Raw genomic sequence first — 57671 nt, 5'->3', positions numbered from 1 at the left:
AAACAGGCGGTGAATTTTATGAACCAAATGGACTGCATCATTATTGGAGGCGGTATTGCCGGTTTACAGGCAGCGATCCAACTTGGACGATATAATCACGATATTGCCGTTATAGATTCAAGGAAAGGTCGTTCTACAATAGCAAAGGACTATCAGAATATACTTGGCTGGCCTGACGGTGTGAGTGGAAACGAGTTAAGAAATCTGGGGAAGGATCATGCGAAAAAGTTAGGAGTCAAATTCATTGATGATACCGTAACTTCTCTTGAGAAAAAACAAGACAAGTTTCTGATTCACACTGAAAAGGGTTCCCATTATGAATCTAGAACGATTTTTCTTGGTACAGGCATTACAGATAACCTCCCAGCAATAAAAAATCTTTATCCTACACTAGGATCCTCCACTTATATTTGTCCAGACTGTGATGGTTATGAAATCAAAAATAAAAAGACGATAGTCATTGGCGGTGGCAATACAGGGGCAAACATGGCTCTCACGCTATTGTATTGGTCAAAAGACATCATGTATGTAAACCATTCTAAAACCGAGATAGATGGCAACTTACGAATAAAATTGAACGATAATCAAATCCAACTATTTGAAGAAGAGGTACAAGAACTCCATATTGATGAAAGTCAACGGCTTAAAAGCATCCAATTAGTAAATGGTATATCGATAAAGGCTGAAAAAGCTTTCACGGCCTTTAAAGGTAACAATTTGAATAATGCACTTGCCAAGCAAATTGGCGTTGATGTAAACGAAACAGAGCATATACACGTAAACCCGCGTACGAAAGAAACAAATATCATGGGAGTGTGGGCTGGTGGGGACCTAGTCGCCCATTCTGAGCAAGTCACCATTTCAATGGGTGATGGAACACAAGCTGCCATTTGGATACACAAGCGCCTATTGGGAGAGCAACCTCCTGACATGAAGTAGGCCGACTATCCATACAAAAATGGACATCCTTATTTTAAGGACGTCCATTTTTCGAATTTAAAGTTCAATTATTCCCATTTTCCCTTTAAGGGCCCTTACGATCGACGCAAGCCTTGAAAGATTTTTACAAGGATTAGAATCACTGCAATGATAAGCAAGATATGAATGAAACCCGCCGCAATTTTAAAAACCAAACCGAGGATCCATAATAAAATGATGGCACCAATTATTGTCCAAAACATAACTCTCTTCCTTCCTTTACTTCCATACAAACACCTAACATATGTCTTTTTCTAAGCAGACAAATATTGTGAAAGTAGGCAAACTTATTCTTACTTTTAAAGTACCCCAATCTCTTCCTAACAAACCTACTCCTCCTACAACAAAAATATACATAAAACTGTAAATACTGTAAAAGATAATAAGGAAAACATCCGGGCTTCATATGCATGGTTTAACACAAGTAAGGCCCCAAATCATTTAAAGGAGATGGACTCATGAAAAAAGCATTTGCAATATGTTTGGCAACCCTTTCCCTATTCTTCTCCATTCTGAACGTCCCTGTTTCAGCAGAGGAAAATCAAGAGGTTGTTAAACCCGATAGCGTACAATTTACCGACACCCAAAAAGCAGAGCTAGCCTCCATCCAAAAAAGGATATTAGCGGACAAAAAGAAATTAATTGAAAAATATGTGGAATTCGGTGCACTTTCTAAAGAAGAAGCAGACAAAATGTACTCGCACTTTGAAAAGCATTACAAGATGATGGAAGATCATAATTTCCAAATCCCTCCCCACCCTTCCCATACAAGACATATGCCAAAATGATGTAAATAACTTTCAAAACCGCCCTTTTTCCAAGGACGGTTTTTTTATCGGGTACTGGTTTTCTATGTGTAAAATATTTACTAAAGGATTTAGAATTCCCTTTAGCGAATATATAAGGACGAGTACTGAAAGGATGAAAAATATGAATAAAACAGGAATATCTGCTGAAGACCTATTTCACATGAAATCTGTAACAGACCCTAAGCTGTCCCCCGATGGTAGCATGGTCATATATGTACAAACCAGTATCAATCAAACGGAGAAATACATATCCAACTTATATATGTACAGTCTCATTACTTCTGAAACAAAACAGTGGACATTCGGTGAAAATCGCAATACAGCACCCAGCTGGTCTCCTGATGGTAAGTACATAAGCTTCTTATCAGACCGATCTGGAAAAAAACAAGTTCATATCATCCATTCCAGCGGTGGTGAGTGTCGGCAGTTGACACATTTTATCAACGGAGCTTCTGAACCTATATGGTCACCATGCTCCGGAAACCTGCTCCTTTCTACCATGGTAGCTGAAAATGAAACCCTTTTATCCGTAAAGGCAGATAAGCACCCATCCAAGGAAGCTAGACGGTATGACCGAATTAAATATAAATGGGATGACAAAGGATATTTCAGTAGTCAATATAACCAACTTGCCATAGTTGACATAGAGAATGGTGAGTCATCATTGCTTACGGGAGGCCAGACGGATAGTCACCCAAGTGCTTGGTCTCCTGATGGTTCCCAGATTGCTTACATTAGCAATGATCCTTTAAAAAGCGATGACGATCTTTTCACTGATATATACATTATGGATGTCGATACGAAGTTATCTCGGAAGGTGACCGGGAGCTCTGGTTATTTTCGTGATCCAAAATGGTCTCCAAATGGTGAGTATCTATCCTATATAGGTCATAACAAAGAGTTCGCTGGCGCAACTTTTTCAAAAATATGGCTCTACTCAGCATTGGATGGAACGACCCGATGCTTGACTGAAGGTTGGGACGTGGAAATAGGAGATTCTGCCATAGGCGATTTCCAAATGGGGGCAGTCGATCCAGGCATTTTATGGACGAATGACAGTCAGGGTTTTTACTTTTTAATAAGTGATTATGGAAATATTGGTGTTTATTATGGTTCTATTGAAGGTGCCATGTATCCTTCCATCCTAGATTCTCAACATGTTTACGGACTTACGATAGATCCTGAAAGCCACAGGGCCATAGTAGCCATAAGTACACCTATTCATCCTGGGGACTTATTTGTTTATAACCTCATGACAGGCGATAAAGAACAAATCAGCTTTGTGAATGATGAATTTTTACAGGGTAAACCTTTATCACTTCCTGAGCCTATTACCTTTCAATCCATGGATGACCTTCCCATCCACGGTTGGATCATGAATCCGAGAAATTTTGAGAAAAACAAAAAATACCCCCTCATATTGGAGATTCATGGGGGCCCACATATGATGTATGCCAATAGTTATGTACATGAATTTCAGACTTTGGTGAATGAAGGATATGCGATATTGTTCATCAACCCACGCGGAAGTGTTGGATATGGACAGTCATTTGCCAATGCCAACCGATGTGATTACGGAGGGATGGATTATCAGGACTTAATGTCTGCTGTAGATTATGTTCTTGAGACATACGACTTTATCGACCCAAAAAAGCTGGGTGTGACCGGGGGAAGCTATGGAGGGTTCATGACCAATTGGATTATCAGCCACACGAACCGCTTCAAAGCGGCTGTGACCCAGCGTTGCATCAGCAATTGGGTAAGTTTCTATGGAGTCAGCGACATCGGTTATTACTTCACTGAATGGGAAGTTGGAGGAAATGCCATTGACTCTGCTGAAAAACTATGGCACCACTCTCCATTAAAGTATGTTGCCAATGTACAAACTCCTTTGCTGTTACTGCATGGGGAAAAAGATTATCGTTGTCCTATTGAACAGAGTGAACAATTTTTTGTCGCTTTGAAACGGCAAAAGAAAGAAGCGGTACTCGTTTCCTTTCCGGATGAAAACCATGAAGTCTCCAGGAGTGGCTCACCCAAAATGCGTCTCAGTCATGTGATGGAAATCAAGGAATGGTTTAATACACACTTATAAAATATAAAAACTCTGCTAGCTTTTTGGCTAACAGAGTTTTTATACTTAATGCTGTATTTGATTTCGGTTCTCAGATATGGATTGTAACGCGATTCCCGCTTCTGAACGTGTCTGACGATGAACGGCAAAATCTCCTAGCGCCACTATGCCAACAAGTTTGTCTTGTTCAACAATAGGCAGCCTTCTCACTTGCTCACTCGCCATCAGTTCCTCGGCCTCTTCCACAGACATATCAGGGGTTCCTGTAACAAGGTCCGTAGAGATAACATCGATGATTTTTGTTGAATTAGGTTTTTTCTCCGCAACAGAGCGCGTAACAATGTCCCTATCCGTAATGACACCAATTAAACGACCATCTTCCAAAACGGGGATAACACCGACATTGCCATCTCTCATTTTTAAAGCCGCTTCATATATATTATCTTCTACCGTACAAAAATCCACATCTGAAGTCATGATATCTCTTAAAGTAGTCATGCGATCCCTCCAATTAGTAAGTTCATACTAAATTCTTATCAAATCACTGGATCATTCTACATATTTCCCATAATCGGGTTTTGCTAAAGAGTCAAAGTCCTTTGCTAGTTTTGCTAAACCTTCGGTAAGTTGTTCTCCTTGAATTGGGTATCCGTGTCCAGTTATCGCTAGATTCGGCTTCAAATCCGCTAGGTCTAAGACAGATTGTTTGGCTGCCTCCCAATTAGTTGTCAAATAACGTGGTGGACCTGTCAATTCTTGTCCCTGTGTCATGACTTTGTAAAGTGAATCTTGTCTCACATTGACAAAAGCATCGCCGGCTATTAAACTTCGATCACTTTCCCTGAAAAGCGAAATATGACCTTCCGAGTGCCCGGGAGTGTGCATCCATTTCCATCCATGAAGTCCTGGTACGCTATGGTCATCAGGCAGGGGTTGAACTTGTTCTGCCAGATCGATCCCCTCATTTGGAAACATCCAAGATATCTTTGCTACCAATCCACCTTCAACAGTGGGATCTGGTTCTGGATAATTATTTTTCCCGGTCAAATAGGGTAATTCGTTTAAATGCGCGTAAACCGGAACCTTCCATACTTTTAATAAATCAATAAGTGCCCCGACATGATCAAAATGTCCATGAGTCAGGATGATGGCCTCAGGAGGATGATTTTTTCCGTATATATTTTCAGCCTCCTGTTTGATTTTATCTGCTGAACCTGGCATACCAGCATCGATTAGGACCCATTTCCCATCATCTTTTGCTCCCACAAAAACGACATTAACAATTTGGATAGGCAAGCAAAATAAATCCCTATTCACGAACTGACCTTTTCCGCTCGAGACAGATGTCATTGGAATAACCTTTTTATTCAAATTATTATTTTCCATATGCCCCTCCACTTTCGTTTACAATATTTCTCTTCCGTTTTAAGGATACCCACGTTTCAATAATAAAATCCCGTCTTGATGTACAAGGGTCTTAAAAAACATCCTTCCGTGTAAACACGGAAAATGAGATAAACAGGGCTATTGCCCACCAAACTAGAAGCGTAATGAAAGATGAGGATAAGGTCATGCCCTCAATTGGTGGGGCCGTCCCGCTAACATACGTCGTTAACTTTAAATTCACCATAAAGAAATATTTAGCCGATTCCCAAGAAGAAACCATGTTGCTTAAAATGGCTCCGGATATTAGGGCAGCGAGCATGATTCCCATTCCTGCAGGTGTGCTTCTCACTAGGACTGACAACATGAAAGAAAGGGTCCCCACCACCACAGCCACCAGCCAGACAAGTCCCATATCCATTAAAAGAAACTTCCATTGTTCAACAAGCCTAACCTGGCTAATATCAACATCTCCACCATTGACGCCAAAACCGGTAATAGTCGGTGCGCTCCATCCATGATACCCAAAAACGACCCCGGATAGAAAATAAGCCAGTATCGCAGTCATGGCCACAATGAGGGAAACCGCTAATAACAATGTCACGTATTTGCTCATTAATATTCTCCACCGTTTCACCGGTCTTGTAAGCAAGAGCTTAATCGTCCCCTGACTGTTTTCAGAGGATACGAGGTCACTTGCTACAATCATGATCAAAAGGGGAATGAACAAATCTATTGAGTTTTCCAAAAACATACGCGTGAAAGTCGTAGCACCAGGTTCAGAAGGGTTGATGTCATGGTCCAGATAATACTGCTGCTGTTTCAAGCTGACCTGAAGCTGCTCTCGCCATTCATCAAGCATCCTGCTAGAGCTTAAACGATTCTGAGTATCGATGATTTGCTGTTGAACAGCGGTACGCCAATCATCTGTCCCTAACTTTTCCCTTTGCTTCTCGACTTGTTTATACTGGGCATATGTAAACATCAACACTAGAATTGCTACGATGATACCAATGATAAGCAACCGTTTCTTTGCCAATAACTTCATCATTTCATTTTGAATCAGGTTATTCAATACCAGCACCCCCATTGCCAGTTATTTGTAAAAATAATTCTTCCAATGCCGGGAGTCTTCGATTCATTTCAAGCACTTTCACACCGGCGTCAATGAGCGCCGCATTCCAGTCAGGGGTTCTCTGTTCATCAAATTTTGTAAGAATATATTCCTGTTCAATCGTTATATCTGTAAATTCCCTTAGAATTTCAATTCCCTTTTGAACTGGCTCTACCCGCCAAATCATCCTCTCTTGGGCAACCAATAGATTTTCTACCGTATCAGTCTGAATAATTTGACCTTTCGTAATAATTGCCACCCGATCACAAAGAAGTTGGATTTCACCTAGTAAATGGGAAGAAACCAAGACACTCATGCCTTCTTCTCTAGCAAGCCTTCTTATAAATTGGCGCATTTCACGGATACCAGCTGGATCAAGCCCATTGGTCGGTTCATCCAAGACCAATACTTTAGGCCGGTTCAGCATTGCCTGGGCAATGCCAAGGCGTTGCCTCATCCCTAACGAGTAAGTTTTCACTTTCTCATGGATACGCGCCTGAAGTCCAACAAGCTCAATGACTTCGTTCATCCTAGCTTCATCAACGTCCGGTAGCATTCTTGCAAAATGAAGCAGATTGTCCCAGCCGCTTAAAAAAGGATATAGCTCTGGGTTTTCAACAATACAACCAAGATGTTGCATAGCTTTCGTAAAGTTCTTACGTACATCTAACCCACATATTTCAATGGCCCCTGATGTTGGCCTGATCAAGCCGACCAACATTCTGATCGTCGTCGTTTTCCCAGCACCATTTGGCCCCAAGAATCCGAATACTTCTCCTTCTTTCAGTTCAAAGTCTATTCCCTTTATGATTTCCCTTTTGCCAATCGTTTTTTTCAGACCTTTCACGGACAATGTCACATTACTCATTTTGCATCCCCTTCCCATTGAATTAATGGAGAGACCCTCTCCGCAATCAAACGGTATCCTTCTTTATTTGGGTGAAATTTGTCCGAATACAAATATTCATTGACTGATAACTGGAATAAATCAAAAGTTGGTACAAATACCGCATTTTCATATGTGGCTATCACATCCGCTGTTACGGCATTCCAATCCCGAACTATTTTGTTAGTATCATAATCTTCATCCAACTCGATGAAAGGATTATACAGACCAATCATGAAAATGGTTGCCGAATTATTGGATGTAGTGATTTCCTTTAAAATCAAGTTCAAGTTTTTCAAGTATTCTTCTTGTAATTCAGAGGTAACTGCAAAATCATAATCGTACAAGGTCTGACCTTGCTGAAATAAGTCATTCCCACCAATTGTAATCAATATGACATCCGCTGACTGTATTTGACGCTTGATTTCGACCTGTTTCACCTGTTTGGCCAATTCCTTAGAAACCTGCCCCTTTACTCCAAGGTTGTGAACAAGGGGTTTGCTCTTAAAGCGTTCTTCCAATTCCTCAACAACCAGGCCGACGTAGCCTTTTCCCGTTTCATCTCCAGTTCCACGAGTCAGAGAATCTCCCAATGCAACTAAAGTGAATTCTTTTGGAGCGTTCCTTTCAGACGGTTTTGCTTCTTCTAATTCTATATCAGAAGACTTTTCTCCATAATAATCATAAAGCGCCCACCCTACACAAAAAAGAAAAAAAAGTCCGATAAGTGCCGCTATAAATGTAGTTCCCATCACTCTGACTTTATTCAAACACATTCATCCTCCCGACAATATACTTATATCCATTTAAACACATTATTTCCAATAATAAAAAGAAGTGTACTCTATAATCATGCCTTCCAGCCAACCAGTCTCTTCGAATCTACATGGAAATAGTTAATCCTAGTGACACACATGCTAGAATGCGAAATGACTATTTCATAAAAAGAGCTACCAAGCAAAAAAAACCTGATCACGAATGTGAGCAGGTAAAGAACTGGAGGATTATAAGGTATTCTATTTATCAACATCATTATCTATTGTATATGGCTTTCTTTAATTTTTGATTTTCAATCACCATAAGCCATACTGTAAGGATTAATCCAATTACCGAAAGAATGCCAAAGAATAGGTAAACCATGTAAATTCCCGCTCGGTCCATTATAATACCGCCGAAAAATGTGCAAAACCAGTTTCCGAGCCCATTCCCGATTGCAGAATAGATAGTAACCGCCGTGACCGTTATATGGACGGGTACCACTTCTCTAATATATTGCAACCCTGCCGGAATGAATAATCCAAGTGAAAACCCTTGAATGATCGAAGATACATAGACAATTTCTAAACTGGGTTCTATAAAATATATCAACCATCTGATCAGTGAGGCAGCTCCTGCCAATATTGTAATGGGCAATAACCCCAATTTAAGTATCCAACTGCCAGCCATCCGCAAGAAGGGTATTTCAGACATTACTGCTAACAGGAAAGCAACGCCTATCCCTGTATACGTTCCTCCCCTTGCCTCAACGAAAAGACCATAATACACATTATTCGCAAGATTAGGACCGAAAATCAAGAAGGTCACCGCAAGAAAAAGAACGAAACGTTTCATAATCAAAAGCTCTTTTAGTCCATTTAGAAGCTTTGGTTTTCTTTGGGATGGCTCTTCAGGTAAATATAGAGCTAGAAACGCAGCTAGAAGAAGACTTATAAAAAACACGTAAAATATAACGGAAGGGCCCATGAAGGATTCCGATAATTTCCCCATCATAAAAACTGCCAATCCAAAACCAAGAGAACCATACAATCTGATTTTCCCGTAATTCGCCTGTATCCTTGTGGTATATTGGAGTGTAATGCTATCGGATACAGGAATGATGGCACTTTGAAAAATTGCCAATATCACCGCTACAGAGACTAAATACAAATAAGGTTCATATAAAATATATCCCATCCCAATCATTCCTGTAAGTAGTGAAGCCAGTGCCAGAATTTTAGCGGGCTTTCCACTCCAGTCACAGATCATTCCCCAAATAGGCTGAAAAAAAATCATCACCATCGGTCCAACTGACATAATGAATCCTATTTCGATTCCATTTAACCCGATCTCATTAGCTAAGTAGACGCTTAAAAGTGGCGTCAAGCTACCCACAGCAAAGAATGAGAAAAGATAAAAGCTTTTTAATCGGGTAATATTACCCTTTTCTAATTTATCCAATTGAAGAATCCCCCATGAAGTCATCTAGTTCCTAGCATAAATATTAGACTTTTAGGCCATACTCTCTTCCTTGCCTTTTATTTTCATTAAGCTTGTTAAGAGGAAGAACGATGTTGAATACAGTACCTTTACTAACTTCACTTTCAACAAAAACACGCCCTTGATGACTTTCGATGATTTTAAAACTAACCATTAAACCTAATCCATTCCCCGACTTTTTTGTCGTAAAAAATGGCTCACCCAACTTTCTCAATTGATCAGGCGGTATTCCAACCCCTGTGTCTATTATTGCAATATGGACTTTTTCATCTTTTAATTCGATAATGATTCTGATTTCTCCTCCCTTAGGCATTGCTTCCATTCCATTTTTAATGAAATTCAGCAAAACTTGCTTTAAACGATTTTCATCACAATGAACATGAATTTCATCGTGAAAACAAGTAAATAAGAGAAGGATATTTTTCTTCTTGGCATCAAATTCATTTAACGAGATAACATTTTGAATAATCGGGACAATATCTTTCGTTTCCAAATTCAGGGTCTGCGGTTTTGCCAAATCCAAAAATTCTTCAATTATCTCATTTACCCGGTTGATTTCATCCATAATAATCTCTAAGTACTCTTGCCGTTCAGTATCGGTTTCATCTAATTGTAAAAATTCGGTATACCCTTTCATCGAGGTAAGGGGATTCCTGATTTCATGTGCCACCCCAGCTGCCAACTGCCCGACAGCAGCCAGTTTGTCCTGTCGATAAAGAATTTCTTCTGTTTGTTTACGCTCCGTTATATCATAGCGAATGGCCAGAAATTGAAAGGGTCTGTCTTCTGCCGTATAAAAAGGAACGATTGTGGTATCTACCCAGTAATAACTACCATCCTTCGCTTTGTTTCTAATTTCTCCTTTCCATACTTTCTTACTTTGAATGGTCTTCCACATGTCCTTAAAAAAATCAGGTGAGTGATAACCTGAATTCACAATTTTATGTGTTTGACCAATTAACTCATCTTTACTGTACCCAGAAATTTCGGAGAATTTTTCATTAACTTCTAAAATAATTCCTTTATCATCTGTTACGGCCACAATTGATGATTGATTTATTGCATAATTCATATTACCCAGTTCCTTGATTGAAGCCCTTAAATCCTCCTCCGCCTTCTTACGATTTGAAATATCCGAACGTATGGATATATATTGATATGGCTTTCCTTTCTTCATGAAAGGCACAATCGTTGTATCCACCCAATAGAGATTTCCATTTTTCGCTCGGTTACAGATTTCACCATGCCAAGTCTGACCTTTACTGATCGTTTGCCAGAGTTCAGTAAAAAATTCTTTGGAATGATAACCAGAATTAATGATAGAATGATTTCTTCCAATCAATTCATGCTCTTCATATTGGGAAATCTCCAGAAATTTTTCATTAACATATGTTATCGTCCCTTTTACATCCGTAATGGCCACAATCGATGATTGATCCAAGGCATAGCGAATATCACTCACTTGATTATCACTCCTTGCCAAACGTCTTCCGACAATCGTGCTGGAACCAATCAAGTTCGCAAGGATAAATAAGGACACAAAACAAACAAGATAAACCATGAAAGGCGTCAATTCGGCGACTTGTTGCATGTTTACCATCCCCGGTGCAATTGAGAGGCCACGAGAAAAAAGAAAATACCCTACGATGATCGCACCACTCATAATAATCGTACTAAATGGCTTTACAGAAGATTGACTTATATTTTCATTATAAAATAAAAGTGAAAAGCCAATTATAAACGAACATAAACTGATCATTAATGTAATGCCCAACATCCATGGAGAGAGATTCAAGGAACTATTCAAAGGATACAAACCAATTAAATAATTCGACAGCAAAGCCATCGTAAACATTAAACTACAAAAAAAGATTTGCTGGATCGAAGGATGATCGGAAATGGCCAACAATCCAACACCCACGAATATAACGCCCAATAGTAAAGAAATGATGATTAAGAAAAAGCTGTTTGTAGTCGTTCTACCACTCTCATAGGTAAATACATATACAAAATTCATCGTCCACATAGTCACACCCATGGAGCATGTACTTCCTAAATATAAAAGACGTTTATATTTTTCTGCCGCAATATATGTTGTCAGCAAGTCCAGGGCCGTATAGCAAGCCATAAATGTTAAAAGTGCAGCAATTATAAAAAGGATTGGATTGGATGATACAATTGAATGTTCCATTGACATAGTCACCTCTATCGTTCTATTATCCTATATTGTAATGTAATTTCAGGATGGCTAAAAGACTTTTATTTCTTTTTACCTGTCTTTCCTAAGATATTTATTAACCTTTCAAAATTTGCTGAATATAAACTTTGTCTATTATTTATAAAAAACACTATATTGACAAATAATTTCCCTATGTAACGAGTAAAATAAAAAGTGTCCATCGATCGGTAAACCATAAAAATTCAGGGGAAATGTTCAAAAACTGTGCAAGTGCAGAGAGTTTTTTCCTTTTTTAATACCTTGTAAAAGCTTATAATTAAATTGAACATATATAGAAGAAGGAGTGGGGGCATGATAATGTCAGATCTAGCAAGCGCAAATACAGCGGAAATTATGCAAAAAAAGACACAGCATAAAAAAATGACACACAGGCAGATTTTACAAAGAGGCCTTTTAATTACGATTGGTGCCGTCTTAATGGCTGTGGGCCTTGAGATTTTCTTAGTACCCAATAATGTAATCGATGGGGGAATTACTGGCATTTCCATTATGTTATCTTATATCACTAACTTCAAACTTGGTATCTTTCTTTTTGTTTTAAATCTTCCTTTCTTTTTTATCGGCTATAAACAAATCGGGAAAACCTTCGCTTTATCCACTCTTTATGGAATATTAATCCTTTCCCTAACTACTACATTGCTTCACCATGTACCAGCTTTCACTCAAGACATTCTCCTAGCTTCCGCTTTTGGCGGCATGATACTAGGAATCGGTGTTGGGATGGTAATTCGTTATGGTGGTTCATTAGATGGAACAGAGATCCTTGCGATTCTAGCGAGCAAGAAACTTCCTTTCTCCGTTGGGGAAATTGTCATGTTTTTTAATTTATTCATTCTTGGAAGTGCCGGATTTGTTTTTTCTTGGGATCGTGCCATGTATTCCATTTTAGCCTATTTTGTGGCTTACAAGACGATGGATATCGTCATTGCCGGTTTGGACGAATCTAAATTTGTTTGGATTATTAGTGATGAGTTTGAAGACATTGGGGATGCAATCATGCACCGCTTAGGACGAGGGGTGACCTTTTTAGCCGGGGAAGGTGCCTACTCAGGGGATAATAAAAAGGTTATATTCTGTGTAATAAACCGTCTTGAGGAAGCTAAACTGAAAGATATCGTAAAAAGCTTTGATGCTTCTGCTTTCCTCGCTGTCGGTGATATTGCCGAGGTCCGAGGGGGACGTTTCAAGAAGAAAGATATTCATTAATTATAGACGGTCATGAAACGTTCCTTTCCTTCGTCAATTCCCATCTATTCAGTCAAGCTTTGTGTATAGACAAAAAAAAGGCTGAAGGGATTATCCCCTTCAGCCTTTTTGATGGTCTTAATAATTTCTTGGATTGTTGATTGCTTGTAGCATTCTTGTACCTTGTTTCATTTCGCTACCACACAAAGGACATAGATGCTCATCGTTACTTGTAAAGTTATCCCGAATCCACCCTTTACAATCTTCTGATGTGCATTCCCACACCTTAGTTTCTTCAGGAATGATTTCTTCCGTATTATTTCTTCTATACATATATCTCACTCCTTAGATTTAAATTGACTTCGCACATTCTAAACGTGCAGCTGCCATAAAGATAAAGAAGAATAGCTAGCGATTAATCTAAATAATTGTGAGCGTACACCCATTTACTTATCTAAGATTATTTACTGTACACTCAAATTGAATGAGTGGAAATAACAGGAGATCACAACCAATTTTAAATATCTCATTATACATTATATCATATTTCTTCATAAAGTTTTTAAGAAAAGCTTAAGATATCCAACAATTGAAAATCCAAGTATTTTCGTTAATGGTTTGCATTCAAGAATCATATTGCTGATTCTTCTAGCTCGTTGCTTAGTTTTAAGCAAATCAAGCATGAGAGTAATTTTAGTGCCAAAACCTAAAACAATGAAAGCCCTGCCTCTCTCTCATCCATACGGCTCCTAGACCGTGCCTGTGAGAATCAGGTGAAAGCTAATAAGTACACGTTTATTAATTAAACCGTCCGTAATTCCAATTGGGAAAATTAAATCCAAAAGATAAATGGCTACATAGAAGTAAGTTAATGAAGATCAAAATGAATCGAGGAAAATACCTGGTGATTAAGACGTATTTCTTTCTAGTTGTGCTTAACTTGTTTCTACTTCATCATAAAAATGATGAAAATTATTTTATTAATAAAAATGTATCTTTCAAATTACCCTCTTAGTGTTTTCTTGTAACAACACTGAAATTTCATTATAGCACATACTTTTAAAATTGTAAACAGTAATTATACAATCCAAATGGAGTTCCAGTGAATCTTGCCCAAAATAAAAAGAGGTAAGAAATTACCCCTTTTATTTAAAAGCATTATATTCATTTTCTATTTTCGGAAGTTCTCTAACTTCTTCGATCAACTGACTTCCACACATTGGACAATCATAGTTTGCTGAGGCAAAGTCTTTCCTCATCCAACCATTACAATCCGCTGACCCGCATGCATATACTATAGTATCTTCCATTATGATTTCTGGTTCCTCTGAATTCTTTTTACCAAAGTACATGAGCAACCTCCTTCTTTTAAGTAAAAGCCACGATTCAAGCCAAGGAGTCCTCCGGCTATTTATCTTTTTTAGTATACGTAACAAATCAACTTCTTATTTATCCAATGAAAAAAATAACCAACTTTTCATTGATTAGTTTTCCAAAGTGGCTTTTACCATGATTGCTTTTATCTTAAAGTATGAAAAATGATCAGGAAGCGCCTCTTTCAACGGTTTCAGTTTTTCGGATTCTAGTTGTTTAGCAGTATCCAATACAAGTTCATACTCTTCTTGAACGAAAAAATCTTCCCATTTTATATCCATTTGTTCTTCTGCACACTTCATTAAATGATTTTCAATGGAAATGGTGGACAGGCCTCTTAATGTTGCAATTTCATTGATTGATTTTCCTTCCATATACAAATGATAACTTTCTATATGTGAAGGGGCTGCATTTCTTTTCGCCGTTTCTTTTTTATATATTATATTCGATTCAATATCCGGGTGTGCTTGCAAATAAATTTTAACAGCTTCTAAAAATGCATGTCCGAAACGATCGAATTTTTGTTTACCCACACCTTTGACTTCAAGGAACTCTTGCTCTGTCTTTGGTAATTTAGCTGCCATATCCTTTAAAGTTGCATCCGAGAAAATAATGAATGGAGGTACATTTTCAGCACTTGCGATATCTTTTCTTACTCGCCGTAACTCTTCAAACAAACCATGATCCATATTAATGCTGGTGACTTGTTTGACTTCTTTTCGTAACACTTGTTTCTGGTTAATCAGTACTTCCCTACCTGCATTGGTTACTTTAAGAACCGGATATTGCCCACCTGTCATTTCGATAAATTGCTTCGCAGTCAAAAAATCTATGAAATCTGCAACATCCTTAGCCGATTGATTATTGATAATGCCATAGGTCGTAAGTTTTTGAAAGCCAAACTCTTCTATTTTTTTGTTACGGGAACCTGTAAGCACCTGACTGATCATCGTTTTTCCGAACCGTTCCCCCATGCGTAACATGCATGAAAGGACCATTTGGGCTTGTGTCGTCACGTTTACAGAATCGCGTTTATCCGTGCAATTTTCACAGTGACCACAATCTTCGGGATTCTCATCACCAAAATACCGAAGTATAAATGCCTGTAAACAACCTTCAGTAAAACAATAATCCTTCATTTTATTAAGTTTCTTTATTTCCTGCGCTTGCCGTTCGGGGGATGGAGTGGATTGATCGATTAGGAATCGCTGTATCTGCATATCCTGGGGAGAATACAGGAGAATGCATTCGCTATCCAGCCCGTCACGTCCTGCACGCCCTGCTTCTTGATAATAACTTTCCATATTCTTTGGCGTTTGATAATGAATGACATATCGAACATTTGATTTGTCAATGCCCATACCAAAAGCTGAGGTTGCGATCATTAAAGGAAGGTCATCTCGAATGAATAGCTCCTGCTGCTCAGAACGCTCTTGTTCGTTCATTCCAGCATGGTACCGTCCTGTTTTGATACCCGCTTTAATCAGCTTAGTGTATAACGAATCCACCTCTTTCCTTGTCGCAGCATAAATGATTCCGGACTCATTTTTATTTTTCTCAATATATCGCATTAAATATCGTCCACGGTTCTCTTCCTTGACGACGGAAAAAAATAAATTTTCCCTGGCAAACCCTGTTGATATCGTATGTTGGGGTGAAATCCCCAATGACTGACAGATATCATCCGTTACATGCGGGGTGGCAGTTGCCGTTAAGGCCAGAATTGTAGGAGATGTAGGCATTTCTTTCAAAAAAGTTTTGATTTTCAAATAGCTCGGTCTAAAATCATGACCCCACTGGGAGATACAATGAGCTTCATCTATTGCAACCATGGATATATCCAAATTAGCCAATTCTTGCTGAAAAATATGGTTCTCTAGTCGTTCTGGTGCAAGATATACTAGCTTGTATCTTCCCTGCTTTATATCTCGCATCCTCTCTGAAGCTTCTGTACCAGATATGGAGCTGTTTAGAAAAGTGGCATCGATTCCGTTTTGTTCGAGGGCATCCACCTGATCTTTCATCAAGGAGATTAATGGAGATATAACGAGTGTAAGCCCAGGTAAAAGTAGTGCAGGAATCTGGTAGCATATTGATTTTCCTCCACCAGTCGGCATAATACCTGCCGTGTTTATTCCATCAAGGACTTGTTCGATAATCTTTTCCTGACCTGTCCTGAATGATTCATATCCAAAATACTGCTGCAAATATTCACGTGCTTTTTCTATCAACGTATTACTCCTCCAATTGCCTAACGATTTTATTACCTTTATTGTACTCGTTTTTGTCATCAACAAAAAGAATAAAAAAATAGACACAGAATTTCTCTGTGTCTACCCCTTATATATCTCATATTTTAATTTAAGATTTTCAAATTAACGTTTTTAACGCCCCAGTTAAGAGCATCTTCTTTATTAGGAACGAAGAGATCAACCTTATTACCTTTTATCGCACTGCCTGTATCAGCTGCCGTAGCATAGCCATATCCTTCTACATACACTTTTGTTCCTAGTGGAATGACAGACGGGTCAACAGAAATGACTTTTTCATTTGGATTTGCTTTCAAATCTACACCTGTCGCTGTGACACCGCTACAACCTTGACAATCGGCTGTATAAGCTGTTGCTCTTACGGTCATTTCCTTTGCTACATTTTCTTGATTAGTTGATTCATTTTGTGAAACATTAGTTTCTTCTTCTGTTTTTTCAGGTTGTGCCGGTGCAGCTTTTTGCACTGGTGCAGCTTGCTCTGGCTTACTATCTGGACCTGTAGCTGCGGCCTCTACCTTATTAGCTGCCGGTTTTATGACAAGAGCCTGTTTCGGATGAATCGTATCTGTATTTAAATTATTCCATGACTTAAGGTCATTAATAGAAACATCATATTTATCTGCTATTTTTGATAAGGTATCCCCAGATTTAACGGTATATTGCTCTTCTTGAGAAATATGTATAGTGTCTCCCGCATAGATATAATCTGACGTTAATTTATTCCAAGACTTAATATCTTCTACTGAAACTTTATGTGATTGAGATATCCCCCATAGTGTGTCTCCGTTTTTAACTGTAACTTCCTCTGCTTGTACCGGTATTGTAAATGCTCCTGATATGGCCACCACGGCCGTTAACGATAAAATTGATTTTTTCATATATCGTACCTCCTTGTGAACTCTTTCAAAAGCTATGTTCTAAATACTAACACAGTTTTTTTCTATACAAAGAACAAACAGATAAAGAATAGATGTCAAACATCACAAACAGATAACAGCAGGATAACAAGCCTAATCACACTAAAATTATAATAGCCTTATCTTAATGAGCTTTTGACTGATTTTCTTTAAGCATATTCTTTTCACCACAGCATACATATTAATGGCTGACCTCAACTAGAGAGGAGGAAAATCTTTGGCAAAAGAAAAGACGTTTACCCTAATCAAGTCCTATAAGCCTTTCCATAGCAAATTTGATCCATGTCCACCACTCGGAAGGAAGTATTACCGAACACCTCCGAATTTGTATATTAATTTTCAGCCGCCGAACTTAGAACAATTCACTCCAGAAGAAGCACTAAAGTATGGAACACTCTGGAAATTCTTTTACGATTACTATGATAATCCATATCGAGAAAGGGAGAAGTAGTTAATGAATAGGAAACTGGATGAAGAATATTACCAGTTACTCGGACAAATACAAGCTGCTGATTTCGTATTAGTTGAGCTGACTCTGTATTTGGATACACACCCTCATGATCATCAAGCTCTACAACAATTCAACCAATTTCAACAATACTCTACCCAGCTGAAGGCCGCATTTGAACCTAAATACGGTCCATTGTTTCAATATGGGAACAGTCCAGATGGGGAAAATAAATGGGAATGGGGTCAAGGGCCCTGGCCATGGCAGGTTTAAGGAGAGATATTTATGTGGATTTATGAAAAAAAGCTGCAATACCCTGTAAAGGTTGGTACGTGCAACCCTACACTCGCTAAATATCTGAGGGAACAATATGGGGGCGCTGATGGTGAATTGGCTGCCGCCCTTCGATACTTAAATCAACGATATACCATTCCGGATAAAGTGATCGGGTTACTAACTGATATTGGAACAGAGGAATTCGCTCACTTGGAAATGATCGCCACTATGATTTATAAGCTCACAAAAGATGCCACTCCTGAACAGATGTTAGAAGCTGGTCTTGGCGAACACTATGTAAATCACGACAGTGCCCTTTTCTATGAAAATGCTGCCGGGAACCCATGGACGGCTACGTATATTCAGGCGAAAGGCGATCCCATTGCGGATTTATATGAAGATATCGCAGCTGAAGAAAAGGCTAGGGCAACCTATCAATGGCTAATCGACATCTCAGATGACCCGGACATCAATGATTCATTAAGGTTCTTAAGGGAGCGAGAAATTGTGCATTCCATGAGGTTTCGGGAAGCAGTAGAGATCTTAAAAGAAGAAAAGGGTAAAAAGAAAATCTTTTAATTAAATGCCATAATAAAAAGCAGCGGATAAAATTCCGCTGCTTTTCATCATTTACGATCAGAAGAGTAAGTCCATCCTTCTTCTTGATAAATCTTACCTTCTTTCATCAATTTACCAAGGGCGCGCTTGAATGCTCCCTTACTTAAACCAAAATGGAACTGGATATCATTAGGTGGGGTCTTATCACCATAAGGCATCGCACCTCCGCGATTCATTAAATAAGTGTAGATGATATCGGCATCTTCTTCCATTAAATCTTGCTTGAAAGGGAATAATGAAACGTTAAGTGTACCATCTTCCTTACTATCGATAACACGGCCTTCAACAAATTCACCGAGACGTGGCTCTTCTTTTCGTTCACTTTCGTGAATGAAGCAGCGGTATCCTTCCTCCGAGACAAAGAAAGAACCGACCATCAGCAATCGGTATACATTCCCTTTGACCGTCGTGTTGCGAATCCCCTTTAAAGGAGCCGGAACAGTGATTTCTTGAATGATATCTTCTGTTGTCAGTCTGCCGAACAAACGATCATTCCGATCCGTTTTCAAGCAGATATATAGGCGATCTCCCACTTCCGGCCACAAGCGGTCAATATTCGGAAGGTCATCCAGAGATACAAGAATATCTTTGGAAAGTCCAATATTAACAAAAACGCCTAGTTTCTTTTGGACATTGACGACTTCAGCCCAGCCGTATTTATCAATTTGTATTTCCGGAATATTCATTGTTGAAGTCAATCTTGCTTGTTTATCGTGATAAATAAATACTGTAACTTCATCGCCAATTTCAAGTTCAGTACCTTCTATTGCCTCATTATGGTGTAGCAAGACATCTTCCGAACCATCAGTCAGGAACCAACCGAAATCAGCCTTACGCTCTACTTGTAACTCTACAGCCATACCGGCCTGAATTTTTTGCATGTATAAAAATCCTCCTGTAACTTACCTTTACCTACAATTGTACCCAAATAATTATTTTTCCAACATATTTGAATCTATCATTTTTTTATCTTTCTGTACACCTATTCCAACATTTTTATTTTTCAAAGTGTGCTTTCCTCCAAGGATGGAAGAGGAACCATAATCTGCCCTTGTTTTCCATTGCTTAGCAAAGTGTGCATAATCACTTTTGATAATTGACTCGGTTTGTAAGGCTTGACCAGGTATTCTTTTGCGCCAAGCGAAAATCCTTTTTCTTTTTCATCAAGAGCAGTCGATACAAAAACGGGGATATCTTTGAGCTCTGGTCTTTCTTTTAACTCTTTCATGATCGTCCACCCGTCCATTTCACCTTCTTCAAGGAGAATGTCCAGGACGATGGCATCCGGAGGTGACAGCTTCAGCATTTGAAGCGCTTTTCTTCCACTTTTGAAATAGCTGACTTGAAAGCCACTATCCACCAGTTCGTATTTTAATAGTTCGGCCAAATTAAAATCATCTTCAATGACCATAATATCATAACTTAGTTTTTTTGATTGACCTTCATTATTTGTACGTTCTTCTTTAAGGGTTACCTTCGGGAAGGAAACGCTGAATTTACTTCCTCTGCCATACTCCGATTTCACCGTAATGTGGCCTCCATGCGATTTGATGATTTCTTCCACGATGGATAATCCTAAACCAGTGCCGCCAATCCGCCTGCGATCTGAATTATCGACCCTATAAAATTTCTGAAACAAATGCGATAGAGATTCTTTAGGTATCCCTAGCCCTTCGTCCTCGATATCAATGGATAATACTTCGTTCTGACTATACAAACGAATGAGGATCTTTCCGCCATCAGGAGAGTACTTAATTGCATTACTCAACAAATTCATGAAGGCTTGTTCAATCTTTTCTCGATCTCCTAATATCATGAGATCATCCGTTTCTACGAGTAGTCGAATATCGTGAAGGGATGTGCTAATTTCGAGATTCTCAATGATTTTTTGTAACAGCGGCAAGATCTCTAGGTATTTTTTTTCGTAGGTTTGTTTACCTGATTCCATCCTTTGTACATCTAAAAAGTCATTGATTAAAGCGGTGAGTCGCTTCGCCTCATTATATATGGTCTGTAAGTACTTCGTCTGCCTTTCAGGTTTTAATGGCTTGTTTAACATTAATTCTGTAAAACCAAGGACACTTGCGAGCGGAGTTCGTAATTCATGGCTTACAGTACTGACAAACTCAGACTTCATCTGATCCACTTCATATTCTTTCGTAATATCACGGTAAACTACAATCGTCCCATAGGCTTCTTCACCATATCTTATGGTCTCAAAATATACCTTAAAGACTTGTTTCGTCTCTTTCTTTTGAAAAGTGAACGTGCGATCTTCATAGTCTCCTTTTTTATCCGCCATTTTTATTGCTTCTTCCAGGGAGTCCATGAAATCTTCACGGCCAATTTGCCTTACCAGTTCCCCACTCCATTTTTCCCATGGAGAGCCTATGATTTGCCCAGGAACGGAACCAGGTTCATACATGTCACAAAATTGTTGATTTACTTGGACGATATTCCTATCTTGATCTATTAATTGGATGCCTTCCTGTATCGTGCTCAATATGTCTTGATTTAACCGGCGATCATCTTCCGTTTGTTCATACAACTTGATTTTAACAAGTGAAGTCGAGATTTGCTTGGCTAATATTTCACATTCAGCTATTTCTTCTTGATTGAAAGATGAGCCATAACGGCTGAAAACCATAATGGCATCGACCTCTTGTAAAGCTGATAAAACCGGAAGGTATAAATCATAACTATAGTTGGTATTTTCATGATAGCCTTTTTCACTAATGCTCTGTTCCCTTTTAACCGTAAATGGCTTCTTCTCCTCTATGAGGCGTTCATTTAAGCCGTTATGAATGTTCTTCCGATATTGATTTACACCATATTCCGAAATGCCGAAAGAGGCGTAGGAATCTTCGTGTATTAACGTAATCATGCCACGATCTGCACCAATCAAGCTGCTCATATTATAGACAATGCTATTAAGAACATCCTTTTTTTCCAATGAAGTAGAAATACCATTTATTAATTTATTTCTTCTAGTGAGCTGTTGCTCATTTTCCGTTATGAGGCCAAGCGTTTCTTGAAGTTCATTCTGCTGTGCCTGAAGTTCATCTTGTTGAGCAAGCAATTCTTCATTATGAGCCATCAATTCCTGCTCTTTTTCCTGAATGCTTGCAATCATTTTCTTAAAGGCTATGGCCAATACTCCTAATTCATCTTCACGACCTTCATCCACTGTAATGATTGCGTCCCTACCAGCCGCAATCTCGTTAGCCGCAGAGGAAAAATCAGCCAAAGGCTTTCCGATATTCCTAATAATGCTTCTGACGGTTTGCTGGAAGATCAGTAAGAAAATGATCACGAATCCGATATAGGCCCCTTGTAAAATGGATTGTTCCTTTGCTAAGGATTCTACATTTTCATCAAGCTTTTCTGAAAGTGCAGAGGAATACGCTCTTACATTGTTGCGAAATTCCACAACCCGCTCAGTAATCTCGCTGTTATCCGTTTGCTTAGCCTTCATTCGAGCCCCATTCATTTCCACTTTCAAAAAAGAAGGTTTAATGGCACTAAAATAATAATCCGTAAATTTCTTCAGCTCTTTGTATATTATTTGATCCTCATTTGAAGTGGATAATTCCTTGAAATCGGAAATGCTTCTTCGAATCTGATCTTCCCTACTCCATACTTTTTCTTTATATGAATCGTTTCCAAATGCTATATACCCTCTAGCATCCAAAAAAACATTATTGTATTGCTCATAAATTCCATCCAACAACAATTCTTTTTCCACAATACTATGTCTTTTTTGGAAATACTCAGCATTTAGTGACTGCAATACAAAAAATAAAATGCCCGTACCAACTATAAAAAAGATGATACAAGCAGACATTAGAGTCAATACTTGACGAGAAAGGTTCTTATTTATATATTGTTTCAGTTTCATCTAGAATGGCCCCTATTTTCTCTAAAAGCTTGATTGGGCTGAATGGCTTAGCCATGAAATAATCCGCTCCCGCTTCTAAAATTCTGTCTTGTTCATATTGCTGGCTTTTTGCAGAAAGCATCATGATTTTCCCTTTATTTTCAATTTCCGTTGACTTGATTTTTTCAATGATTTCCAAACCAGTGAATCCTGGCATCATATAATCCAAGATGATAAGATCATAGGTATTCTTCTTGAGCAATTGAATCGCCTCGTTACCGTCAGAGGCTTCATCAACCTCGTAATCTTCATCCTCTAGTGTATCCACAACCAACATTCGCAAAATTTCTTCATCTTCTGCCAATAGAATCCGTTTCACGCTTCATCCTCCTTAAGGTTATATCGAAATAGAAGGATATTAATGACTCCTCATAAACAAACTGCACTATATAAAAAGCTTTAATCCCTATTTTTCATTAACGATTCCGTTTCAGTCTTATATCGGCAAAAATATAAAAAACATTAATTAGCCACTGCATAGACAGTTTTCTCGCCCTGTTAGGGAACAATTTGCATAGAACCGCTCTTCACATCATTTTTTTTAGGAGACGTTCCATCCGTGCTTGAAGATCAATAATATTAAATGGTTTCGTTACATAATCATCAGCACCCATTTTCAATGCAATGGCGATATCCTCCGAACTTTTTCTGCCGGTTAACATCAAAACGGTGAAACAATCGGCATTTTTACCGTGTTTCACTTCCTTCAGTACTTCAATTCCATCCATGGTCGGCATAACACCATCCAGTATCAGAAAATGAGCGCTATTTTCTTTTGCTCGATCTGAATTCAAAAAAGAACACCCATCTTCATATACGGCTATATTTAAGTCATAATGAGGAAACTCCATCGATTGCAATGTTTTGGTTAAGATGGTCCTAATAATGATGTCGTCATCTATCACTGATACATTAAGGCATTTCTTTTTAAAGCTTGTTTTTTGAATGCTCTCCACTCGACCCCGGCCTGATCTCTTTGCTTCATATAAAGAAGAATCCGCTCCTTCAAACGCCTCTTCCGGCGTAACACTCCCATCATTAACGGTATATACACCTGCTGAAAACGATACAGAAAAATGTTGATTTTCATAAGCGAACCTCTTCGCAGAGAAGACTTTTATCAACTCCGCTAACTTGTTCTTGGCTTCCGCATTGGTCGTACGTGGAAAAATTATAACGAATTCTTCGCCACCGTAACGACAAATCAAATCGGAACTGCGGATGTTATTTTTAATGAATTGTGCAAATTCCATCAAAACGACATCACCCATCGCATGTCCATATGAATCATTTACTTTCTTGAAATGATCCAGATCTATGATACTAATCGAAAAAGGATGTCCGGACCGCTTGAAATCCTGAAAATAACGAGGGATTGCGTCATCTAGGAACCTGCGATTATACACTTGAGTCAGCTCATCAATCAGGACGGATTGGTCAAAGATTTTCTTACGCTGAATGTGCCTTTCTATTTTCACAATAAACTCTTCAATATCTATGGGCTTACTAATAAAATCATCGGCACCCATTTTATAAGCTTTAATTCGTGATTGCTTGTCGTTCTGTATGCTAATCATAATTTTGGGGATGAAGTATTTTTCATTATGCAAGTGTATGTCCTGTAGAACTTGATAACCGTCCTTCGTAGGTAATTGAATATCTAGGATAAGGCAATCAGGTTGCATCTCAAAATACTGCTTTGTAGCTTTTACCGGATCGGCATTCGTTATGACCATCCATCCTTTTTCCTCAAGAATGTCCTTTAATAGGATCAGCATGGATATGTCGTCATCAATGATTTGGATGAGTGGGGCCTGTGGATCACCAGCCGGCTTCTCTTTCATCTCCATTTCAGCAAAATGCTCGTATTCATAGGTATGTTCAATCAAATCAAAAAGTAGATTTTTAAGTTCTTCTTGCTGCCATACTTCTTCACTATCTTCATCGAGCTTGTCTAAGAGATTCTCCGTAATTAACATAAGGCCACATAGCTGTAAAGTTCCCCCGGTTCCTTTAATGGAATGGAGAAAACGATACACCTCTTTCGTAGTGACCGTCTTCGTTTCATCTAATTCCAACCAACCAGAAAGCTGCTTTTTAATATTTCCATAGAGGGTATTTTTATATTTTTCCATATTGACTAATTGCAATTCTAATCACTTGACCCTTTCTTTAACCTACTTAAATGGTTGTCCTATTTATATGTACACCCACCAATAGTCGACCCCTAATTCCAGTATTTTTATTTTATTTAGGTCTAAAGTATATTCTTTCAGGAATATTTTACATCAAAAGGTTTTTTCTATAAACAGCGAATGTATCCTCTAATGAATATTTTTGAAAGTTTGTCATAAAGACTACATATTTGAATTTGCCAGCCGATACAGCACTTGTTCAAATCATATGGTTTAAGATGTTATAATTTTACTGACTGCTGAAAGGAATTGGATAATTTGATGACTAAAAAATTATATTATGTTTCATCCAAGCTAACTGAATGGGACGCGAAGATTCTGGAAATTTTTGAAGAGAAGGGATTTTACTATATCCTGCTTGATGAGACAGCTTTTTACCCTGAGGGGGGAGGACAACCCAGGGATACAGGTAGCATAGATGGCATACCGATTCTTGATATTTCAATAAATGAAAATGAGGATATCCTTCACAAACTCGAAAGCAAGCCGAGTTCGCATTTCGTACATTGCGTACTGGATTGGGAACGCCGTTTTGATCACATGCAGCAGCATAGTGGGCAGCACTTACTGTCCGCGGCCTGCCGGGAATTATTTCATGCACGTACTGTCAGCTTCCACCTAGGCCAAGACCTTGTCTCTATAGATATCAGTACAACTTCCTGGACTGATGAACAAACGTTGGAAACGGAACGGCTTGTCAATCAGTATATCTACGAAAACCGAAAGCTACATACATACTTTGTGACAAGAGATCGATTGCAGTCAATTCCTGTAGTGAAAATGCCAACCGTGACAGAAGATATCCGAATTGTTGAAATTGAGGGGATTGAATATAATCCCTGTGGTGGAACACATGTGGAACAAACCGGGGAAATTGGGATCATTAAAATCATCAAAACGGAAAAACAGAAAGAGTCCACACGGCTTTATTTTAAATGTGGATTTAGGGCGTTGCACGACTTTACTGACAGTCTGAACCTACTATCTAAGTTATCATTAAAATTTAACACGGGTCGTGTTGATATTCTCAACAGGGTAGAAAAATTGGAAACCGATCATGACAAACTAAAACTAGCTTACGAAAAACTCAAGCTTAAGCAAGTAGAATTCCTTGCTGAATCTTTGCTTACAGAGAAAGAGGATGGTTTTATCCATCATGTTTTCGAAGATCAGACATTGAAGGAAATGCAATTGCTTTCTTCCACCATCCATCAAAAAGAGAGATCTCCCATCCTTTTCATGAGTGTAAAGGAACAAAAGGTTCTCCTGGCACACGATGGCAGCCATTCGATCCATTGCGGGGAATTCTTTAAGAAATGGCTCCCTACATACAATGGAAAGGGCGGAGGCAATGCGAAATCTGCACAAGCTGGGTTCACTTCACAGGATGATTTGATGGAATTCTATTCGTTTGCAGTCAATAAACTGGATAACGTTCAGGAGTGAAATAACTAGAATCCGAATGTGCTAGTGTCTCTGAATATAAAGGAAAGGGAGAGGATAAACGCATATCCCCTCCCTTTCCTTTTACTTATTTCTCTATTTTCAGATGGTCCAGCCCATTCTCTTCAATATACAGATGGTATTTCTCTTCCAGTTCGAGTACACGTAGGAAAGCTTCCTCTTGATTAAACTCTTTGAGCTTCGATTCCTTCGCAAACTCTTTCCTTGCCATATGGTAGGCAAGCTTATCCAGGAAAACGCCTTCTTCATACTTATCAATTACTTTATGGATTTCTTCTTCAAGTTCACGACTCAGATCATACATTCCATATTCCTCTATATACTCTATTCCCTTAACGTCAAAATCCTTCGCATAGGAATTCAAATATTGCTCTAACTCGCTGAATTTTTCATTGTTTTCCGAATCCGAAGTAATCCAGTATCCATATTGAACCAATTTAATCAATGTATCATATTGGCTTTTCGTAAAATTAATTTTCATCATTGACTCCTTTTAAAAATCATTATCTTTAAAAAAAGAATAAACCGTATTAGACAAAATGTCCAATACGGTTATATGATCAATCTGCTATTTCAGTTACGCAAAAATAGGCTGCCTTTTCTGTATCTACCACATAATGTGAATCGCCTTTAACTAAATTATAATAGCGGTGCTTCTGAATATTAGAAATCATTTGTGTCGTGTCTTCCCCATCCACCTCATGTTCAATTTCTTTACCACCTGGAAAATAAAAACCAACTTTCAATTTCATCTTTCTCAACCTTCCCTTCATCTCGTTGAATGTCTCTTATATTTCTTTTCCTTTAAAGAATACTTTTAAACCTATATTTACTGTTTAATCAAATCAGACATGATATTCTAGGGAAAATGACTAATTGGAAGGTGAAATATATGCATATCAGGAAGGCTTCAGAAAATGACATAACTGGGATTGCACATGTACATATAAAAAGTTGGCAATCAACTTACAAAGGAATTCTTCCAGATACCTATTTGGACTCGCTGAATCTGGAAACCAGAAAAAAAAATTGGGCAAGAAACTTAAAGATGCTTCATGGTGCCACATATATAGCTGAAAATGATGAAGGGCATATAGTCGGTTTTGCCGCAGGTGGACCAGAACAAACAAATGCTCACCAGTATTTTCAAGGGGAAGTGTATGCCATTTACCTGTTAGAAGAGTACCAACGACAAGGTATCGGTAAGAAGCTGATTAAAGTTGTCGTAGAAGAACTTATCGGAAAACAACATAGTAATTTGATCATATGGGCGCTCAAGGATAATCCTTCAAGGGGATTTTACGAAGCCCTTGGCGGCCGTTTAATCACAGAAAAAACAATTAAAATGGCTGGTATCGAGATAGCGGAAGTAGGATATGGATGGGAGGATATACATGATATCCTTTTGAAATTATAAAGAACCTACATAAATAGGAGGCGCATATCCCCATCATATATGCGCCTCCCTATCAGGATTCATTCTAAAAGAAAGTCTTCTTTTTCACTTCCAAAAAAATAAAGCCTATGCAAAGGTCTTGTCATTGTGACATATAACAATTTAATATCCAACTCATTCTCACGAAGATACTTTTCCTCCAGAGATAATGCGATGACCACATCAAATTCAAGTCCTTTGGATTGATAGGAAGGGACTAACATCGTTTTATGTTTCGGAATCATCCCTTCTTCATTGATTAAATGAAAATCGTTAGAGAACTGCTTCAATTTATCATTAGCGAGTTCACAATCCTTCATCGTTTTAGTAATGATTGCAAACGTTTTATACCCTTCTCTTTTTAACGTAGCGATATGATCCATCAATTTCTTCTCCCAGCCATATCTTTTAATGGATATGAATTCAGGTTCTTTGCCGTGGCGGACCACAGGCTCAACCTCAGGAAAATCATAGGGTAATAATTGAAGGATCCGATTGGCTTGCCCCATAATTTCATTGGTCGTCCTATAGCTTTTTTGCAGTTCTGTATATGTCGCTCTTGGAAAAATGCTACGATGGACTTCATCCCATGTTTGAAGTCCTCTGTATGAATGGATGCCTTGAGCAAGATCACCCACAAGCGTGAACATATCAGTGTCAAAGGTCGTTTTCAGCGCTTGCAGTTGCAAGAAACTATAATCCTGTGCCTCATCTATGACCACATTTTTGGCTTTTTTGTCTTTATCAACTCCAAAAAGTAATTCCTGTAAATATAACAACGCACCCAAATCCTCAATTTCATAGCATTTTTCATCAAATATCTTTTGACTATACTCACATAATGCATGTGCATCTTCAATGCCAAGTTTACCCTTACTATATAAAACCATTCGATCAGGATTCTGATACAGCTCTTGATAATACTGAAGCAAGCTTTTATTTTTGAACGGTTTAAAGTAAGCTTTAACGGATGTGCGTATTGCTTTTTTCATCCGTTCAGTCCGTTCGATCTTTTTGTCGTGGCACTTTGTAACAAACTCCTTGCGTTTCACCGGATCAATATTCTTGGCAAAGGCTTTATCAATTTTTGTTTGATAAAAGTCCTCCACTTGATCCAACATTTTTTTCTTTTTTGATTTCACCTCATTGTGCAAAATGCCCTTTAACTTATCCAGTCGGCCATAAAGCGGCAAATACCAATAATCTTCCTCTAACAATCTAATAAACTTCTTGGCAGAGTATAAACGATAATTATCACAATAAAAATCATCAACTGGGTGAAAACTACTGAAAATATCCTTTATATAACCATCCAAGATTAGCTTAAATAAGGGAGAACCCTTTAAGCCGGATATCCAGATAGCCACTTCTGTTTCTTCATTGCTCTCTTCCAATATACGCATCAATTTATTATCCTGTTTAAGAGTCAAAGGCCGACCAATCGCTACCTGAACATATTCTGTAAATGTAAACTGTTTTACTTTATCAACTCCCAGTTCTGGTAAAGCTTCAGATATGTAATCAATGAATACACGGCTCGGGGCTAGAATCATTAACTGGCGTGGATCAAACAAGTCTTTATAATGGTATATAAAATAAGAGATCCGGTGTAAAGCAATAGTCGTTTTCCCACTACCTGCCGCCCCTTGAACGATGATGGGCTTATTTAAATCGGCACGAATGATCTTATTTTGTTCTTCCTGTATCGTCGTGATGATATCGGTCAAACGATTGCTTGAGCTTTTTGAAAGGGATTCCTGCAGTAGTTCATCCGTCGTCGTTAAGTCAATATCCCTAACCTCTTCTAACTCGCCAGCCTCGATCATCAGTTGCCGCTTTAACGTGATATTCCCGCTAAAGATTTCCCCTTCCGCATGATATTCGACTTCACCAATACGCCCTTCATAATAAAGGTTGGCGATGGGCGACCTCCAATCGACAATGATTTGTTCCTGGCTTTCACGTTGATAGAGCGATGTTTTCCCAAAATAAAGAATTTCCCCTACTTCATCATCCTTCCGGATAAAGTCCACCCTTGCAAAGTAAGGCTTGTTACTTGCTATCTTCAAGCTTTCCAATTCAGACTGGGACATTTCAAAAAAGTTAGCAGTCGTGAGTAATTGCGAATATAAACCTGACTCTGACCAATCCGCATCCCCGAAAGCCTCCTGCATATTCTTCTGGAATTGATCCTTACTACTTTCCGCAGTTTTGATGACTACATCTATGTACCTTTTTGTAAAATCCAGCCGTTCTTGTTCTTTTTCAAAATCGGGATGTGCCATAATTTCTTCATTCCTCCTTCCTACACATTAGAGATGTAAAAATCACCGATGTCCTTGAAATGGACATCCATATTATCAAAATACTAATGAATTAACAAGACAATAACCCCATACGCATTTCATTTTACCTATCTAAACATGAACCCATTACTTAATTTAGGATAAAAAACTATATATTCCAGATTAAAGGTTTGCTATACTATGTTGGCTTAGAAAGAAACATTGAACCAGTTCAGGAGGAAATTGTATTGAAGCTCTTCCAGGCATTCCAGAAAAGAATATTAATTAATTATATATTAGGAAATATCATTGTCATATTTAGTGTTGGAAGTTTATTGGTGTTTGACTCTATAAAAATTTCATTAAGCGATGGGATCCTTACTATATGTACTGGAGCACTTTCCATTATCATTATGGTATGTAGTGAGTATTTTGTTTACCGAAAAGACATTAGGCCGATTAGGGCTGCATTTGAACAAGATGACCCCAGCTTACTATCCCTTCAGGCAGCATACACGGCAGCTCAAAAATACCCATTACTAGCAAGTAGGCGGACATTATTCGTCCATTACTTTGGAGCAATCATACCAGCTTTATCAATATCCATTTTTTTCATTCTATCAGATATACTTAGTTCCGAGTTTTGGATCATACTAGGGCTAGTGGCCGGTATCCTTATGTCTGCCATGCACGCTTTATTCGACTTTTTCTTATCCATTAAAGCTATTCATCCTTTAAAGAAATCTTTACTGAACCAGGCATTCGCCCTTTATGGAGAAAGTGGGGTGCTTCAAAACCACGTATTTATAGGAATTAAAGCTAAACTATTAGTCTGTTCTTTATTTTTAACTTTATTTCCCTTCCTGTTATTCAGCATACTCATAACAGTGAATTTAGGAGAAAAGGCATTCACTTTTTGGAGTGAATTTTCCGTGACATCAGGATTGTTTTTCCTATTTATCATTCTTATAGCTTTTAGCGGAGTCTATCTTTTGACGAAAGATATCCAAGCACCGATCCAGACTCTTAATACCGGTATTACATCTTTTACAAATGGAGAACACAAATCTCTCGATAATACTTACACCGATGAATTTCATGACTTGATTAATGGTTTCAATCACTTGATGACTTCTGTCAAAAACCGAGACGAACAAAAACAGAATTTACTCAATAATACGTATTCCATAATAGCTGCCATGATGGATGTACGTGATTCCTATACAGCAGGCCACTCGATAAGAGTTGCCGAATATGCCATACGCATTGGTGAAGAATGTGGGATGGATTCCATTCAGGTAGACCTGTTAAAAAAGTCCGCACTTCTTCATGATATCGGAAAAGTTGGGATTCCTGACATGGTTCTATTAAAGGAGGGACGGCTTACCGAAGAAGAATTTGTGGAAATCCAGAAACATCCTGTAGTAGGTGCTAAAATAATCGAACAATCCAATATGGATGAAGAATTATTGAAGCTAGTACCCGGTATTAAATACCATCATGAAAGATATGATGGCTTCGGTTATCCAGAGGGTTTAGCAGGAGAAGAAATCCCATTATTCGGTCGAATCATTGCCGTTGCGGATGCCTTTGATGCCATGACCTCTAACCGAACCTATCGAGCTGGCATGACAGCAGAAAAAGCTTTAGACATTCTTCAGGATGGTAGCGGAAGTCAGTGGGATCCAAATATCGTGCAATGTTTTATTCGACTTCAAAGAAAAGAACTCGTACACAATGCCCCACATAAATCAGCGGAATGAGTTGCCGTTTTGAAAGACATTTCATAGAACTATTGGCCCAATTGCCTAGCTGAAGTCACTTTTCCCTTCTGTTAACCTAAAAAATTTTTATTGTACCGCTCTTTCATGTTATAATTTTAAGGATATTGTCATTGGAGGAATGTAAATAAATGATTACAGTAAATAACGTTGGTTTGCGCTACGGCGATCGTAAACTGTTTGAAGATGTTAATATAAAATTCACGCCTGGTAACTGCTATGGATTGATTGGGGCAAATGGTGCCGGTAAATCCACATTCTTAAAAATCCTTTCCGGAGAAATTGAAGCACAATCCGGTGATGTTCATATGGGCCCTGGCGAACGCCTTGCCGTTTTGAAACAAGATCATTTTGCTTTTGAAGAAGAAGAGGTCCTTAAAGTCGTCATCATGGGCCATGAAAGATTATATGAAGTCATGCAAGAAAAAGACGCCATTTATATGAAAGAAAACTTTACCGACGAAGACGGTATGAAAGCTGCCGAACTTGAAGGCGAATTCGCAGAACTTAACGGGTGGGAAGCAGAACCAGAAGCTTCCATCCTTTTAAAAGGTCTTGGCATTTCCGAAGACCTTCATACAAAAAAAATGGCTGAACTAACTGGTGGCGACAAAGTGAAAGTATTGCTTGCACAAGCTTTGTTTGGCAAGCCTGACGTTCTATTACTTGATGAGCCTACCAACCACTTGGACTTAAAAGCGATTAAATGGTTGGAAGAATTCTTGATTGGCTTCGAAAATACCGTAATCGTCGTTTCCCATGACCGTTACTTCCTTAACAAGGTATGTACACATATTGCGGATCTGGATTTCGGGAAAATCAAAATTTATATCGGTAACTATGACTTCTGGTATGAATCAAGCCAACTCGCTCTTAAATTAACACAAGATGCCAACAAGAAGAAAGAAGAAAAAATCAAAGAACTTCAAAGTTTCATTGCGCGATTTAGTGCGAATGCTTCTAAATCGAGTCAAGCCACTTCCCGTAAGAAATTATTAGATAAAATCAACCTAGATGACATCCAACCATCTTCTCGTCGCTATCCTTATGTTGGTTTTTCACCAGAACGCGAAATAGGGAATGACCTGTTACGTGTAGATGGAATCACGAAAACAATTGATGGCGTAAAGGTATTGAATAATGTAAGTTTCATCATGAATAAAGAAGACAAGATCGCTTTTGTCGGTAAAGATGAAATTGCCAAGACTACCATGTTCAAAATTCTTGCTGGTGAAATGGAACCGGATAGCGGCACTTACAAATGGGGTGTCACCACATCACAAGCTTATTTCCCGAAAGACAACTCTGAATTCTTCGAGGGTGTCGATTTAACGCTTGTTGATTGGTTGCGTCAATACTCCCCTAATGATCAGAGTGAAAGCTTCCTGCGTGGTTTCCTAGGGAGAATGTTATTCTCTGGTGATGAAGTAACGAAAAAAGCCAGTGTTCTTTCCGGTGGAGAAAAAGTCCGCTGCATGCTTTCTAAGATGATGCTAAGTGGTTCAAACGTATTAATGCTTGATGAACCGACTAACCATCTTGATTTAGAGTCCATTACGGCACTTAATAACGGATTGATCAACTTCAAAGGGGCCATGATTTTCTCTTCTCATGACCACCAGTTCATTGAAACAGTTGCGAACCGGATTATCGAACTTACACCTAATGGGACGATCGACAAGCAAATGAGCTATGATGAGTACCTTGCAGACAGCCAATTGCAAAAGCAAATAGCTGAAATGTACAAATAAAAGAATAAACGTGAAAGAGCACATCCTTCCCAGGATGTGCTCTTTCACGTTTATAAAATGCAGACTTCAGATAATACCTTTTTACTAAAGCATGAAGGATGAAGTCCCGATTATGGAGCTGGTAATGACCATCAAAACGTTTAACATACATTATTCATGGGCTATCATGCTTTACTCGTAACCGTTCGCGAATAATTTCGATTGCTTCCTCAAGATTTTTAGCCTGGATTATAATTTTTCGGTCTTCCGTATAATGTTCCGCCGTATGTTTATACAAAGGATCATAGTAATATTCAAGTAAAAGTCCGACTGCCGAAGAATAATTACCCGATTTTAAATCATTTTCTATTTGAGTGGCAATGGGAGTATGAATTCGTCTTTTGATCCTCATGAATGCTTCTAGACATTCTTGCTCATGTTCCCAAGGCTGATAGTCCTCTAATATATGAAGAACTCTCTCCTCAAGAGGCAACTCGATGAATACTTGTATCCCTTGCTCTTTTTTTTCTAAAACAGAATCAGGTATTATAACTTTACCGATTCTTTTGCTTTCCCCTTCAAGCAGCACATAGGGTGATTGCTGCACATTCCGGATGCCTTCAAAAAGCAATGAATCAAACTTTTTTTGATTGTTCGGTTCCAAACCAATTTGCCCAAAAACGGACCCTCTATGGTTTGCCATCCCTTCGAAATCTAAAATTGGGTGTCCCTCTTCACTAAGACGGTGGAGTATGGTCGTTTTCCCTGTCCCGGTAAATCCATTTAAGACATAGGCTTCTGGTTTCCATTCTACTGTTTCTAATTTATCTACCACCCAATTACGGTAATTGCGATACCCCCCATCTAATCGAAGAGCCTTGATCCCCATTAATGATAGAACGGTTGCAGAGGTTCTACTGCGCATACCACCACGCCAACAAAAAACGGCTTTTTTGCCTTCTATTTCGGCAAACTCCTTTATGAAGCTTGGTAATTTCACTGAAATGATTTCAAGGCCTCGTTCTTTAGCAGCCTGAGCACTAACTTGTTTATATAGCGTTCCAACTTCTGCTCTCTCCTCATCATTAAAAAACGGGATATTAAGACTACCGGGAATGGTGGCGTCTTTATATTCAGATGGAGAACGTACATCAATCACCGTGAGTTCATTCTTATCTTTTAAATCAATCAATTCATCAACTGAAATATCTTGGAACACAATGTTTCCACCTTTCTGAATCTGTAAGAAAATACTTGGCGTTGAGGATTGAGAATAGAAGAAATCGGCTACCACCAATTTCTTCTAGCATGTTTTTTATACATTATACGACAAAGATATGCCCTGGATTCTCTTCCGTTACTTCCCCAATTATGGCCGCTTCCACCCCTGACTCTTGTAAATCCGATAATAATGATTCTGCTTCTACTTCTGCTACAGAAATCAAAAGGCCTCCAGATGTAACAGCATCACATAAAATCCACTGATCTACTTGATCCATCGTTTCTGGAAAAGTGACATCCCCTTGGAGATGTTCGAAGTTATTTTTTGTTCCTCCAGGCACAGCACCTGTTTCAGCCAACTCTTTTACCCTTGGTAATATTGGTACCTGAGCATGATGGATTCGCAGACCGGTATTGCTCCCTTTTGACATTTCTGAAGCATGTCCTAAAAGACCAAAGCCAGTAACATCCGTACAAGCATGAACATCGTAGGATTCCATCTTTTCTGAAGCTATTTTATTTAACGTAGCCATCACCTTTGTAACTCTGGCTATCTCTTCCTCTGTTAATAGATCCCTCTTAATCGAAGTAGTTAAAATCCCCACTCCAATTGGTTTTGTCAAAATGAGTTTATCCCCCGGTTTTGCCCCTGCATTCGTACGAACTCTGTCAGGATGCACAAGTCCCGTCACTGCAAGGCCGAATTTCGGCTCATTATCATCTATTGAGTGACCACCAACGAGAGTTGCACCTGCTTCTTTTAATTTATCTCCTGCTCCTCGTAAAATATCCGTCAACACTTGTTTATCCAATTTTGAGATGGGGAAGGCAACGATATTTAGTGCTGTTAATGGTTTTCCTCCCATTGCGTAAATATCACTGATGGCATTGGCAGCCGCAACCTGTCCGAATGAATAGGGATCATCCACGATTGGTGTAAAGAAATCCACGGTTTGAACGATCGCCAAGTCTTCATTTAAACGATATACACCAGCATCATCACTTGTATCCAATCCCACTAATAAATATGGATTGGGAATAGTCGGTGGTAAATTCCGTAAAACCTGAGCCAAGTCCGCTGGACCGATTTTACAGCCACAACCACCTTTTGAAGATAATGAAGTAAGTTTTACAGTATTTGAGTTTGTCATAATTATAAACAACCTTTCTTTTCGTCTTAATTATTATAAAACACTAAGTCAATAAAAGCATAATCGAGGCTTTAATTTGTGGAAATAACCTTTTTACATAAAAAAAACAAAAAATAGTGATATAATATACTGTCTTTTAAAATTCATTTATCATATTGGGAGGTAACCATGTCACAGCTAAAATCAACTCTTCATGATGAACAAACAACTAATAGAAAAGCTATATGGTTTATCGTTTCATTTTTAGTAATTGCCGTTGTCGGATTACTTTATATAAAATGGTGGCCCTATTACCAAAAAGGGATGTTAGCTGCCGATACGCACTCCATTGGTTCTTCTATTTTAGGAGACCCGTCTAGCACAACGCTATCTTGGAAATCTGCCTGGGACTATGCACAGGTTTATTTCTCATCCGTTTGGAAAGCAGCCTTGCTCGGAATCTTGCTCGGTTCTTTAATACAAGTATTATTGCCTACACAATGGCTTCTTAAGGTGCTTGGAAAAACATCGTTCGGCAGTACTTTAATAGCGGGCCTTGCTTCTGTACCAGGGATGATGTGTACGTGTTGTGCAGCGCCAATGGCTGTTGGGCTCCGCAAAAAAAATGTCTCAGTTGGAGCCGCATTGGCATTTTGGATTGGAAATCCAACCATCAATCCTGCGACACTCGTCTTTATGACTTTTGTATTGTCGTGGAAATTCACATTAATCCGCTTGATTTTCGGCATTATTTTAACTTTCGGGATCAGTTATTTAGCTAATCGCTTTGTCAAAGACCAACAACCCATTGAAATGGACCAGATCATAGCGGATGCAGAACCTACTGGCAGCTTTTTAACTAGATGGATGAAAAGCATTGGAAGTATGCTACTTTATATTGTTCCTGCATACGTTTTATCTGTATTGCTTTTAGGAGCAGCCCGTGTTTGGCTATTTCCTCAAATCAATTCGTCCGCAAACAGTCTAATCGCCATTGTTATATTTGCGATAGCAGGTATGCTTTTCGTAATACCTACAGCGGCTGAAATTCCAATTATACAGACATTTATGTCTCTAGGACTTGGCGGGGGACCAGCAGCTGCCCTGTTATTAACATTACCTGCAATCAGTCTTCCATCTTTAATAATAGTCGCAAAATCTTTCCCGAAAAAAGTCCTATTTTTTGTTGTCGCTTCCGTAGTTCTCCTTGGAATAATGAGTGGATTAGTAGGAATGATTTTCTTATAAAAGATTAAAAAGTATTTTTGCCGCTCCAAGCGATACAAACACCTCTTGGTACGTCAGAGAATCAAGAAAACCCACAGAGACAATTGACTCTCTGTGGGTTTCTTCTTCTTGAAATAAGAGAGGATGATAATTATCCTCTTTACTTTTCTTCCTTAATCTCAAGCATTTCATACCTTATTGTCTTTTTATTGGATGAATCAACAGATTCCTTCAAAACTTGCCCTACACCTTTTGCATAATAAGTTAAACTATATTCTTCCGAATCTTTTTCAGTCGTTTTAACTTTCACAGCATTTTCAAAGGTACCTGCTGAGGTCTTAACCGTTTCATTAACAGATTCGATAGTAAAATCAAACGGCTCTATACTCCACTTTTTTCCTTCTTCAACGGGATAGGCTAATATCTTATCCTGACCATAAAATAAACCATACTGGTTTTCTTTTTCTAAATAAGTATCCGCTCCATACCAAGTATCATACCCTTTTGATGTTCCAATAAAGCTTAGATCAAATATAAGGTCTTGCTTTTTCTTTGCATTGTACTCTTTAACCCTATATATTTTTTCCGTATCCTTTAGATAACTTGATTCTTTAGAAACCCCTGTCGTATCAGTTGCTTCTTCGGAGTTACTCTTCGGATCAAATACTACCTTAGATACAAAAAACATCAATATAACAATAATAATGAACGAAAATGCAATCAAGATTTTTACTGGTTTTTTCAATGATATCTTCCTTTTCTCATACTTTGTATTTTAAATCCTCTCAATCTTACCATAATAATATGATAGTGAGAAAATAAATAACCTTTACTTAGTTTACCCTTGATTTATAGTAATCTTACATTGCCACTGAATTTCCCTGAATACAGATTTACAATGCAATCCATGTCAAATCCCCCCTCACATGCATAGCCTGACGAAAATAAAGGTATATTGTTTAGTAAGGGGTGACCATAGTTGGAATCCAATATTGTAAAACAAACTTTTGAGGAAGCAGGATATCTTGCTTTATATGATAAGTTCAATTATCAATTTTATGTAACAGGATTATTCGAACCAGTAGGTCAACAAATCATTATTGAACGGTTTTTGGATTTATACAATATCGATGAACATCAACCACTCTTTTTTGATGACTTTTCTTTTTTCTTTAAATGTTTTCATTATTCCTATCAAAAGAATGAGTCCCTTTGTTTTCTACAACCTGAATGGGATGAAAATATACGTTAGGCTAAGATTGTCTTCCTATTCGCGTTTACAAATCATTATGTATTAGGGACACTACAATTAAATCAAAGAGCCCGCATAATCACTATACGGGCTTTTTCATCCTGCCTATTATGTTCCCCATCCATTTAGGGTCTGCTAGGTTTTTAAATAGTCTTTTCTAATTCTTCTTTTCCTGCAGCTATCGTCCTATTCGTTTCGGTATTATCATGATTGACTGTTGATGGATAGATACTACGTTTACCTGAAAAGTTATCAAGCAAGTCTTTTACATCAATGCCTGAAGATTCCTTTAAAGACTCTTGTAACGTGGCCATTAAATTTGTTGCATATGAGGTGACTTTGTTAGCACCTCCATTTACACCGTTTCCACCAGTATCCACTACCGTTATTTTATCAATGTTACCCAGTGGAGAAGCTATTTCTTTTGCATATTCCGGGAGCATTTTCAAAATCATATCCATCACGGCGGCTTGACCAAACTGTTCAAATGCCTCTGCAATCTTCTGTTTTGCTTCAGCCTCTGCTACCCCTTTTAATCGGATGATATCGGCATCTGTCGTTCCCTGGGCCCTTTGTGCATCCGCTTTGGCAAGTCCATCCAAACGGATACGTTCCGCTTCGGCTTTTGCCATCGCCTCTATTTTATACTTATTTGCATCTGCTTCAGTAATTTGTTTCATCTTATTTGCAGAAGCCGCTTGCTCCACCGAATAACGGTCTGCATCCGCTTTTTTCTTCACTTCAGAATCATATTGCTTTTCTCTTCGGAGAATTTCTTTTTCTTCTATTTCAATCTGCTTTTGCCTTTCGATTATCCTTATCTGCATCTCCTGTTCCATTACATCCTGCTTAGATCGGGCTGTCTCAAGGTCATAAGCTTGGTCTGCACGTGCTTTAGCAATATCTTGCTCACGACGAAATTCAGCGACCTTCAACTTATTGATTTTTTCGGCTTCTGCAATCTCTGTTGCCCTTTCGAGTTCAGCACGCTGGGCCTCTTTTGAAGCTTCAGCCCGTTTAATCCTGGTTTCTTTTTCAGCATCAGCTGTTGCAATATCCGCATCCCTTTTCACTTGTGCAATTCTTGGTTTACCAAGTGAATCAAGGTAGCCGTTTTTGTCCCGTACATCTTTTATTGTGAAAGAAACAATGATTAGCCCCATTTTCGCTAAATCTTGGGAAGCAACTCGCTGTACTTCCTGTGAAAATTTTTCACGATTCTTATATATTTCTTCAACTGTCATTGAGCCAAGGATAGACCGTAAATGTCCTTCTAGCACTTCACGAGCTTCCTGTTCACGATCATCCTTGGACTTACCAAGAAATTGCTCAGCTGCCGTAGCAATATCCGTTATGGAACTTCCAATTTTAATAATCGAAACACCGTCTGCCATAACTGGTACACCTTGTTCCGTATATACTTCTGGCGTTGATACCTCTAGCTTACTCGACAACAGGCTCAAAGGTTCTGCTTGCTGAAAGACTGGCAGAACAAATGCTCCTCCACCCCGGACAATTTTTATTTTATTTCCCGATTCATCAGAATGTACGTTTTTATTCCCTAAATAACTACCAGTGATAATTAATGCTTCATCAGGACCAGCCGTACGGTATTTCGTAACAAAGACAGCAATAAGTGCAATAAGTAAAAAAGCAACAATAGCAATAACGATCCATATTAAACTTGTCATAAACATTCCCTCCTCAACCCTCTTTAATTATAATGGGGCAGGACATAGACAACCCCATTTTTCACCTCAATGATCAAGACTTTAGTTTCTGAAGCGATTTGTTCATTTTTGAAACTCGCTGCAGTCTTAGAAATACTGCCACTATTACTCTGTATTAACACTTCGCCAAACCCGTCTACCGGGACTGTCGTTAAGACCATTCCCACCCTTCCCCTCAAATCATGATCATGAAAGGTTAAGCTTGACTCCGCCCTTGAAACGGGAATCAAAACAAACACATTCAGTAATGTGACGGTTGTTAATGCCAGTAACAAAGAAAGGCTTACAATCACACCGCCATGGAGATCTGTAGCTGATTCAAATAGAAAACCACTTGCAAAAAAGATCGTCAAAAAACTAAGAATCAAAGTAGGATTAAAAATATCCGGAAGTTCTAATCCAGAAAATACATCATTAAACAAAATGATTAAAAATGTCAGTCCTCCAGATATAATTAATCCATATAGATAGACGGTTTCTAGTGGTACTCCATACAAATCCATAATTTCATCCCTTACATAAGGTTTTCTTCTCCAAAAAAATCGAACATCATTTAATTTAGCCGCTACCTCCTCTTTCTTTTTATTTGATACTCTTTAGATACCAGGGTATAAAAACCATATTATACTTCAATTACCATTTATACGAATGAAAGCATGAAAGGTTTCACAATTATAATAAATACGGCTTAATTCAGACCTACTACAATTGCCCTACTTGGATAGGAATAAAAATGGGTCGTCATTTTTTTCATTATTCATTTAGAGGATAACCTATAGAAATAATGTACGGGGAAATTGTTATATTTAATCGTGGCATAGATAAAGCACCTCCTATGATTAATCGTCCTCAGGAGGTGCTACGTGTTTAATATTCTCTTGTATTTTTTTATTTTTACCTCTATATGGTCAATTGCCCTAAGTCCCGACTGCTGCATCGAATCCTCACGTATGGTAAAAACTTCAACTTAACGGGGGCTAACCTCGATTTTGAACTTTGTTTGGGACGTATAACTTTCGCCTGCCAAAAGCAGAATATCTCCAAAACCTTCAAATTCCTCCGCTCCTGGAGCAGCTTGGGTTTCAAACGTTATTCCCCCATGTTGACTTAATTTTTCTCCATGCATCAGTGGAACACCTTTCACAAAGTTTGCCGTGTAAATGACAACTGCTGGTTCATCTGTGTAAACCTCGACTGTTATTTTCCCGTCAGGACTAATTAATTTGGCTGCAATTTGATGAATTCCTGACGATGTAAGGAAAAATGGATGATCGATTCCTTGAACCTTTTCAACCTCTGCGTCAATTGCTTCAAAGGTTGAACGTAATTCCTTTGGCGTACGAAAGTCATAAGGCGTGCCAATCGTGCTTCGCTTTTCCCCAGTTACCGTGGTATCTTCATTTACTGGTGCAAATTCTTCAGAAAAGATTTGTAAGAAATGATTATCGATTGGATTGCTAGGGTGCCCTGTTAAGTTAAAATAGACGTGATTGGTCGGATTAAAAATTGTGTCTTTATCACTTTTTGCTTGATAATTCACTGACCAAGTATTTAAGTTATCCAATGTATACGTCACACTTACTTTCAAATTTCCCGGAAAACCATTCTCTCCATCAGGTGAATGAGTTGAAAAAATGATTGACGCACTTTCATCATTTTCCTTCACTTCATAACCCCAAACTTTTTCATCGAACCCGGGATTGCCACCGTGTAATGTATTACCCAATTGATTTACAGATGTTTTGTACCGGAATTCGCCAATTGAAAACTCACCATTTCTTATTCTTCCAGCCACTCTACCTATTGTAGCTCCATAATGTGTATCTTTTTGGTAATCCTCAATCGTGTCAAATCCCAATACGATATTATTGGGACCTGATTCCGTTTGAACAACAAGATTGACGATTCTTGCTCCAAAGTTTGTAACATCCATTCTTACTCCATGATCATTTTCCATAGTAAATAGCAAAGTATTATTTCCAAATGAGCTATGTGTCACTTTCATTATTTCCGCTCCTACTCTATTAAATTCTTTTTTTATAGTAAAAAGACAAAAGCCCGAAGTATTCACTTCGGCCTTAAGTTAGGAATCATAAGTTTATGATGTGCCTATAGAATATAATAACCAGATTACCCTACCTGATTTAACTGCTCCAAACCTCATAGGTGTAATTCAGGCACTTTCTCCCTTGGATTGTCTTATTGATTCGTTTTTTTCAATTTCCTCTAAAGAATGACCTCGCGTTTCAGGGACACATGTCCGGATAAATAAAACACCAAGCAAACATATAACACCGAATATTGCAAAAACTGCTTCTTGAGAAATTGAAGCAATCATGATTGGAAATAGCAATCCAACCAAGAAAGAGCCAATCCAATTAAATGATGAAGCTAATCCTGACGCACGTCCACGAATCACCAGCGGGAAAATTTCTCCAACTATAACCCAAGTTAAAGGTGCCCACGTGAATGAATAAAGCGCTACATAGATACTTAAAAAAACAACCATCATCATCGGATTTGCATTAGGAATTAATAAATTCAATATTGCCGGTAAAATAAAGGATAGCCCCATAATGGTTCCACCTATTGTCAATAAAGTACGGCGGTTAAATTTATCAGCAATCAATAGGAATATCAATGAACCTAGTACGAGAATAACCCCTTGTATAATTGGCCACAACAATACCGAGCTGGCTTCATTCCCTGTTGCTTTTTCGACAATCATAGGAATATAATAAAAAATTGCGTTTGCACCCTGGAATTGTTGAAACGCAGCGACACCCACACCTGCAAATACTAAATAACGGTATTTATTACTTAAAAGTGTACCCCAAGATGCCTTTTGATTTAACTCTGATTCCTTTTTGGCAGTTTCTTGAATTTGTGTTATTTCAGCATCAATTTGTTCTTTGTTAGAGCGAATATAGCCCAATACCTTACGAGCTTCACCAATTTTGTTTTTATTAATCAGGAAACGTGGTGATTCAGGTAACCTTAACACACCAATAAATAAGATCAAAGCAGGTACGGCAGCCAAACTAAGCATCAAACGCCATGCCATTGTTTCTGGTAAGTCTTTTAATAAATAAGCGATTATGTATGACAGTAACATTCCTGAGACAATCATTGTTTGATTAATTCCGGACAACCGTCCACGTAAACGGGCAGGTGCCATTTCCGACATATAGGCTGGGACCAACGCAGAAGCAGCACCAACAGCTATCCCTAATAAAATACGAGCAACAATCATAAAAAGAATTCCTTTATGAGGGGATACACCTGCTAAAATAGACCCAAAAGCAAAAATGATAGAAGATATTAAAATCATTTTGCGCCGTCCTAAACGATCAGAAAGTTGTCCAGCCAGGGCACCACCAAAAATAGCTCCAAACATCAAGGAAGAGGTGATCCAACCTATAGCACTAGGGTTGTTTTGAAGGTTCCAATCATTTTGTAGAAAAGGCAAAGCACCCGTCATAACGCCAATATCATAACCAAAGAGAATGCCTCCAAATGCCCCAAAAAAATAAATGAATCCACTTGAGATTTTCTTTTCATTAACCATTAATGTTTCCTCCCAAAGGTTATAAAATTACATTCAAAAAATCCCTATACTATAAAAGTATTAATTTCTTTTTAAGGACCCCTAATAGTTTACATTTATTGCTTATAAAGGATGAGTTCTGTGTCATTATTCAGTCAATAAAACGCTTTCATCCCATCCTAAAAAAAAGCACGCCTACAAATAATTTAAGGATTTACTAATCTAATTTCCCCCTCCAAGGAAGCCAATCTCCCGTGGAGGGGAAAGCATTACTTAATAACTACGTAATCCAAACCTACTAATTTTGCATAGGTTACGATTTGGTCTGTTGTTAAATTCAATGACACAACTGTATGGTGACCCCCACCATTCTCCAGCCAAGCTTTCACTCCATCTTGGAAGTTTGGCTTCACTTCCCAAAGTACACGGGCCACTGGAAGGTTTGGTGCTGGAACAGACGGTTCGAAAGCAGAAACTTCATTAATTAAAAGTTTATAGTTTGTACCAAAGTCAGCCATGGAAACAACGACACCATCTCCCGCTTTACCATCGAATACTAAACGTGCTGGATCTTCACGATCGCCTATACCTAATGGAGATACGATCATTTTCGGTTTATTGCTTGCTAAAGTTGGATCGACTTCCAGCATATGTGATTGTAGGATTGATTCTTGTCCGACAGCTAATTCATATGTGTAATCCTCCATAAAGCCAGTTGATTGATTATGGCTCATCACTTTCAGTAAGCGATCGAGTGCTGCCGTCTTCCAATCTCCTTCACCCGCAAAGCCATATCCCTGCGCCATCAAACGTTGGACTGCAAGACCAGGAAGCTGTTTCATCCCATATAAATCTTCGAAATTTGTTGTGAATGCCGTGTAACCACCGTCATCAAGGAAACGTTTGATTGCAATTTCATAGCTTGCCTGTACCTTTACGCTATTTTCCCAATCTTCCCTACTGTATGTACCATATTCAAATTCATAAAGTCCTTCATATTCTGCAAATAACGCATCAATTTCTTCGTCCGTAACTGCGTTTACATATTGAACAAGGTCCCCTATTCCAAAATAGTCAACTGTCCAGCCAAATTGGATTTGCGCTTCAATTTTATCCCCTTCAGTTACGCCAACGTTTCGCATGTTGTCTCCAAAGCGAGCGACCTTAATGTTGAAGCTTTCGTTATAAGCAACCGCTACGTCCATCCATTGAGCAATTTGTTGTCGCACTTCAGGACGCTCCCAATAACCTACAACCACTTTGTTTTGTTTATTCAAACGGGCATTGATAAAACCATATTCACGGTCACCATGAGCAGATTGGTTTAAGTTCATAAAGTCCATATCTATCGTAGCCCAAGGGATGCTTTCATTGAATTGAGTGGCTAAATGAAGCAATGGTTTTTGTAATAATTTTGTTCCACGTATCCACATTTTCGCAGGTGAGAATGTATGCATCCAAGTAATGACACCGGCAACTTCATCACGATAGTTGGCTTCTTTCATGATGTTTGTTATTCTATCCGCACTAACGGCTAAATCTTGCAAAACGATAGGGTATGGCAACATACCGCATTCATTTAATGCATCGGTTATCGTTTGTGCATGCGCCTTGACTTGTGCTAACGCATCTTCTCCATATAGATGTTGTGATCCTACGACAAACCAAAATTCTTTTGTTTCTGTTGTTAACATAATAACCCTCTTTTCTTAATCTACTGGTTTGATAATTTAATAGAGTTACTCTTATTTTTGACCATAATAAGCATTTTTTCCATGTTTTCGTAAATAGTGTTTATCCAAAATATTTTGTGGTAATTCTTTTGCAAAATGATTTAGTTCCCTTGTGAATAAATTCATTTTCGAAACTTCATCTAACACCACACTGTTCATGACAGCGGATTTTGCATCTTTACCCCATGTAAACGGACCATGACCATGAAGTAATACGCCAGGAACGGCTAAAATGTCCAATCCACGCTCTTCAAACGTTTCGATGATTACCTTCCCAGTCTCCACTTCGTACCCACGATCAATTTCCTCTTGTGTTAGATAGCGCGCACAAGGGACCGATCCGTAAAATGTATCTGCATGAGTGGTTCCCATCGCTGGAACATCAAGGCCTGCTTGAGCCCATATTGTCGCCCAAGTTGAATGAGTATGAACAATGCCGCCGATTTCTTTGTAATGCTTATAAAGTACTGCGTGAGTCGCTGTATCTGATGAAGGCCTCAGCTCTCCCTCAACAACATTGCCATCTAAATCGACAACTACCATATCACTGGGTTTCATTGTTTCGTAATCAACACCACTAGGTTTGATAACGAATAAACCACTTTCACGGTCAATGGCACTTGCATTTCCCCATGTATACTTCACGAGACCATATTTAGGCAAGTCTAAATTTGCTTGATATACCTCTTCTTTCAGTTGTTCTAACACGTTATCTCCTCCAAATTTCCAACTCATAACATCAAATGGTCAACAGCTGCCTGCTCAATTACTAAACCCTTCCTGTATCTTTCAATAAATGTTTCATATCCTTCAATATCTACTTGGTCAGGGTAAATTTCTTGCCCATCTATATCTTTGAATACTTTTTGGTCGAGGAAGTCTTCTAAACTTTCTTTTTGATCTTTATTCAGCATGTAAGAGGCAAGAATCGCCATTCCCCACGCTCCACCCTCTCCTGCTGTTGACATTACCGATACTGGCGTATTCATTGCAGCGGCAACGATTTTCTGTACAACAAGGGGGGTTTTAAATAAACCACCGTGAGCCAAAATACGATCAATCGCAACATTCTCTTCCTTTGTCAAAATACCCATACCGATATTTAAAGCACCGAAAGCAGTAAAAAGGTGAGTCCGCATGAAGTTCGCTAAATTGAAACGACTCTCAGGCGAGCGTACAAATAGTGGTCGCCCTTTTTCAAATCCTGTAATATTTTCACCTGAGAAATAACCATAGCTAAGCAAACCACCACCATCTGGATCCGCTTCCAAAGCCTTGTTCAACATTACTTCAAATAATTTATTTGTCTCAACCTTTTGTCCCATTGCCTCGGAAAATTCACGGAACAATCCAAGCCATGCATTGAGGTCACTTGAACAGTTATTCGCGTGAACCATCCCTACTGGACTTCCATTTGGTGTGGTAACCATATCAATTTCTGGATACACTTTTGAAAGCTCTTTCTCGAGTACAATCATGGCAAAAACGGAAGTTCCTACTGAGACGTTGCCGGTACGTTTTCGCACACTATTCGTAGCAACCATTCCCGTTCCAGCATCGCCTTCTGGTGGGCAAATCGGAATGCCTGGTTGTAAATTCCCGGACCTATCCAGGATTTTCGCCCCCACTTCGGTTAATTCACCCGCTCGCTCTCCTGACAAGTAAATTTTAGGAAGGATCTCTTTTAGCATCCAAGGATACCCTTTTGAAGCAATCAAATCATCAAACCGCTTGATCATTGATTCATTGTAATCATGCGTTGATTCATCAACTGGGAACATCCCTGAAGCATCTCCAATGCCAATTGCTTTATTACCAGTCAATAACCAGTGAATGTATCCAGCCAAAGTCGTAATACAATCAATACGAGGCAAATGCTTCTCTTCATTTAATATTGCCTGATAAAGGTGGGCAATACTCCATCGTTCAGGGATATTGAATTGTAATTGATCAGTTAATTCCTTTGCTGCAACACCAGTTGTTGAGTTACGCCAAGTTCGAAACGGAACAAGTAGCTCCCCTGTATGGTCAAAAGCCATATAACCATGCATCATTGCAGAGAATCCAATAGATCCAATTTTCCGAATTGTTATGCCGTAATTTCGTTCAACTTCTTGCTTCATTTCACTATAAGCTGTTTGCAGACCGGTGATTATATCCACTAAATTGTACGTCCAAAATCCATCTTCCAGAAGATTTTCCCACTCATAACTTCCAGATGCGATTGTTTCATAACGTTTATCTATCAACACCGCTTTTATACGTGTTGAGCCAAATTCGATTCCAAGTGAAGTATCACCCTCATTAATCGCTTGTATAATTTCTAATCGATTCGATTGCACGTTAATCCCCCTTTCGATAGCGCTTTCAATATACAGGAGGCGCTCGAATTCATTTATGAATACATTATATTTTTTGTACGTACATTTGTCAATAATCAATATTATTTATACTTATATCTTTTAAGCAACATCTTTCTCACTCTCCTAAAAAGGTAGTTAATTAGGAATAAGAAAATCGAATAACGTGAAATGATAGGGTAAAAAGCGGGTATTCATATCTATGCCTAAAACATAAACAAAACTGAGGTGATTTATTTTAATTCACTCAGTATTATGTTAAAATATGTACGTATAACTTTTAAGAGATAAACAAATAAGAATGCTGACAAATTCGAAAGAAGTGAGATTTAATGAAACCAAAGTATCAAATAATCGTCGATGATTTAAAAAATAAAATCCTTACAGGTGATTATAGTATAGGGGAACAAATTCCTACTGAGTCTGTTATGCAAGATATGTACAACGTCAGCCGACACACTGTAAGAAAGTCCATTTTAGAATTAGCAAACGAGGGATTCTTAAGAAGTGAAAAAGGTTCTGGGACATATGTAAGTAATCAATATCAATTAAAATCTGGTGGGAATTTCAAATATAAAACGATCGGTGTCATCACGACCTACATTTCAGATTACATTTTCCCTTCCATAATCCGCGGAATCGAAAAAAGATTAAATGAAAATAACTATTCCTTACTATTGGCCAGTACAAATAATGACGTCGAACAAGAAAAAAAAGCCTTGGAAATGATGTTATCCTTTGGCGTAGATGGTTTGATTGTTGAACCTACAAAAAGCAATCTATACAATCCCAACATTGCTTACTACCTAACATTCAAGGAACAAGAGGTACCATTCATCATGATTAACGCTTATTATGAAGAATTAGAAGTTCCTTTCTTTTGCCTAGATGATGTGCAATCAAGCTATCTCGCTACGAAAGAACTAATTTCCAATGGCCACACCCAAATTGGGTTCATTTCGAAAATGGATGATTTACAAGGAAAGTACCGAATGAAGGGATATATAAAAGCACTTGGAGAAGCAAAATTACGCTTTCAACCAGAACAATTGCTTTCATACACTACAGAAACGAAACTAGACTTACACAAGAACTTGAAAGGGTTCTTAAACGAAAATAGAGACGTGTTGACTGCCATTGTTTGCTATAACGACGAGGTAGGGTTAGAAGTAGTAAATGTATGCAGACAACTTAATATTTCCATTCCGGAACAATTATCAATTATTGGCCAAGACAATTCTTATATTGCGAAAAATGCTAATATCAAACTAACAACATTAACACATCCTCAAGAACAAATGGGTCATGATGCAGCTGATTGGTTAATCAAGAAATTACAAGGAAAGAAGGACTTACCAAACGAAAACTATTACCAACCAGTCTTAATTGAAGGGGAAACTGTAAAAAAGTTAGATATATAATAACACTAATTTGATGTAAATGATTGACTGCCTTCACACAGGCATCGATTATACCTATGTGAAGGCAGTCCATTTTGTTCCATTCTTCCTCATTCCATTCTCATATACAAAGTATTGATCATACACCAACGCCTATTTACATGATTATTGTTTATGATATTACTTTTCCTTTGAGAAATATCTAAGTTAAGCTGAATATTAGGTTTGTATAACCCTATATTATTTACAATCCCCCTAATTCGGAACTATTTTTGCAATCCGATTTCATTATACCCTTCAAATGTCAGAATAAATAAAGGATATTGACAGTACGTACTTTCTATAATAAAATTTTATTTGTTAACCAATTATATAAAATAGTTTACATTAAGGGGGAAACGCTTTGAATACCAATCATGAAAAATTAAGAATGATGATAATCACCGCTTTATTTGCAGCTATAATCGGCATCCTAGCTCAAATTACCATTCCACTTCCGCTTGTCCCGATTACGGGACAAACATTAGCAATCGGACTTGCCGCTACCATTCTTGGTTCTCGTTATGGCACTTACTCTGTAATTTTGTACTTGTTCATTGGAGCTTCCGGCATCCCTGTATTTGCAGAAATGTCTGGGGGGCTTGCAAAGATTTTCGGTCCCACAGGTGGTTATTTATTATCTTATATTCCTACAGTCTTCATTACTGGCTTGATATTAGAAAAAACTCGTTTCACCCTACCATTTGCTATCATAGCAAATCTAATTGGTATGATGATTACTTTGATCATCGGAACTATATGGTTGAAATATATGGCTTCGTTAACTTGGACAGCTGCCCTTGCTAGCGGGTTCGCACCATTTGTAATCGTAGGGATTCTTAAGGCCCTACTTGCCTCCTGGTTGGGTGTTTCCATTCGAGCAAGGCTTACTTCGGCGAAAATGCTTCCAAAGAAAAACATTTCCATATCTTAATATTTAAAAAAGACAGGGAGGATACCGTTTGGTTGGTATTCTCCCTATCTTTTTTGTTAATTAAGGGTAGTGATATTTTGTATATATAATACAATTAGAAATAAAAAAAGACTCTTTTCTGAAAAAAGAATCTTTTTTTATATGTATTTATTACGGTCCTATCCCCATAAGTCCGAATTTAAATAACATAGTAATAGTATGATAAACCCCTTTGTTTACCCCCATTATTTTACTACAACTTTCTAGGTTTGGCAACTCGAGAAGCAAAATATCAGGGAGGGATTACCAACCAAAATTATTTATTAACTACTTTATATACCTTCGTTTTTCCATCACTATAGGTTACTTCCAATTCGAACTCCTGATAACCGTCTTTTAAGTCAAATGCCTTGGTCACCTCTTTTATGACCTCGTCATCCTTCGAATCTTGTGTGAACTCAAGCTTTTCTAAGATTGGTGTCAATTCTTCCATGGCTTCATCACCTTGAACTTCATGTTTATTAAGTTCATCTTCAATAGAAGCCTCGGTTTTCGCTCCCATGGTATCATATTCCGCTTCATAATCATTATTATTTCCTTTGTAGTCTACCTCTAGTTTAAACGCTTTGAAAGTAAATGGTAGTTTTTCATTAACGTCTGTCCCTTTTTCAGGATTAGTCTCCGTTTGATTTTCATTTTCTTCAACCGGCGGATTCTTTACTTCGTCATCATCTCCACAGCCAGTCAATACAATCATGGCAGCAAATGGAATGGATAGTACTTTTAATGATCTTTTCATGGAAATTCCTCCTTTGGTTCTTACCTTATCTATTACCTAAAAGACAACTTTTAAAACACGGATATTTCCACAAAAAAAATCCCTCCATTTAAAGAGGGATGATATAGAGTAACACTACGAAAAAATGTGCCACAGAACCTGCAAGCACGAAAAGGTGCCATACGGCATGATGAAACGGAAATCCACGCCAGACATAAAAGATGGCTCCGAAAGTATAAAGTAACCCCCCGGCTATAAGTAACTGAATCCCCGGTTCTGGCATGGAGGCAGTTAACGGCCCCCATACAAGGACAATCATCCATCCCATAGCGATATATAGGATTGTGGATAGATAAAGAAACTTCTTAACGTAGAATGCCTTGAAAATGACCCCTATAACTGCTACTCCCCATACAACCGCTAATAGTGTCCATCCTAATGTCCCTTGTATGACGAGAACCATGATTGGTGTGTATGTTCCGGCAATGAAAATATAGATGGCTGAATGGTCAAAAATCTCAAACAGGTCCTTCGCTTTTCCTTCAGGAAAGCTATGTACTAATGTAGAAGCTAGGTATAAAAGGAGCATGGAAATTCCATATATTATCGAAATTAGCATCAACGAAGCAGATCCTTGCTTAGCAGAGAAGACGATTAACAATACAAGAGCAGCAATACTCATTAAAACACCAATTCCATGTGTGATTGCATTGAATACTTCTTCTTTTTTTGTATAAATATGTGTATTAGCCATATTACAACTCCTTAAGAAATGAACCATTTTTAAATTTCTTATCAATTATAACTTAGTCTTGCACAGCATTAAAGAAGGTTTTTCTCACTTGCCCCTTTACATTTAGAAATCTCAAAAAGCCTGACCGTCTTTTTGACGGCCAGGCCTAAACAATCAAATGGCAAAGTGGTGGCCACCGATAATTTTAATTACTTCTAATTTTTTCATCCATACACTGTCGGATATACTTGGATTCCAAAAGTACAGAGCATCATTCGTATAGCCATGTATCGCTATCGCTTCGTTTACAGCTCGGACTGCATCTTTTCCTGCTGCTTTGTTAATGCTACCATCACCGACAGGGGAGAATTGATTCTTTTGATAAATCACTTCTCGTACCGTTTCAGGAAATTCATTACTGTCAAGACGATTTAACACGACTCCTGCAACTTCTACCTTGCCACGATATGGTTCACCTTTTGCTTCCGCATGAACCAGTCTGGCTAATAGTTCTTTATCGGTTTCGTTCATGTATTGTGGGATAATTAACGTTTTGCCAACTTCAGCAACATTATTCTTGTTATTATTGGCCTCTTTTAACGTTTGAATTGGAACACCATGCTGCTTAGCGATATCCCATATCGATTCGCCTTGCTCAATGACATGTTTTTTAGCACCATTCGAAGCTTTACTTGTCGTTCCCCAAGGAAATGCTATGCCAAGTATAATGACGCTTAGAGTTATTATCATCGGTGACAATACTGATAATTTCATCCTTTACCTCCTCGTTAAGCACTTACCTAGAATAACAAAATCAAAATCAAAAAACAGCGCCAAATTATTCCCAAGGAAATCCAGAGATATTTTTACATTTTTTCAGTAGGACCTTCATAAAAAATAAATTAGTTCAGACAAATCATAGATTTTTGACTTCCCACTCTTCACGAAGCATCCCCATTCTGATGGAATCGTAATATATACCCTTATGAAAAATGCACTTCCTCATTCTTCCTTCGAGCTGCATGCCCACTTTTTTAGCGACTGCCATCATTCGCTCGTTCCCCGACCATGTCGTCAGTCCAACCCTTTCTATTTCTAAATGTTGAAATAGATAAGGAATAAACAGGTTAATGGCTTCCGTTCCATAGCCCCCGTTCCAATAATTAGGTTCATATATGGTTATACCTATTTCCAGCCACCTGGCTGCTACATGTTCCCAGTAATATACAATCGCACCGATTATTTGATGGTCCTTTTCTATTATTAATTCAGAGAAGACTCCTAATTTCTCATCGTATCTCCGTATTTTCACCTCATTGGTAATATATGTAGGGAAGTCCATAATTTCGTTAAGCATATATGGTGTATCCCATTCTCTCCAGATTGGTTTTTCTTCCCCGTACTTTAAACTCCATAGGGTTTTTAAATCTTCCTGCTGAACATTCCTTAATCGTACCTTTTCACCTTCAATTAAAATATCTCTCAATTACCTTCCCCCTGAATATTCTAATCTTTATCAGCTATCAATTTAATAAAGTACTGACGATCTCTAGGACCATCGAATTCACAGAAATACACTCCCTGCCATCTTCCCAGAACCAAGCTTCCTTTATGGATCAGGATTTGTTGGGAAGATCCAACTGTGCTGGATTTCAAATGAGCAGCTGTATTTCCTTCCATATGCATATCAAGCGTATGATTCCAAGGGAAGAGCTCGTCCAATCTCCTAAGAATATCCTTTTTGACATCCGGATCTGCATTTTCGTTAATCGTGATCCCTGCAGTAGTATGTGGACAATAAACAAGGGCTATCCCTTCTTGTATTCCCGTTTCCAATATATATTTCTGCACTTCTGTTGTTATATCTATCATATCATCTCTTTTTGTCGTTTTTACTGTACTTTTCTTCATCAAGGGCATTCCACTCCTTTTTTCCTTTTTATATTCTTCTACCCAATAAGATACACAAACATGCTTTATTCCACTGATTTTAAATTCCCTTTATGCAATTAAAGTACGTGGGTGGGTAATATAAAAAGCGGATTCAATAATTATCGAATCCGCTTTAATGCGTAAGATCTTAATTGAGTTTCTTTTTCCACAATCCTAATATCACGGCACTGATGAGGGAGCCTATTATAATGGCCAATAAATAAAGGAATGGGTGATTAACTAAAGGAATTACGAACACTCCCCCATGCGGCGCAGGTAACGTGACATTAAACGCCATCGTTAATGCACCAGCAGAGGCTGCACCGATTACACTGCTAATAATGACCCTGAGTGGATCAGCTGCGGCAAAGGGAATCGCACCTTCCGTTATGAAAAAAGCTCCCATAAAGTAATTCGTAAACCCGGATTTTCTTTCCGTATCGGTAAATTTACGTTTAAAGAATGTCGTCGCGAATGCAATCGCCAGAGGTGGAACCATTCCACCTGCCATAACCGCGGCATGGGGCCCAAAACTCTGTGCTTCGATAGCCGCAATTCCGAAAGTGAATGCAGCTTTATTGATTGGCCCACCCATATCTACGGCCATCATTCCGGCAAGTATCACCCCTAAAAGAATGGCATTTGTACCTGATAAGCCCTGAAGCCAATTCGACAACCCTTGATTGATTGCAGTAACTGGTTCATTGATCACGAACAACATGATTAAACCTGTAATTAACATGCCGAACAACGGATAAAGCAATACCGGTTTAATTCCCTCTAAAGCTTGTGGTAGCTTAGAGAATACTTTCTTCAATCCAAGAACAACATAACCGGCAAGGAAACCTGCAATCAGGCCACCAATGAAACCAGCATTGGACTGTGCGGCCAAAAGCCCACCGACCATACCTGGAGCAAAGCCGGGGCGATCAGCAATACTTGAAGCAATGAACCCTGCCAAGACTGGGACGAGGAAGAAAAAGGCTCCACTAGTCCCTCCACCAATATCACTTAACGCTTTGGCAATGGGGTTATATTCAGGTTTTGTAGGATCGGATGCCTCTATTCCAAAAAAGAAAGATAGTGCGATTAAAATTCCACCACCAACAACAAAGGGGAGCATATTACTTACACCGTTCATCAGGTGCTTATAAATATCAAGCCTCCCTTTTGGTGAGGTTTCTTCTGATTTACTATCTACTTTAGAGCCTTTGTAAATGGGTGCATCCTGATTGGCTGCCCGTCTAAGAAGCTCATCTGGCTTCCTAAGCCCTTGGGCAACGGGGACGATGAGAACCCGCTTACCATCAAATCGATCCATCTCGACTTTTTTATCCGCCGCAACAATGATGGCATCCGCCTCGGCAATTTCCGCTGCAGTCAACCCGTTCTTTATTCCTGTCGATCCATTCGTTTCCACTTTGAAATCAAGACCCATTTCCTTTGCCTTAGCCTTTAAGGCATCCGCTGCCATATATGTGTGAGCGATTCCAGTTGGGCATGCTGTAACGGCCAATATTTTTGCAACACCACTTGTTCTCATTGTCTGTTCTTCATTTTCTTCTCTTTCTTCCTGATCTGCTTCCTGTTCTTTTTGGTTGATAATTTCAAGCACTTCTTCATCGGACGTCGTAGAAATTAATCGTGACCTGAAATTTGCGTCCATTAATAATGAAGACAGTCGAGAAAGTGTTTCTAGGTGATCAGTATTCGCCCCTTCACTGGCTGCAATCATAAAAAATAAATGGGCCGGCTGGCCATCAAGCGATTCATAATCAATCCCCGAAACCGATTTACCGAAACAAATGGCCGGTGTTTTGACTGCACTGGTTTTTGCATGTGGGATGGCTATACCCTCACCTATGCCCGTGGTACTTTGTTCTTCACGTTTCACAATGGCGGACTTGAAACCAGCTTCATCATTTAAACGACCTGATTGAGCTAACTTCCCGGCTAGTTCGTCAATAACAGATTGCTTTGTCTCACTCTGTAAATCAATTATGATGGTATCCAATTTTAACAAATCTGTAATTTTCATTGAGCTATCCCCCTTTAATCTCGCTGATTTCGATTTGTGGCAACAATTCTTCAATTAATTCCATCGTACATAGGTCGGATGAAAACGCTGTCGCACTGCCTGCGGCCACACTATAACGAAAAGCGGTAAATACGCTCTCCGTTTTTTCAAACATTCCGATGAATCCCGCTACCATGGAATCACCCGCACCCACTGAGTTGATGACCCTTCCCTTAGGTACATTTGCAACGTATGATTTCTCTTTAGTGCAAAGCACAGCGCCATCGCCTGCCATCGATACGATTACATTTTGAGCTCCGGCTTCCACAAGTTTCATACCATATTTACTTGCATCCTGGACATTTTTGATCTCTGTTGAATAAAGCTGTGCTAATTCGAGATGGTTGGGTTTGACCAGAAATGGCTGATACTGTACCACATCCAGCAGTACTTTCCCGCTCGTATCTACAACCACTTGAACACCCTTCCCCGAACACATTTTCATCATCGTTACGTATACATCTTTGGGAAGGCTTGTTGGGATGCTTCCTGATAAAACCAGAAAATCATCCGTTTGAAGATTACTAATTAAGCTAAGTAGTTGCTGATAACTTTCTTTAGGTATTTCAGGTCCTTGACTATTTATTTCCGTCTCGATATCTGTCTTTAACTTAATATTGATCCTGGTGTCCCCATTTATTTCTGTGAAATTTGTATAAACCTCTTCATTATTTAAACATGCTTTTACAAACTCACCAGTTTGTCCACCTATAAAGCCTAAAACAGTCGTATCGTTTCCTATCCTTTTCAATACCCTCGAAACGTTAATTCCTTTACCTCCAGGATATTTCTTATCCAAACTTGTTCTATTCACCGACCCGATCTGGAAATTCTCCACCTCAACCAGGTAATCTATGGACGGATTAAGTGTTACTGTATAAATCATTAAATCGTCACGACCTTTATTTTGGAATTTTTTAAGAGCTGTTCAACAGCTTCCTCGTTATTATTGTCCGTGAGCAAAATGGTTCCGCTTACATCGGCGACTTTAGCAAAAGTGACTTCATTCAATTTTGAACTATCGGCAAGCACATAGCTTTCACTGGATAAACTTATTGCCATTTTCTTCAAAAGCGCTTCTTCAGGATCTGGAGTTGTCAAACCTAATTCAGGATGAATACCATTCATCCCCAAAAAGCACTTATCGAATCGGTAATTACTTAAAAACTGAACCGCTTTACTGCCAACAACCGCATTCGTGGAAAATTTAATGGACCCACCTACTATTAAGGTGTTTATTTCTAGTTCGATCAATTTTTGAATATGCATGAGGCCATTCGTTAAAACGGTTACATTCTTATCCTTTAAGTAAGGAATCATTTCAAAGGTGGTTGTACCTGCATCTAGATAAATACAGTCATCATTTTCAATAAAAGATGAAGCCAACCTTGCTATGAGTTTTTTTTCAGATATTGCTTTATTTTTCTTTTCCATAATTGTGGGTTCCATGCCTTTTCTTTGAAGCAAAGAAGCACCACCATGAACACGTTTTAAATAGTTTAATTCCTCAAGTTGAACTAAATCCCGCCGAATGGTAGATTCTGAGGCTTGTATATGATCGACTAGATCCTGCAATTTTACTATCCCTTGTTGCTTAAGCAGCGAGAGGATGATTTCATGCCTTTCTGTTGTCAACAATAACCTCACCCCCAATATATTACCATTATCATATCTTGATTTGTCAGATTAATCAATCAAAATCGTTCATTTAATTTCAAAATCGTTCAACAATATTTAAAAACAGTCATTTTTTTAACAAATGGATGGTTTATACGGATAGTTAAAAGTTATGAGTCAAGTGAGAAGGTATTCGGATCCTTCTTTTTAACAAAAAGAAACCTCCGTCCTGATGAACTGTGCCCTATAAAATGGACAGTCTAAAAAAAGACCTATAGTTTAAACAGCTAAAAGATGGCTCCCGTATTGTGCGGGAGTCATTCTATTT

General features: G+C 38.5%; 52 protein-coding genes. 15 read left to right on the top strand and 37 right to left on the bottom strand.

The window, feature by feature from the left end:
• Positions 1–18 precede the first annotated feature (18 nt).
• On the top strand, positions 19–939 hold the full coding sequence (locus tag ACIQXN_RS16720; protein ID WP_402968993.1) for an NAD(P)/FAD-dependent oxidoreductase: 921 nt from the start codon (positions 19–21) through the stop codon (positions 937–939).
• Between the two features lie 95 nt (positions 940–1034).
• Here ACIQXN_RS16720 and ACIQXN_RS16715 read toward each other — a convergent pair whose 3' ends face one another.
• On the bottom strand, positions 1035–1181 hold the full coding sequence (locus tag ACIQXN_RS16715; protein WP_402968990.1) for a lmo0937 family membrane protein: 147 nt from the start codon (positions 1179–1181) through the stop codon (positions 1035–1037).
• Positions 1182–1436: 255 nt separating this feature from the next.
• Here ACIQXN_RS16715 and ACIQXN_RS16710 point away from each other — a divergent pair, with 255 nt between their 5' ends.
• Positions 1437–1766 carry a YckD family protein gene (locus ACIQXN_RS16710; protein ID WP_402968987.1) on the top strand — a complete coding sequence of 110 codons (330 nt, stop codon included), beginning with the start codon at positions 1437–1439 and terminating at the stop codon, positions 1764–1766.
• A 142-nt stretch (positions 1767–1908) separates the two neighbouring features.
• The gene (locus ACIQXN_RS16705) at positions 1909–3882 is read left to right on the top strand and encodes a prolyl oligopeptidase family serine peptidase (protein WP_402968984.1); all 1974 of its coding nucleotides are present in this window, start codon (positions 1909–1911) and stop codon (positions 3880–3882) included.
• Positions 3883–3927: 45 nt separating this feature from the next.
• On the opposite strand, the gene ACIQXN_RS16700 is transcribed toward ACIQXN_RS16705, so the two are convergent.
• The 7 genes from ACIQXN_RS16700 to ACIQXN_RS16670 form a co-directional block, all read right to left on the bottom strand.
• Positions 3928–4359, bottom strand: a complete 432-nt coding sequence (locus ACIQXN_RS16700) for a CBS domain-containing protein (RefSeq protein ID WP_402968981.1) — start codon at positions 4357–4359, stop codon at positions 3928–3930.
• Between the two features lie 51 nt (positions 4360–4410).
• Entirely contained in the window at positions 4411–5247 is an 837-nt protein-coding gene (locus tag ACIQXN_RS16695) for an MBL fold metallo-hydrolase (protein WP_402968978.1), read from the bottom strand.
• 91 nt (positions 5248–5338) lie between these two features.
• The gene (locus ACIQXN_RS16690; protein ID WP_402968975.1) at positions 5339–6319 is read right to left on the bottom strand and encodes an ABC transporter permease; all 981 of its coding nucleotides are present in this window, start codon (positions 6317–6319) and stop codon (positions 5339–5341) included.
• A complete protein-coding gene (locus ACIQXN_RS16685; protein ID WP_402968972.1) occupies positions 6312–7226 on the bottom strand; it encodes an ABC transporter ATP-binding protein in 915 nt (304 codons plus the stop codon). The genes ACIQXN_RS16690 and ACIQXN_RS16685 overlap by 8 nt, the downstream gene beginning before the upstream one ends.
• A complete protein-coding gene (locus ACIQXN_RS16680) occupies positions 7223–8014 on the bottom strand; it encodes a GDSL-type esterase/lipase family protein (protein ID WP_402968970.1) in 792 nt (263 codons plus the stop codon). Before ACIQXN_RS16680 ends, ACIQXN_RS16685 begins: the two co-directional genes overlap by 4 nt.
• Positions 8015–8276: 262 nt before the next feature.
• Positions 8277–9461 (bottom strand): MFS transporter, encoded by a 1185-nt coding sequence (locus ACIQXN_RS16675; RefSeq protein WP_402968967.1) that lies wholly within the window; start codon positions 9459–9461, stop codon positions 8277–8279.
• Between the two features lie 43 nt (positions 9462–9504).
• On the bottom strand, positions 9505–11691 hold the full coding sequence (locus ACIQXN_RS16670) for a PAS domain S-box protein (protein WP_402968964.1): 2187 nt from the start codon (positions 11689–11691) through the stop codon (positions 9505–9507).
• A 408-nt stretch (positions 11692–12099) separates the two neighbouring features.
• Here ACIQXN_RS16670 and ACIQXN_RS16665 point away from each other — a divergent pair, with 408 nt between their 5' ends.
• Positions 12100–12945, top strand: coding sequence for a YitT family protein (locus tag ACIQXN_RS16665; protein ID WP_402969073.1), 846 nt, complete (start codon positions 12100–12102; stop codon positions 12943–12945).
• A 117-nt stretch (positions 12946–13062) separates the two neighbouring features.
• Here ACIQXN_RS16665 and ACIQXN_RS16660 read toward each other — a convergent pair whose 3' ends face one another.
• The 4 genes from ACIQXN_RS16660 to ACIQXN_RS16645 all read right to left on the bottom strand — a co-directional run bounded on the left by ACIQXN_RS16660 (position 13063) and on the right by ACIQXN_RS16645 (position 17446).
• Positions 13063–13257 carry a cold-shock protein gene (locus ACIQXN_RS16660; protein WP_402968961.1) on the bottom strand — a complete coding sequence of 65 codons (195 nt, stop codon included), beginning with the start codon at positions 13255–13257 and terminating at the stop codon, positions 13063–13065.
• An 812-nt stretch (positions 13258–14069) separates the two neighbouring features.
• The gene (locus ACIQXN_RS16655) at positions 14070–14276 is read right to left on the bottom strand and encodes a cold-inducible protein YdjO-related protein (protein ID WP_402968958.1); all 207 of its coding nucleotides are present in this window, start codon (positions 14274–14276) and stop codon (positions 14070–14072) included.
• Positions 14277–14408: 132 nt separating this feature from the next.
• Entirely contained in the window at positions 14409–16529 is a 2121-nt protein-coding gene (gene recQ, locus ACIQXN_RS16650) for a DNA helicase RecQ (RefSeq protein ID WP_402968955.1), read from the bottom strand.
• 125 nt (positions 16530–16654) lie between these two features.
• Positions 16655–17446 (bottom strand): 3D domain-containing protein, encoded by a 792-nt coding sequence (locus ACIQXN_RS16645; protein WP_402968952.1) that lies wholly within the window; start codon positions 17444–17446, stop codon positions 16655–16657.
• 256 nt (positions 17447–17702) lie between these two features.
• On the opposite strand from ACIQXN_RS16645, the gene ACIQXN_RS16640 reads away from it, so the two are divergent.
• The 3 genes from ACIQXN_RS16640 to cotJC are packed head-to-tail and all read left to right on the top strand — an operon-like array spanning position 17703 to position 18788.
• Complete coding sequence (locus ACIQXN_RS16640) at positions 17703–17936, top strand: spore coat associated protein CotJA (protein WP_402968949.1); 234 nt, start codon at positions 17703–17705, stop codon at positions 17934–17936.
• A 3-nt stretch (positions 17937–17939) separates the two neighbouring features.
• Positions 17940–18206 (top strand): spore coat protein CotJB, encoded by a 267-nt coding sequence (locus ACIQXN_RS16635; protein ID WP_402968946.1) that lies wholly within the window; start codon positions 17940–17942, stop codon positions 18204–18206.
• A gap of 12 nt (positions 18207–18218) precedes the next feature.
• Positions 18219–18788 carry a spore coat protein CotJC gene (cotJC, locus tag ACIQXN_RS16630; protein WP_402968943.1) on the top strand — a complete coding sequence of 190 codons (570 nt, stop codon included), beginning with the start codon at positions 18219–18221 and terminating at the stop codon, positions 18786–18788.
• 47 nt (positions 18789–18835) lie between these two features.
• Here cotJC and ACIQXN_RS16625 read toward each other — a convergent pair whose 3' ends face one another.
• The 4 genes from ACIQXN_RS16625 to ACIQXN_RS16610 all read right to left on the bottom strand — a co-directional run bounded on the left by ACIQXN_RS16625 (position 18836) and on the right by ACIQXN_RS16610 (position 24914).
• Entirely contained in the window at positions 18836–19708 is an 873-nt protein-coding gene (locus ACIQXN_RS16625) for a CvfB family protein (protein ID WP_402968940.1), read from the bottom strand.
• Positions 19709–19830: 122 nt separating this feature from the next.
• Entirely contained in the window at positions 19831–22725 is a 2895-nt protein-coding gene (locus ACIQXN_RS16620; protein WP_402968937.1) for an ATP-binding protein, read from the bottom strand.
• Positions 22700–23083, bottom strand: coding sequence for a response regulator transcription factor (locus ACIQXN_RS16615; protein WP_402968934.1), 384 nt, complete (start codon positions 23081–23083; stop codon positions 22700–22702). Before ACIQXN_RS16615 ends, ACIQXN_RS16620 begins: the two co-directional genes overlap by 26 nt.
• Before the next feature lie 208 nt (positions 23084–23291).
• Positions 23292–24914 carry a GGDEF domain-containing response regulator gene (locus tag ACIQXN_RS16610; RefSeq protein WP_402968931.1) on the bottom strand — a complete coding sequence of 541 codons (1623 nt, stop codon included), beginning with the start codon at positions 24912–24914 and terminating at the stop codon, positions 23292–23294.
• Positions 24915–25220: 306 nt separating this feature from the next.
• Between ACIQXN_RS16610 and ACIQXN_RS16605 the strand changes: the two genes are divergently transcribed.
• Positions 25221–26405, top strand: coding sequence for an alanyl-tRNA editing protein (locus tag ACIQXN_RS16605; protein ID WP_402968928.1), 1185 nt, complete (start codon positions 25221–25223; stop codon positions 26403–26405).
• A gap of 85 nt (positions 26406–26490) precedes the next feature.
• Here the strand turns inward: ACIQXN_RS16605 and ACIQXN_RS16600 are convergent, their stop codons facing one another.
• Both ACIQXN_RS16600 and ACIQXN_RS16595 read right to left on the bottom strand, forming a co-directional pair.
• On the bottom strand, positions 26491–26904 hold the full coding sequence (locus ACIQXN_RS16600) for a hypothetical protein (protein WP_402968925.1): 414 nt from the start codon (positions 26902–26904) through the stop codon (positions 26491–26493).
• Between the two features lie 79 nt (positions 26905–26983).
• Positions 26984–27175: a hypothetical protein gene (locus ACIQXN_RS16595; protein ID WP_402968922.1), complete on the bottom strand. Its 192-nt coding sequence runs from the start codon at positions 27173–27175 to the stop codon at positions 26984–26986.
• Positions 27176–27315: 140 nt separating this feature from the next.
• Here ACIQXN_RS16595 and ACIQXN_RS16590 point away from each other — a divergent pair, with 140 nt between their 5' ends.
• Positions 27316–27840: a GNAT family N-acetyltransferase gene (locus tag ACIQXN_RS16590; RefSeq protein ID WP_402968919.1), complete on the top strand. Its 525-nt coding sequence runs from the start codon at positions 27316–27318 to the stop codon at positions 27838–27840.
• Between the two features lie 59 nt (positions 27841–27899).
• On the opposite strand, the gene ACIQXN_RS16585 is transcribed toward ACIQXN_RS16590, so the two are convergent.
• On the bottom strand, positions 27900–30143 hold the full coding sequence (locus ACIQXN_RS16585) for a HelD family protein (RefSeq protein ID WP_402968916.1): 2244 nt from the start codon (positions 30141–30143) through the stop codon (positions 27900–27902).
• A gap of 248 nt (positions 30144–30391) precedes the next feature.
• Between ACIQXN_RS16585 and ACIQXN_RS16580 the strand changes: the two genes are divergently transcribed.
• Positions 30392–31906 (top strand): HD domain-containing phosphohydrolase, encoded by a 1515-nt coding sequence (locus tag ACIQXN_RS16580; RefSeq protein ID WP_402968913.1) that lies wholly within the window; start codon positions 30392–30394, stop codon positions 31904–31906.
• A gap of 149 nt (positions 31907–32055) precedes the next feature.
• Positions 32056–33675, top strand: a complete 1620-nt coding sequence (locus tag ACIQXN_RS16575; RefSeq protein ID WP_402968910.1) for an ABC-F family ATP-binding cassette domain-containing protein — start codon at positions 32056–32058, stop codon at positions 33673–33675.
• 154 nt (positions 33676–33829) lie between these two features.
• On the opposite strand, the gene mnmH is transcribed toward ACIQXN_RS16575, so the two are convergent.
• Both mnmH and selD read right to left on the bottom strand, forming a co-directional pair.
• Entirely contained in the window at positions 33830–34873 is a 1044-nt protein-coding gene (gene mnmH, locus ACIQXN_RS16570) for a tRNA 2-selenouridine(34) synthase MnmH (protein ID WP_402968907.1), read from the bottom strand.
• A gap of 103 nt (positions 34874–34976) precedes the next feature.
• Positions 34977–36026: a selenide, water dikinase SelD gene (gene selD / locus ACIQXN_RS16565; RefSeq protein ID WP_402968904.1), complete on the bottom strand. Its 1050-nt coding sequence runs from the start codon at positions 36024–36026 to the stop codon at positions 34977–34979.
• Between the two features lie 168 nt (positions 36027–36194).
• Between selD and ACIQXN_RS16560 the strand changes: the two genes are divergently transcribed.
• The gene (locus ACIQXN_RS16560; RefSeq protein ID WP_402968902.1) at positions 36195–37253 is read left to right on the top strand and encodes a permease; all 1059 of its coding nucleotides are present in this window, start codon (positions 36195–36197) and stop codon (positions 37251–37253) included.
• A 139-nt stretch (positions 37254–37392) separates the two neighbouring features.
• On the opposite strand, the gene ACIQXN_RS16555 is transcribed toward ACIQXN_RS16560, so the two are convergent.
• Positions 37393–37977: a hypothetical protein gene (locus tag ACIQXN_RS16555; protein WP_402968899.1), complete on the bottom strand. Its 585-nt coding sequence runs from the start codon at positions 37975–37977 to the stop codon at positions 37393–37395.
• Positions 37978–38211: 234 nt separating this feature from the next.
• On the opposite strand from ACIQXN_RS16555, the gene ACIQXN_RS16550 reads away from it, so the two are divergent.
• Positions 38212–38484, top strand: a complete 273-nt coding sequence (locus ACIQXN_RS16550; RefSeq protein WP_402968896.1) for a hypothetical protein — start codon at positions 38212–38214, stop codon at positions 38482–38484.
• 143 nt (positions 38485–38627) lie between these two features.
• Here the strand turns inward: ACIQXN_RS16550 and ACIQXN_RS16545 are convergent, their stop codons facing one another.
• From ACIQXN_RS16545 to ACIQXN_RS16515, 7 genes are all read right to left on the bottom strand, one after another.
• On the bottom strand, positions 38628–40175 hold the full coding sequence (locus ACIQXN_RS16545; RefSeq protein ID WP_402968893.1) for a flotillin lipid rafts scaffold protein FloT: 1548 nt from the start codon (positions 40173–40175) through the stop codon (positions 38628–38630).
• 23 nt (positions 40176–40198) lie between these two features.
• Positions 40199–40717, bottom strand: a complete 519-nt coding sequence (locus tag ACIQXN_RS16540; RefSeq protein WP_402968890.1) for an NfeD family membrane protein — start codon at positions 40715–40717, stop codon at positions 40199–40201.
• Positions 40718–41181: 464 nt separating this feature from the next.
• Positions 41182–42219, bottom strand: coding sequence for an aldose epimerase family protein (locus ACIQXN_RS16535; RefSeq protein WP_402968887.1), 1038 nt, complete (start codon positions 42217–42219; stop codon positions 41182–41184).
• 168 nt (positions 42220–42387) lie between these two features.
• Positions 42388–43782, bottom strand: a complete 1395-nt coding sequence (locus ACIQXN_RS16530; RefSeq protein WP_402968884.1) for a sugar porter family MFS transporter — start codon at positions 43780–43782, stop codon at positions 42388–42390.
• A 248-nt stretch (positions 43783–44030) separates the two neighbouring features.
• Positions 44031–45455, bottom strand: a complete 1425-nt coding sequence (gene araA, locus ACIQXN_RS16525; protein ID WP_402968881.1) for an L-arabinose isomerase — start codon at positions 45453–45455, stop codon at positions 44031–44033.
• A gap of 51 nt (positions 45456–45506) precedes the next feature.
• Positions 45507–46202 (bottom strand): L-ribulose-5-phosphate 4-epimerase, encoded by a 696-nt coding sequence (locus ACIQXN_RS16520; RefSeq protein ID WP_402968878.1) that lies wholly within the window; start codon positions 46200–46202, stop codon positions 45507–45509.
• 23 nt (positions 46203–46225) lie between these two features.
• Positions 46226–47836, bottom strand: a complete 1611-nt coding sequence (locus ACIQXN_RS16515) for a xylulokinase (RefSeq protein ID WP_402968875.1) — start codon at positions 47834–47836, stop codon at positions 46226–46228.
• A 350-nt stretch (positions 47837–48186) separates the two neighbouring features.
• Between ACIQXN_RS16515 and ACIQXN_RS16510 the strand changes: the two genes are divergently transcribed.
• A complete protein-coding gene (locus ACIQXN_RS16510; RefSeq protein ID WP_402968871.1) occupies positions 48187–49275 on the top strand; it encodes a GntR family transcriptional regulator in 1089 nt (362 codons plus the stop codon).
• Positions 49276–49687: 412 nt separating this feature from the next.
• Positions 49688–50227, top strand: a complete 540-nt coding sequence (locus tag ACIQXN_RS16505; RefSeq protein ID WP_402969070.1) for a biotin transporter BioY — start codon at positions 49688–49690, stop codon at positions 50225–50227.
• A 295-nt stretch (positions 50228–50522) separates the two neighbouring features.
• On the opposite strand, the gene ACIQXN_RS16500 is transcribed toward ACIQXN_RS16505, so the two are convergent.
• From ACIQXN_RS16500 to ACIQXN_RS16465, 8 genes are all read right to left on the bottom strand, one after another.
• Positions 50523–51005: a YusW family protein gene (locus ACIQXN_RS16500; protein WP_402968869.1), complete on the bottom strand. Its 483-nt coding sequence runs from the start codon at positions 51003–51005 to the stop codon at positions 50523–50525.
• Between the two features lie 88 nt (positions 51006–51093).
• On the bottom strand, positions 51094–51738 hold the full coding sequence (gene trhA, locus ACIQXN_RS16495; protein WP_402968866.1) for a PAQR family membrane homeostasis protein TrhA: 645 nt from the start codon (positions 51736–51738) through the stop codon (positions 51094–51096).
• Positions 51739–51891: 153 nt separating this feature from the next.
• Entirely contained in the window at positions 51892–52491 is a 600-nt protein-coding gene (locus ACIQXN_RS16490; RefSeq protein WP_402968864.1) for a cell wall hydrolase, read from the bottom strand.
• 142 nt (positions 52492–52633) lie between these two features.
• The gene (locus ACIQXN_RS16485) at positions 52634–53203 is read right to left on the bottom strand and encodes a GNAT family N-acetyltransferase (RefSeq protein WP_402968861.1); all 570 of its coding nucleotides are present in this window, start codon (positions 53201–53203) and stop codon (positions 52634–52636) included.
• A gap of 20 nt (positions 53204–53223) precedes the next feature.
• A complete protein-coding gene (locus tag ACIQXN_RS16480; protein ID WP_402968858.1) occupies positions 53224–53628 on the bottom strand; it encodes a secondary thiamine-phosphate synthase enzyme YjbQ in 405 nt (134 codons plus the stop codon).
• A 169-nt stretch (positions 53629–53797) separates the two neighbouring features.
• Positions 53798–55687: a PTS fructose transporter subunit IIABC gene (locus tag ACIQXN_RS16475; protein WP_402968855.1), complete on the bottom strand. Its 1890-nt coding sequence runs from the start codon at positions 55685–55687 to the stop codon at positions 53798–53800.
• 4 nt (positions 55688–55691) lie between these two features.
• The gene (gene pfkB / locus ACIQXN_RS16470) at positions 55692–56612 is read right to left on the bottom strand and encodes a 1-phosphofructokinase (RefSeq protein WP_402968852.1); all 921 of its coding nucleotides are present in this window, start codon (positions 56610–56612) and stop codon (positions 55692–55694) included.
• Positions 56612–57364: a DeoR/GlpR family DNA-binding transcription regulator gene (locus ACIQXN_RS16465; RefSeq protein ID WP_402968849.1), complete on the bottom strand. Its 753-nt coding sequence runs from the start codon at positions 57362–57364 to the stop codon at positions 56612–56614. The genes pfkB and ACIQXN_RS16465 overlap by 1 nt, the downstream gene beginning before the upstream one ends.
• Positions 57365–57671 lie beyond the last annotated feature (307 nt).

It is taken from the genome of Peribacillus sp. NPDC097295, from assembly GCF_044761665.1.
Lineage (GTDB): Bacteria > Bacillota > Bacilli > Bacillales > DSM-1321 > Peribacillus.
The sequence above is the reverse complement of the archived record's forward strand: the minus strand, read 5'-3'. Positions and strand labels throughout refer to the sequence as shown.

Coding starts and splice junctions, on each gene's coding strand:
- ACIQXN_RS16720 (WP_402968993.1), top strand. CDS start 19: ATGAACCAAATGGACTGCATCATTATTGGAGGCGGTATTGCCGGTTTA.
- ACIQXN_RS16715 (WP_402968990.1), bottom strand. CDS start 1,181: ATGTTTTGGACAATAATTGGTGCCATCATTTTATTATGGATCCTCGGT.
- ACIQXN_RS16710 (WP_402968987.1), top strand. CDS start 1,437: ATGAAAAAAGCATTTGCAATATGTTTGGCAACCCTTTCCCTATTCTTC.
- ACIQXN_RS16705 (WP_402968984.1), top strand. CDS start 1,909: ATGAATAAAACAGGAATATCTGCTGAAGACCTATTTCACATGAAATCT.
- ACIQXN_RS16700 (WP_402968981.1), bottom strand. CDS start 4,359: ATGACTACTTTAAGAGATATCATGACTTCAGATGTGGATTTTTGTACG.
- ACIQXN_RS16695 (WP_402968978.1), bottom strand. CDS start 5,247: ATGGAAAATAATAATTTGAATAAAAAGGTTATTCCAATGACATCTGTC.
- ACIQXN_RS16685 (WP_402968972.1), bottom strand. CDS start 7,226: ATGAGTAATGTGACATTGTCCGTGAAAGGTCTGAAAAAAACGATTGGC.
- ACIQXN_RS16670 (WP_402968964.1), bottom strand. CDS start 11,691: ATGGAACATTCAATTGTATCATCCAATCCAATCCTTTTTATAATTGCT.
- ACIQXN_RS16665 (WP_402969073.1), top strand. CDS start 12,100: ATGACACACAGGCAGATTTTACAAAGAGGCCTTTTAATTACGATTGGT.
- ACIQXN_RS16660 (WP_402968961.1), bottom strand. CDS start 13,257: ATGTATAGAAGAAATAATACGGAAGAAATCATTCCTGAAGAAACTAAG.
- ACIQXN_RS16655 (WP_402968958.1), bottom strand. CDS start 14,276: ATGTACTTTGGTAAAAAGAATTCAGAGGAACCAGAAATCATAATGGAA.
- ACIQXN_RS16645 (WP_402968952.1), bottom strand. CDS start 17,446: ATGAAAAAATCAATTTTATCGTTAACGGCCGTGGTGGCCATATCAGGA.
- ACIQXN_RS16635 (WP_402968946.1), top strand. CDS start 17,940: ATGAATAGGAAACTGGATGAAGAATATTACCAGTTACTCGGACAAATA.
- cotJC (WP_402968943.1), top strand. CDS start 18,219: ATGTGGATTTATGAAAAAAAGCTGCAATACCCTGTAAAGGTTGGTACG.
- ACIQXN_RS16625 (WP_402968940.1), bottom strand. CDS start 19,708: ATGCAAAAAATTCAGGCCGGTATGGCTGTAGAGTTACAAGTAGAGCGT.
- ACIQXN_RS16620 (WP_402968937.1), bottom strand. CDS start 22,725: ATGAAACTGAAACAATATATAAATAAGAACCTTTCTCGTCAAGTATTG.
- ACIQXN_RS16605 (WP_402968928.1), top strand. CDS start 25,221: ATGACTAAAAAATTATATTATGTTTCATCCAAGCTAACTGAATGGGAC.
- ACIQXN_RS16600 (WP_402968925.1), bottom strand. CDS start 26,904: ATGAAAATTAATTTTACGAAAAGCCAATATGATACATTGATTAAATTG.
- ACIQXN_RS16595 (WP_402968922.1), bottom strand. CDS start 27,175: ATGAAATTGAAAGTTGGTTTTTATTTTCCAGGTGGTAAAGAAATTGAA.
- ACIQXN_RS16590 (WP_402968919.1), top strand. CDS start 27,316: ATGCATATCAGGAAGGCTTCAGAAAATGACATAACTGGGATTGCACAT.
- ACIQXN_RS16585 (WP_402968916.1), bottom strand. CDS start 30,143: ATGGCACATCCCGATTTTGAAAAAGAACAAGAACGGCTGGATTTTACA.
- ACIQXN_RS16575 (WP_402968910.1), top strand. CDS start 32,056: ATGATTACAGTAAATAACGTTGGTTTGCGCTACGGCGATCGTAAACTG.
- selD (WP_402968904.1), bottom strand. CDS start 36,026: ATGACAAACTCAAATACTGTAAAACTTACTTCATTATCTTCAAAAGGT.
- ACIQXN_RS16560 (WP_402968902.1), top strand. CDS start 36,195: ATGTCACAGCTAAAATCAACTCTTCATGATGAACAAACAACTAATAGA.
- ACIQXN_RS16545 (WP_402968893.1), bottom strand. CDS start 40,175: ATGACAAGTTTAATATGGATCGTTATTGCTATTGTTGCTTTTTTACTT.
- ACIQXN_RS16540 (WP_402968890.1), bottom strand. CDS start 40,717: ATGGATTTGTATGGAGTACCACTAGAAACCGTCTATCTATATGGATTA.
- ACIQXN_RS16535 (WP_402968887.1), bottom strand. CDS start 42,219: ATGAAAGTGACACATAGCTCATTTGGAAATAATACTTTGCTATTTACT.
- ACIQXN_RS16530 (WP_402968884.1), bottom strand. CDS start 43,782: ATGGTTAATGAAAAGAAAATCTCAAGTGGATTCATTTATTTTTTTGGG.
- araA (WP_402968881.1), bottom strand. CDS start 45,455: ATGTTAACAACAGAAACAAAAGAATTTTGGTTTGTCGTAGGATCACAA.
- ACIQXN_RS16510 (WP_402968871.1), top strand. CDS start 48,187: ATGAAACCAAAGTATCAAATAATCGTCGATGATTTAAAAAATAAAATC.
- ACIQXN_RS16505 (WP_402969070.1), top strand. CDS start 49,688: ATGATAATCACCGCTTTATTTGCAGCTATAATCGGCATCCTAGCTCAA.
- ACIQXN_RS16500 (WP_402968869.1), bottom strand. CDS start 51,005: ATGAAAAGATCATTAAAAGTACTATCCATTCCATTTGCTGCCATGATT.
- trhA (WP_402968866.1), bottom strand. CDS start 51,738: ATGGCTAATACACATATTTATACAAAAAAAGAAGAAGTATTCAATGCA.
- ACIQXN_RS16490 (WP_402968864.1), bottom strand. CDS start 52,491: ATGAAATTATCAGTATTGTCACCGATGATAATAACTCTAAGCGTCATT.
- ACIQXN_RS16480 (WP_402968858.1), bottom strand. CDS start 53,628: ATGAAGAAAAGTACAGTAAAAACGACAAAAAGAGATGATATGATAGAT.
- ACIQXN_RS16475 (WP_402968855.1), bottom strand. CDS start 55,687: ATGAAAATTACAGATTTGTTAAAATTGGATACCATCATAATTGATTTA.
- pfkB (WP_402968852.1), bottom strand. CDS start 56,612: ATGATTTATACAGTAACACTTAATCCGTCCATAGATTACCTGGTTGAG.